We start from the raw sequence: 56,244 nt of genomic DNA, 5'->3' as shown, positions 1-56,244 counted from the left end.
CGTCTGCTATGCGCGATATACGCGCAAACCGGCCGTTATTGCCTGTGCTGACGAGTCACTGATCGAGCAGTTGGTGAAGCCGGAAGGCGACATTGCGAAGCTGGCACGCCATTTGGATCTGATGATCGATGCGCGCCTCGGGAAATCGCCGGACCAATACGTATGTCTGCGAAAACTGGACCATGCCCGCATGAAGGGCGATGAAGAGATGCTGTGGGAAGACATCGCCGCCGGCCTGCCGGATTTCGTGTATTCCCATGCACCGATGCAGTCTTTCCATGCCTACGGTGACCGGCGGGATTACCCGCAGCTGAGCGACGAGCAGTGGCAGCAGATCAACTGGGATTCCTTCCAGGACTGCTTCACCTGCGACCGCCGCCACCGCTGCGGACAGACGCTGTCCCGGGACCATTACCGGCGCTCTACGGATTTGATCATCTGCTCGCATGACTATTATCTGGAGCATGTCTGGACGTATGACGGACGCAAGCGGGAAGGCCAGCTGCCTCTCCTGCCCGAGCATTCCTCCGTCGTATTCGACGAAGGGCATCTGCTGGAGTCCGCCGCCATGAAAGCGCTGGGCTACAAGATGAAGCATGTCGTCTTCGAAGAACTGATCACGCGGCTGCTGCAGAACGAGATCCGCGAGTCGCTTGCCGTGCTGGTGGATGACGCGATCGTGCAGAGCGAGGCCATGTTTGATGCTTTTGGCCGCTTCAGCCGCCTGATTCCAGGCTCGGACCGGAAAGAAATTCTGCTGAACGATGAGCTGCTGCGGGAGGTGCATCAGTTCCGGGGACTTCTGACGGCGATCGAGGAGGAGCTGGTGTTCGAAAGCGAGCTGTACACGCTCGACGATTATCAGCTGCGGATCGTGGAGGAGCATTTGGAAATGATGCAGAAGGCGCTCATGCTGTTCGAGCGTTCGGAAGCCCTGATCTGCTGGGTTACGGAAAGCCCTGAAGGGCTAACGCTCTCCATTATGCCGAAAAGCGTGAAGGAAGTGCTGGAGGAGCATGTATTCGGGGTCAAGATGCCGATCGTCTTCTCGTCGGCAACCCTATCTGTGGACGGATCTTTCCGCTATGTAGCGGACAGCCTTGGAATTAGCGACTTCCTGTCCTTCTCGGTGGCCTCGCCATACGAGTATGAAGAGCAGATGGAGGCGCTCGCTCCGGCGTGGAATCTGGAAGAAGGTTTCGACGGCAAGATGAAGCAGGCTGTGCGGATGCTGCAGCAAACGGGTGGACGAGCCCTCATTCTGTTCAAATCCCGGGAGGAGCTTCGCCTGTTCAAGCGCAAGGCAGCTGCCGAGCCGGAGCTGGCAAGCATGTCATTTTATTTCGAAGGCGATGGAGAAATCAGCCATCTGATCTCAGCGTTTCAGCGCGAGGAAGAAAGCGTGCTTTGCGCGGTCAGCCTGTGGGAGGGCCTGGATGTACCGGGTCCGTCGCTGTCGAATGTCATCATCTGGTCGCTGCCGTTTCCTCCGCATGACCCGGTATTCATCGCCAAGCGGAATGCGGCTGCGGATCCGTTCGAGGAAGTCGACCTGCCTTACATGCTGCTGCGTTTCAGGCAGGGCATCGGCCGGCTGATCCGCTCGCGCGATGATCGCGGTGTCGCGGTCATTCTGGGCGAGGAAATGCGCACGAACCCCGTCGTCCGGCAGCGGGTGCTGGCGGTGCTTCCGGAGGGTGTCCGGCTGCAGGAGGATGAAGGTTAAACCGATGAACCGTTTACGGGATCAATCGTTCAGTTCATAAAATAGAAAACGAAAAACTCCAATACGAGGCGAGCGAAGGAACGCCGGATATTGGAGTTTTTTGCATGGGATTACAGGCCTTCAATTGTTCCCAGGAACAGCCACAGTCCGGTTTGGCTGTCCTCAATGCTGAAGAAGAAGGGATGATCCACAGACATTTCAAACCGTTCCTGCGGCGAAGGCTCGGACGAGCCAGCCATGCCGACGCCCGTGACGGCTGCCGCTTCCGTCCCTTTCTCGCTGACATCCAGCATGGTTTTATGAAAAACGGCGGAGATGAACAGCGGCTTCGAATCGGACATGCCTGAAAAATCCGCTTTGGCCGGCTGAAAAGCCTGCTTCATGCCCAAGTTTTGCAGGGAGGGCCCCAATTGTTCGGAGTACTGCGTCTTGAATCGGGGGAGCCTCAGATCCCCGGGTGTAGATTCGTATCTCTCCTGCCAAGGCGAAGGGTCCCGGCGGATCTGCTCCATCAGCTCTTCCAGCGATCGTCCATGGCGCGGGAGCACGATCAGCATGCTCAGCCGTCCATCGCCATAAGGCAGGCGAATAGCCTGCGCGGCTTCCGTTTGCTTATATTCGAATCGGCCGCTCTGCGACATCATTGGGGCACTTTGCTCCGTGCCGTCGGCCTTTGTAAAGGTCCCTTCCCGCGTATCCTTCGGATCGAAAGGCCGCTGCCATGCGCCGTTATAATACACGGCATTGAGCAGCAAGGCCCTGGTCGCAGCATCGGGCGACTGATCAAGAATGGATGGGATTTTACCGTTCGTATGCTTGTCGACCCACCTATTTATGTCCTTTAGCGTTTTGCGCTGCCGGAAGTCGGCGGCCTTCACTTCAGCGCCGAAGCTGTCTTGCGCCGTCTGAATAAAATCTTGCCTCATCTTGAACCCGTTCGAGAACCAAATGGAATTGGCGGTACTCAGCTGCACGCCTGAATCCGCATCCTCCAGAAGCGTCTGCAGCGTACGACCGGCGGCGTTCACCTGTTCCTCGCTCAGCGTCTCAATCCCGAGCGTGCGGGCCATTTCCTGTTTTGTCGTTCCGCTGCCGCCGCTGTAGGCCATCGTCAAAGCCGTGAAAATGCTGTAAGGAGAAAGGACGATATTATGTCCCTTTGAAGCAGATTGCGCCAGTTCCCCGTGAAGCTGAAGGCCCAGCTTGTTTTGTGCCTGAATAAAAGCCGGATCGAGCTTGCTTGCGACCTGCTGCCGTTCGTTCAAGGTGAGTACCTTGCTGTCTGCGCCGGAAGATTCAAAACCGCGAACGGAGCAGCCGGAAACGAGCAGCAGCGAGGCATACAGCAAGACGGAGAAGCCGTGTCCTTTTTTGATCATCATTCATTTCCTCCTGTTATTTTGAACCGCACATGGAACGGATTGGAAGTAAAAAACCGTTGCTTTTCGATTATTTCACATGATATTCATAGACGCTTCCAGATCCTAGGATGTTGCGCTTTCTAAACCCAAAAGAATTTGATTCTGCGGGACCCCGAACGGTATAATAAATTTAGAAGTCAATTAAACTGACCAATTTTTAACTTTTAATCAGAGCAAGGAGTTGTCCTATTATGCCTAAAACACCCCGTCGACATCAAGACGATTTGGCATCATTGTTTTCGCTCGCCTTCAGCGCTTTCAATCAGGAGCTTCATCAGCGGCTGAATGAGCTGGGATTCGGGGATGTCCGGCCGATGCACAGCTTTTTGTTCCAGGGGCTGATTCCTGACGGAGCCACGGCCAAGACGCTGGTTGATCTCTTGGGTATTTCCAAGCAGGCGGTAAGCCAGATGCTCGATTATCTGGAGGACAAGGGATACGTCGTTCGAAAGCCCCATCCTTCGGACGGAAGAGGCAAGCTGGTTGTGCTGACCGAGCGCGGCTGGGGGCTGATCAAGGCCAAGGAAAAGATCGTAGCGACCATCGAAAACCGTTGGGGAGGGATCGTGGGTCCCGACCATTTGAATATGATGCGTTCGGATTTGAAACAGATTATTCAAAGCGTCAGCGAAGGAGAGCTGCAGCAGAAGCTGCGGCCAGAATGGATATAGAATCCCCTCGCGCGGCCATTCATAAATTTGACGAGAAAAGGATCGAATAGCATATGGAACCGTCCTTAATCTTAAAAGCATTATCCAATGAGACACGCCGGCAAATCCTGTTCTGGCTGAAACATCCCGAGGACTACTTCGATGAGACGCCTTATCTTGAACAGGGTCTTACGCTGAAGATCGGTGCCTGCGTGAGCGATATCCAGAATCAGGCCGGCCTGGCGCAGTCCGTTATCTCCAGCTATCTACTCATGATGCAGAAGGCCGGGCTGCTGGAAGCCGAACGGGTGGGCAAATGGACCTTCTACAGGCGGAATGAACCAATGATTCAAGCATTTGCGGAATATATTCGGACTGAATTGTAATGGACGAAAAAAGGAGGATACTCCTTTTTTTGTGCTTATATATTTACATATCTAGATAGTTAGATATATAATGACGAACGAAGGGGACAAGGTGGGAACGGTTTATGGAACAGAAAGAAGAGAGGGATCCTGCCGTTCAAACAAATCTAAATATACAGATATGTGATAATGATCTGGTTCAGATTGGAGAGAGTAAAGATGAGAAAGGGCAGTCCGCTGCTAATCATGGTTTTGGCTTTAGGCGTATTCGGCATCATTACGACCGAGATGGGGATTGTAGGCGTACTGCCGCAAGTGACGCAGAAGTTCCACATCTCAACCGCGCAGGCGGGGCTATTGGTAAGTATATTCGCGCTAGTGGTAGCCCTATCGGGACCGTTCGTCACGCTGTTGGCTTCAGGAATGAACCGGAAGGCTATTCTGAGCATATCGGTGCTGATGTTCGCCGTTTCCAATGTTTTCTACGCACTGACCGGCCGCTTTGAGGTGTTATTCCTCTTCCGGATCCTGCCTGCCGTCTTTCATCCGGTATTTTTCTCGATTGCACTGGTTACGGCTGCACAGCTCGTTCCGGCAGAGAAAAGCGGGCAGGCGGTAACGAAGGTTTTTGCAGGCATTACGGTCGGCTTCGCCTTTGGCGTTCCGCTGACTTCCTACCTGGCCGAGACGATTTCGCTTGAGGCGGCGTTTCTGTTCGCGGCGGCAGTCAATGCGGTTGCTTTTGCGGGAATCCTGCTCCTGCTGCCCTCGATGCCGGTTCGGGAGAAAATGTCCTACGGGAAGCAGCTTGGCATTCTGCGCAAGCCGGCGGTATGGCTGAACATCGCGGCCGTATGCTGCATATTCGCGGCGATGTTCTCGGTATACAGCTACTTCGCGGAGTATTTGGGCCAGGTCACCCGCATGAACGGTTCCTGGATCAGCGTGATGCTGCTGGCGTTCGGCGTCGTCATGATCATCGGCAATTTCCTCTTCGGAGGCTCGCTGCAAAAGAACATGCGGCAGACGGTCATTGCGTTTCCGCTGCTGTATCTCGTGATTTACGTGCTGGTGTACGCGCTGGGAACCTCTTTTGTGCCAATGATCCTTGTCGTGGTTTTGTGGGGCATGGTTCATTCGGGCGGTCTGATTGTCAGCCAAACCTGGCTGATGACGGAGGTGAAGGAAGCCCCGGAATTCGGCAACAGCCTCTTCGTTTCCTTTTCAAATCTCGGCATTACGCTGGGATCCTCGCTAGGGGGCTGGTTCATCTCGAATCTCGGTATGCACCAGCTGATCTGGAGCGGTATGCTGTTCGCGCTGCTCGCATTCGTTCTGATTGTGGTCAGGCTGAAACGGTTCAGCCGAAGCGGGGAGCAGGCTGCCGCCGCCTAGGGATATGACCATGACGAAAAGCTGTACGTCGGTTCGAGCAACCGTGTACAGCTTTTAGCTTTATCTTGTATGGAATATCTACAATGCAAAGGTTCCGTACAGCAGGTAAATATTCAGCACGGCAATGACGATGGCGATGAACCAGGCGAGAATCCGCAGCCATCTCGGCGCGACATGGTGACCCATCTTTTTCTTGTCCCCCGTAAACATGACGAGCGGGATTACGGCGAAGGACAGCTGCAGGGACAGGATGACCTGGCTTAGAATGAGCAGGCTTCCGGTGGCCTGTTCGCCGGCGATGCCAATGACCAGCACGGCTGGAATGATGGCGATGGCACGGGTGATCAATCTCCGTATCCATGGTTTGAGGCGGATGTTCAGGAAGCCCTCCATGACGATCTGACCGGCCAGCGTGCCGGTTAACGTGGAGTTCTGACCGGAAGCGAGCAGGGCGACGGCGAACAGCACGCTCGCGATGCCCGTACCCAGCAGCGGCGTGAGCAGCTGGTATGCATCCTGGATTTCCGCGACATCCGTATGTCCTGATGTATGGAAGGTGGCTGCGGAGAGAATGAGAATGGCTGCGTTAACGAACAAAGCCAGCATCAAGGCAACGGTCGAGTCGATGGTCGCGAAGCGGATGGCCGATTTTTTACCTTGAACTGTATCCTCATAGTTGCGTGTCTGCACGATGGAAGAGTGCAGATACAGATTATGCGGCATGACGGTAGCGCCGAGAATGCCGAGGGCGATATAGAGCATTTCCGGATTCTTGATAATCTCGGCCTTTGGAACAAAGCCGGACATGACGCCGCTCAGCTGAGGGCTGGAAAGGACCATTTCGGCAACGAAACATAGCATGATAACCGCCATCAGCGAGATGACAATGGCCTCGATATAGCGGAAGCCCTTATTTTGCAGGAAGAGCACCAGCATGACATCAAGCGCCGTCAGCAGTACGCCGTAAATGAGCGGCATTCCGAACAGCAGCTGCAGTGCGATCGCCGAGCCGATGATCTCTGCCAGATCGCAGGCCGCGATGGCCAGCTCGCAGAGAATCCATAAGCCGAAATTGACAGGCTTACTGTAGTTGTCGCGGCAGGCCTGGGCCAAATCCCGCCCTGTCGCGATGCCGAGGCGTGCGGACAGGGATTGAAGCACGATGGCCATCAGGTTGGATATCAGGATAACGGACAGCAGCGTGTAGCCGAACATGGCTCCGCCCGCCAAATCCGTGGCCCAGTTCCCCGGATCCATGTAGCCCACGGCTACGAGATAGCCCGGACCGGTAAAGGCCAGCAGCTTACGGAAGAAGCTGCCTTTCGTCGGAACCTTCATCGATTTGTGCACTTCCGGCAGGCTTGGGCTGTGGCGTTCGGAACGCCAGCCGGATTCCGGCTGCGGATCTTGTGCGCTTTGCGCGGACATGTTCATGTTCAACAACCTTCTTTCTTCAAGGAAATTATTTTGCCTTAGGACAACTTTTAGGGTAAAAAAATAGGATCATCGCGACTCTGAATTTATGATATTAACCTAACACAAAAGAATTTCCTTAGCAACAAAAAGTTTTCCTAGGGCAATAAATTTGGAATAATCTACAACATTTCTCTTTCGCTTCGTCTTGCCGTAAAGACATTCAGGCCGCAGCTCAGGCCGAGATTCATCTGAGCAGATGCGTCAGCGCGATCATGGTCAGCAGGCCGAAGATGAATGAAAAGGTGGACACCCGCTCGTTGCCGTCCCCATGGCTCTCGGGAATCAGCTCCTTATAGACGACGAACAGCATGGCGCCGGCGGCAAAGGAAAGACCGTAAGGCACGATATACGTGAAGCTTTCGGTAAACTGCAGTCCAATCCAGCAGGCAGCCAGCTCAAGCACGCCGGTAAGCGTGGCCAGGAGCAGGGCTGTCCGCCTTCGCAAACCATGCGTAATGAGGAACAAGGCGGTCAGGAAGCCTTCGGGAATGTTTTGCAGACCGATGCTGAGCGCGACGATCGTTCCCAGATCCTGATGGCTGCTGCCATAACTGACGCCGACGGATAAGCCTTCGGGCAAATTATGCAGGGCCATGGCAGACAGGAACAAGAGCGAGCTTGTCTGTCCGCTGCCCGCCGCATCCTGCGGTGAATGCTCCAGATCCTGATGGGGAACGAGCAGCTCCAGCAGGGTCAGAACGACGGTTCCCAGCAGTGTGCCGATCGTCAGAATCCACAGGTTGGACAGCTTGAGCGCCGACGGGATCAGCCCATAAGTCGAGGCCGCAACCATAATGCCGGCGGTAAAGGCGAGCAGAATATCCCTTCCGCGGTGCGTGACCTTGTTGAACATCAGCGCGGGCAGCGCGCCCAGGGCAGTGCAAATCGAGGTAGCCAAGCATCCCATCAAAATGGTGTTCATCATTTCCTCCCGGTCTTAGAATGATGCAGCAAGACATAAGTGCTTGTATCAAAATATGTCCAGGCCCCGCGCTCTATGCGCACAACCATTCCCAAGAAATATAGTCGGAATTTCCTCCGAATCTATTGCTAAATGAGATGCTTATAAGGTATGATACGACTTAATATCATCACACCAACAATTTTATAAAGTGGAAACAGGTGCTTGAGAGCGTGTATCGCCTTGAGCTTAAAAGGGAAGTCCGGTGCAATGCCGGCGCGGTCCCGCCACTGTAACAGAGGAGCGCTTCTGCTAATCGTCCACTGGTCGCATACGACCGGGAAGGCGCAGGAGCAGCGTGGATTCTGGAGCCAGGAGACCTGCCTGTTTTGACAGCACTGCTTTACCTACGGGAGATAGGGAGGTGTTAAAGAGTTCGGCGGCGATCATTTGTCATGCGCTGGTAACGGGCATCTTTACCCTTTGTGGAGCATAGGGGAAGATGTCCTTTTTTGTTGTTCCGAAAATCATACGAAATGTTAAAGAGGAGGCTCATCATGAGCAAAATAACAAGCAGCAGCCTGGGATATCCGCGCATCGGCGCGAACCGGGAATGGAAAAAAGCGCTGGAGGCATTCTGGGCAGGCAAGCTGGAGGAAGACGCATTTCTGGAGAATTTGAAGGACATCCGTCTGCATCACTTGAAAAAGCAGCAGGCAAAAGGAATCGACCTCATTCCGGTGGGCGATTTCAGCTATTACGACCATATCCTGGACACGGCCTCCATGTTCGGCCTGGTTCCTGCAAGATTCGAATATGGCGGCGGTATCGTACCGGTGTCCACTTATTACGCCATGGCCCGCGGGAACAAGGAAGCATCCGCATGCGAAATGACCAAGTGGTTCAACACCAACTATCATTACATTGTGCCGGAGCTGAACGGACTCACACCGGTGCTGACGCAGAACCGTCCGCTGGAGGCTTATCGCGAAGCCAAGCGCGAGCTCGGCATCGAAGGAAAGCCGGTGCTGGTTGGCCTGTATACCTTCCTGAAGCTGTCCAAAGGCTATCAGGCAGAGCAGCTGGATGAGCTGGTTGCCGCGTATTTGCCGCTGTATGAACAAATCGTGCGGGAGCTCGCGCAGGAGGGCGTGCAGTGGCTGCAAATCGATGAACCGATCCTGGTCACCTCTTTGGAGACGGAGGATCTGCAGCGGGTGAGCCGCATCTATGAAGCGCTCCACGCCGCGGCACCGGGCCTGAACACCATGCTGCAAACCTATTTCGAATCCGTAGAGCGGTACGAAGAGATTGCAAGCCTGCCGGTGCAGGGCCTTGGGCTCGACTTCGTTCATGGCGGGAAACAGAACCTCGAAGCGATCGAAAAGCATGGATTTCCGCAGGATAAGGTGCTAGGCGCAGGCGTGATCGACGGCCGCAACATTTGGCGCGCGGATCTGTCATCCGGCCTTGCGCTGCTGAACCGGCTGTCTGCAGCCGTGCCGCTCGAGCGCATTATCGTGCAGCCTTCGAGCAGCCTATTGCATGTGCCGGTCTCGACGGCGCCTGAGAACGGACTTGCGCCGGAGCTGGCCGCCGCCTTGGCTTATGCCGACGAGAAGCTGGACGAAGTTGCGCTTCTTGCCCGTGCCGTGAATGAAGGCGCAGGTGCGCTGCAAACACAAATCGATGCATCCGTACAAGCCATTCATGCGCTTAACGATTCTGCTTCACGCCGCAATGCCAAGGTTCGCGAGGCTGCCGCCGACATCGCCAGTCAGCCTTCAGCGCGGCAGAGCGAGTTCGCGCAGCGCCGGGCAGCGCAGCAGAACCGCTTCCGGCTTCCGCTTCTTCCGACCACAACCATCGGCAGCTTCCCGCAGACGGCGGAAGTGAGATCGGCACGGCAGAAGTGGAGGAAGGGGGAATGGGACAGTTCGCAATACGAAGCGTTCGTACAGGATGAAATCCGGACCTGGATCGAGCTGCAGGAAGAGATCGGGCTCGACGTACTCGTGCACGGCGAATTCGAACGGACGGATATGGTTGAGTTCTTCGGGGAAAAGCTTGCCGGGTTTGCGTTTACGAAAAACGGCTGGGTGCAGTCCTACGGCTCACGCTGCGTGAAGCCTCCGGTCATTTACGGGGATGTGGCGTTCATCGATCCGATGACCGTGAAGGAGAGCGTATACGCGCAGTCCCTCACCGCTAAGCCGGTGAAGGGTATGCTGACAGGGCCCGTAACCATCCTCAACTGGTCCTTCGTTCGGAATGATATCACCCGCGAGCAGGTGGCCTACCAGATTGCCCTGGCCTTGAGAGAAGAAGTAGAAGCCCTGGAGTCGGCTGGAATCGAGATGATCCAGGTGGATGAGCCCGCCATCCGCGAAGGTCTTCCGCTGAAGCAGAGCGAGACTGCGTATTATTTGGACTGGGCGGTGCTGGCATTCCGGCTTGCCACCTCCACCGTGAGGGACACGACCCAGATTCATACGCATATGTGCTACTGCGAATTCCATGACATGATCGAATCCATCCGCGCGCTGGACGCCGACGTCATTTCCATCGAGACCTCGCGCAGCCATGGCGAGCTGATTCACAGCTTCGAGGAGTTCACGTATGACAAAGGCATCGGTCTCGGCGTCTACGACATTCACAGCCCGCGCGTGCCTGAAGCCCTGGAGATGGTAAGCATGATCGAACGTGCCCTGAAGGTGCTCGATCCTTCCCTCTTCTGGATCAATCCGGACTGCGGATTGAAGACGCGCGGAACGGCGGAGACGGTTGCGTCACTCCGCAATATGACGGAGGCGACGCGCCAGGTCAGGGAGAAGCACAAGCAGGGAGCCCTCATTTAATATCCTGAGACAAAGAAGGACCGCCAATCCAGCCAGTCCGGCTGAAGGGCGGTCCTTTATCTTTTATTTTTCCTTGATCGTTATTTTTCCTTGATCTCGATGCTTTCGATCTTCACGGTTTCCGTGGGCTTGCTTACTTCGCCCCGAGCATCGGCTTCAACCGGCGTTGCGGCGATTTTCTTCACGTTCTCCATGCCTTCGGTCACTTTGCCGAAGATCGTGTAGTTCGGCTGTTGATTCAGGAAATCGCTGTCCTGGCCGGTGCAGATGAAGAACTGGCTGCCGTTCGTGTCCGGACCTGCATTCGCCATAGCTACGATGCCCGGCTCGTATTTGTAGCTGGTCTTCTCGTCCTCGAAGGAATACCCCGGGCTGCCTGCGCCGGTTCCCGTCGGGTCGCCGGTTTGAACCATGAACGATTCGATAATGCGGTGGAATGTAACGTCGTCGTAGTAGCCTTCCTTGGACAGGAACACGAAGTTGTTTACCGTTTTTGGCGCGTCCTTGGCGAACAGCTCAATCGTAAACGAACCTTTGGAGGTGTTGATCACCGCCTGGTAGGATTTCTTGGTGTCGATCTTCATCGCCGGCGGACTTGTCCAGCTTTTCTGCTCCGCCTTGTTCGGCTCCGTCTCTTTGGTCGGTTCAGCCTCTTTGGATGGCTCAGCCGCGTTGGAGGGTTCCTCCACCTTGTTCGGCTCGGAAGCTTTGTCCTCGTTCTTAGCGCCGCAGCCGCCAAGCACCAGCGCCAGCACGATCAGCAGCATGAGCGGGAAGGTTGCTTTGTTGAATTTCATGAGTATCATGTTCACTCCTTTTTGCAATCTTTCCTAATCATATCGATTTTCCGGCGTAAAATCTAGCATGCCTCTGAAGCAGTCCTGACATATGGCAGAGAACGGGAAAACGGGAATTTATTTGAAACCTCTCCCCGGCCTTCACGTTAAAGAAGGTAAGGACTGTAAAATTTGACATGGAGGGCTGCGAATGTTCGAAGCGGAGAATGCCAGGCTTCAGGAACTGAAGGAAAGCATGCGGAACAAGGAAAAGTGGGAGAACCGGCTTCAGGATCTGGAGAGAGAGCTGCAGTCGCGCGAGCAGGAAGCGGAGCGCTGGAAGCAGCGCCTGGCAGATGAAGAGAAGGATGTAGAGAAGCTGACAGGAACCTCGCTAACCAGTGTGTTTTTCGGTCTGATCGGCCAAAAGGAAGAGAAGCTTGAACGCGAGCAGCTGGAGGTGCTGGAGGCGAAGGCCAAGTATGACGCTGTGGTGCGGACTGCGGACGACATGCGGCAGCAGTGCGCGGAAATGAAGGCGCAGCTGTCAGACGTGCGCTATTCCAATTTCGAATACGAACGTATTCTGCAAGAGAAGGAAGCCATCCTGCTGCGGCAGAACGTGGATCTGGCGGAGCTTGCGGAGCAGGCGGCGGATCTCAAGGTACAGCTGAAAGAGATGAAGGAAGCTGTGCAGGCGGGCCATTCGGTGCTTCATGATCTGGAACAGGCGAGGGATTACCTGGATTCGGCACGCAGCTGGGGCACTTACGACATGCTTGGCGGGGGCATGCTGTCCACGCATATCAAGCATAACAAGATCGATGAGGCCATGGAATACATCCATGACGCTGAGCGCAGCCTGAGCCGGTTCGGCAAAGAACTGCAGGATGTGCAGATGCATCTGTCCATCGAGATCGACATCGGCGGTTTTCTACGCTTCTCGGATTACTTTTTCGACGGATTCATTTCCGATTGGATGGTGCAGGGACGGATCAAGGACACGCTGGCTCAAGTAGAGGAGAAGTTGTATGCCGTGCAGGACGTGGTGCATCACCTCGAGATGGAGCATCGGAACCTCGATTCACGTTTGACGGGTATCCAGCGAAGATATGAAACATTCATCGAGCAGGCGGAATAAGCATATCCCAAATGATGGAAATTGGACCTTTAGCCGCATGACCCCATGATATTCGGGCTTTATAATTAATTCTTAATGCCTAACACCATTTTAATCCACAAGGAGGAGCGAGATTTTATGAGTTTTTTTGACAAACTGAAGTCAGGCGTTGCCGAAGCGGGCAACAAGGCCAAAATCGCGGTGGAAGTGAACCGTCTCAAAATGCAGAATTCCACCAAGCAAAAGGAGATTGACCAGGAGTACCAGCACATCGGAAAGATGGTTTTCGATTCGCTACAGCGGGGGGAAGCAGTGTGCAGTCCCGAACACCTGCAGCCCATGGTGGAGCGGATCGTGCAGCTTCAGGACGAGATTCAGCTGAATCAGCATCAAATCAACGTCATTGCGGATGAGAAGAAATGCGTCTGCGGACATACCGTTCCGATCGCGGCCCGGTTTTGTCCGGAATGCGGGCATCAATTCGTGGAAATCGAGAAACAGGAGGGAGATGCGTAGTGCAGCAGTTTTCCGCGGTATTGCAGGAGACAAGGAAATGGTTTCAATCCTTCAGGCTGTACGGGGTGCTCGCACCATTTGAGCTGCACCTGCTGTTCGGAGCGCTGGGAATCCAGTTTCTGTATGAGCTGCTGATGGCTATTCTTCCCTATTCTTCTTACCATACTTTGCATGTGATCTTTTCGACGATTCCGCTGCTGGTGATCGCCCATTATGCGTTCTGGGTCGGAGCCTGGCTGACGCTGGTGTCCGGTAACGTGAAATATCTGCCGTATGCGCTGTGGATCCATGCTTTCCTGACGTTGTTCCCATTCAACAATATCGGCCTCGGAAGTCTGGTCAATGCTCTCGTGTATGTCGGCCTCGGATACGCTTTGTTCCGTTACTCGGCTTCCGCCTATGCGAGTGTCAGCCATGCCGGACGTGATGCCCATAAAATGTAGCAGTCCATCTTGAACCCTGTACATAACCAAAAGTCCGCAAAAAAACCCGGGAAGCCTCCTTCCCGGGTTTTTACGTCTTTATTGATCCTTCCATTCCACGCTTCGCAGCAGGCCATGCTTCATCAGCGCAAGAACAAAGTCGGTGTAGTACGTTTTACGCACGATTGCGCCGTATTCATGGTTTTTGTAAATGTAGAAAAGCGCATCCGTGTAGATGTCATTGTCTTCGAAAAAGCGCCTGATTTCTTTTAACCGTTTCAGATACGGCTCTTCCTGAAGCAGGCGGATGCGAAATTCCACATCCTCCTCATTGACGGTCTCGGTAATGACGGCAACATCCTCGTTGCAGCGATAAATCAGCATGCGTGCGCCTCCGTTTCATTCGAATGTAGCATTCCCATTAACTCATTTATTACATTAAATATCTGAAATATACATAAGCGCTGGCTAATGCGACGGACAAAATCATAATCGGAAATCCATATTTCATGAAAGTGGTGAACTTGAGCGCGTAACCCTCTTTGGCGGCCATGCCCGCAACGATCAGGTTGGCGCTGGCGCCGATGAGCGTACCGTTCCCGCCGAGGCAGGCGCCGAGCGCAAGACTCCACCAGAGCGGCTCCAGGTTGCTGACGCCCATGCTGCCCATGTCCTGAATCATCGGGATCATCGTCGCGACGAACGGGATGTTGTCGATAAAAGCGGAAGCGATCGCGCTCAGCCACAGGATCAGCATGGAGGTGGAGGCTACGTTTCCGCCGGTCAGTGCCACCGCCTTTTCAGCCAGCGTGGCGATCACGCCGGTTTCGATCAGGCCCCCAACGAGAATGAACAATCCGACAAAGAAGAATATCGTAGGCCATTCGACTTTGGCAAAAGCCTCTTCCAGCATATGCTCGCCCGTGAGCAGCAGGAGAAGGAAGGCTCCGGCCAGCGCCACCGTGGCGGATTCAATATGAACGAGCTGATGGATGAAGAAGCCGACAATCGTAAGTCCAAGCACCGTCAGGCATTTGGTCAGCAGCTTTTTGTCCGTCAACAGCTCCTTCTCGTCCAGATCCATAATGCTTTGCATCAGCTCCGGCGTTGTCTTGATCTGCTTGCGGAAGAGCAGAATGAAGATCGGAATGAGCAGGGCGAGAATAACTACCGCGACCGGCATCAGATTTTGAATGAAAGCCATAAAGGTCAGTTCCTTGACGGCGCTGCCGATCATGATGTTGGGCGGATCGCCGATCAAGGTGGCGGTGCCGCCGACATTGGATGCGATGATCTGCGTTATCAGGAATGGAAGCGGATTGACCCTCAGCTGCCGTGTAATACTAAAGGTCACAGGTACCATAAGCAGCACGGTCGTTACATTGTCCAAAAAGGCGGAGCCGAGAGCTGTCAGCAGCATAAGCACGATCAGGATGGCCAGCGGCCGTCCCTTGGCTTTTTTGGCAGCCCAGATGGCAACGAATTTGAACAGTCCCGTCTCCGCGGTAATATTGACGATAATCATCATCCCGATCAGAAGACCGAGCGTATTGAAATCGATATGATGAATGGCCGTCTCCTGGCCGACGATTCCGAATATCACCATCAGCGCGGCGCCGAGCATGGCGACGATGGTCCGGTGGATTTTCTCCGAAATAATCAGTGCATATGCGATTAAAAAGATAGCAATAGCCAAAATAGTTTGTTGTTCCATAGGTTCCTCCCCAAGTGAAGTCATAATGCGGCGTGCAGCAATAGATTTAGCATTAATTCATGCTCCAATCCTCCCTTTGCATCAGGAGAATATTGCCACATGCGGACCCCAAGAAGGACGAGTAGGCAGAAAAAGACAAAAGGAGCCCGCACGTGGCAGGCTCCTCCGAATGTTATCTATGCGCTTTTTGAAATAACTTGCCCCTATGTGAAAGGGGATGTGAAAAATGGTTTACAATAATTATAAAGTGTTTACCCCGACTTGTAAAGAAAGGTCGACCTTCGAGTGGAAAGGAGACGGTTATGAACAAAAAGTGGTGGAAGGAAAGCGTCGTATACCAAATTTACCCGATCAGCTTCATGGACTCGAACGGGGACGGCATCGGAGATCTGCGGGGGATCATCTCGAAACTGGACTATCTGAAGGACCTGGGAGTCGATGTTATCTGGATCTGCCCGGTCTATAAATCGCCCAATCATGATAACGGTTATGATATCAGCGATTATCAGGACATCATGAAAGAGTTTGGCACGATGGACGATTTTGACCGGCTGCTGTGGGAGGCGCATCAGCGCGGCCTGAAAATCATGATGGATCTGGTGCTGAACCATACGTCGGATGAGCATCCATGGTTTGTCGAGTCGAGATCGTCCAAGGACAATCCGAAGCGGGATTATTATATTTGGCGGAAAGGCAAGAACGGAGGGCCGCCGAACAACTGGGAGTCCTACTTCAGCGGATCCGTTTGGCAGTACGACGAAACGACGGACGAATATTACCTGCACCTGTACTCCAAGCATCAGCCGGACCTGAACTGGGAGAATCAGAATGTCATTGACAGCATGCACCAGATGGTGGAATGGTGGCTGAAAAAAGGGGTCGACGGTTTCCGCTTCGACGCGATTGCGCATGTTGCCAAGGCGGCGGGGCTCCCCGACGGAGCGAATCCGGATAACCTGCCGACGGTGCGCGCTTATGACCTCTTTTCGAACCTGGATAACGTGCATACGCTGCTGAATAATCTGCATCAACAAGTGCTCTTCCATTTCGATATCATGACGGTGGGCGAGACCTCGGGGCTCGGACCGGAGCAGGCGCTTAGCTATGTGGGCGAAGCCCGCAACGAGCTGGATATGGTATTTCAATTCGAGCACATGCAGCTGGACGCGGCCTCGGGTGGCTCCGGGAAATGGAACATCCGCCCATGGAGCCTTCTGGAGCTGAAGAAGGTAATGAGCGCTTGGCAGATCGACCTGCATGGCAAGGGCTGGAACGCGAACTATTGGTGCAACCATGATCAGCCCCGGGTCGTCTCGCGGTTTGGCGATGACCAAAAGTGCCGCGTGGAATCGGCCAAAATGCTCGCCACCTTCATGCATATGCTTGAGGGGACGCCGTATATTTACCAGGGCGAAGAAATCGGCATGACGAATATTGCCTTTCAGTCGATCGACGATTACCGGGACGTGGAGACGCTCAATTATTACGAGGAGCAGATGAACAAAGGCATTCCGGAAGATAAAATCATGCAGGTCATCTGGCGGAAAAGCCGGGACAACGCCAGAACGCCGATGCAGTGGAACAAGAGCGAGGAAGCGGGCTTTACCACAGGAACCCCATGGATCCGGGTCAATTCCAATTATCCGTTGATCAACGTGGAGGATGCGGTGAAGGATCCCGATTCGATATACCACTATTATAAAAAGCTGATTTCTCTCCGTAAGGAGCATGAAGTCATCGTATACGGCGAATATGAGCTTTTGCTTCCCGAGGATCCGGAGGTTTACGTGTTTACCCGCACGCTGGACGAGGTTTCGCTGCTCGTTATTCTCAACTTTTTCGGCGGGGAACCGGAGGTGAAGCTGCCGCAGGGGTTGGACCTCGATTCGAAGCAGCTGCTGATTTCAAACTATCCCGTTAAAGGAAACGATGACCTGAGCCAAACGTTCGCGCTCAGACCTTATGAAGCCAGGGTGTACAAGCTGAAGTCATAAGGGCTTGACATCATGAGAAAACATTGGTAAATTTACCTCATCCTAAACCAAGGGAGAGATTTTGATGACGGTGGTTGTTCTTAACTAACCAAATTCCATATTGGACCAGAAGGAAAGACGCAGCGAAGCTGAGCGTGCCGAAGGCGGCACCTTTGTTTTCTTATGCCCTTTCCGGCAGACTCTTGGCAAGCCTTGAGCTTTTCGAAGCGTGCTTGACGCGGTTTCTGCATGGATCCAGGAAATAGTTAAGAACACGCGAAGCATCAAACGGCACCTTGGCTGCTGTTTCATTCTTTGTTATCCATAGGCTGCTGGCTCCGGAACCGTTCCGGCGCTGCCTTTTGAAACCCGTGCTCTTGCAGCACGGGTTTTTTGCATATATAAGTGTGGATCTGAAGCTTGTATATGCAGGGGAAAAGCCTCGCTTTGCTTAAAGAGCGAACTGCTTTTCTTGTGGATAATCAGGAAATGAAGCTGTCAGGAATACCGGGGACAAGGAATCGCGTACGCGTTCTTTGTCCTTTTTTTGTTATCTAACACACAATAAGAAATAAGGAGGTTCATGTAACCCATGGACAACATGACACTGAGCATGCTGGAGTACGACAAATTAAAGGAAAGCTTACGGGAATACGCGGTCTCTTATGCAGGACGGAATCATATTGACGCCCTTGCGCCCGGGAGCCATCTGAGGGCTATTGAAACATCGCTTCTGGAAACCGCGGAGGCGAAGGATTTGCTCGACAAAGGGGCAAGCGTACCGCTGCCTTCCCTCGAAGGCATCGAGCATATCGCTTCGCTGCTGCATACCGGATACCTGTTCACGGAGCAGGACTTCAGCGCGGTCCAGATGTTCCTGCACAGCTGTGGACAGCTGCGGAAGTATATGGAAGGCAAAAGGGAAATCGCACCCACGATCAGCTCCTACGCATCGTCGATGCAGGAGCTGCCGCGCCTAAAGAGTGAAATCGAGCGCTGTATAAGGTTCGGCCAAGTGGATGACCAAGCCAGCAAGCCGCTGGAAAAGGTCCGCAAGAAAATCGCCGTCATCAAGGAGCGCATTCAGAAGAAGATGAGCGCCATCCTTTCGCGGCACGGCTCGATTCTGCAGGAGCAGCTGGTGAGCGTGCGCGGCGGGCGGTACGTCGTTCCGGTCAAACGGGAATATCACAAACAGATTAAAGGGGTGGTGCTGGATCAATCGACCAGCGGCCAGACGGTATTCGTGGAGCCGGAGGAAATATCGATGCTTCAAACCGAGCTTGGCATGCTGGAGGCTGACGAGGCACGCGAGGAAGGCGTCGTGCTCAGCATGCTGACGGGGATGCTGGAGGCGGCGGGCAGCGATCTGCATTTGAACATCGACATTACGGGGAATTACGATTTCATATTCGCCAAAGCCAAATATGGCCGCTCCATCGGGGGCAGGACGGTGGAATTAAATGATAAGGGCCTCATCCGCCTCCGCGGCGCGAAGCATCCGCTCATGCTCCGAACGATGGTGCCGTTAAACCTTGAGATGGGAAGGGGTTACCGCTCCCTGATCATTACCGGACCCAATACCGGCGGTAAAACGGTGGCCTTGAAGACGCTGGGCCTGCTGACGCTCATGGTGCAATCCGGGCTGCTGGTGCCGGTGGAGGAAGGGAGCGTATTCTCCGTATTCGGCCAGGTCATGACGGCGATCGGCGACGGGCAGAGCATCGAACAGTCGCTGAGCACCTTTTCCGCCCAAATCCGCAGATTGATTGCCATGGTGAATATGGCAAACCCTTCGACGCTGCTGCTCATTGACGAGCTTGCAGCCGGAACTGACCCGGGCGAAGGGATGTCCCTGTCCATTGCGATTCTGGAGGAGCTGAACCGGCGCGGCGCGATGATGATGGTGACGACGCATTTCAATGAGCTCAAGGGATTCGCTTCCCGGACCCCGGGCTTTCAAAACGCGCGCATGGAATTTGACGTGAACACACTGGAGCCGCTGTACCGGTTGACGATCGGCGAGTCGGGGCAGAGCTACGCCATCGAAATTGCCACGAAGCTGGGCATGCCCAGCGGAATTATTGACAGGTCGAGGCATGTGCTTCTTAAGCAGAAGCCGCAGCAGCACGAGACGGGAGCAACGGATGAGGAGATGACCCGAAACGATCCGCAGGTTGAAACGGCAGAAGCGGAGATGGAGCATCCGGGGTCCTTTGGTCGTGAACATGCCAAGGGAAAAGCAGACGACAGGAACCAAGCGGCTGCGGACGGCGGGCAAGCGCACGGGGAGGAGACGGATCCGGAAGCCCTCAAGAAGAGCCGCCGGCTGGAAGTCGGAGACGCGGTATATGTCAGCTCATTTGGCCGCACGGGCATCGTCTATCAGGAGGAGGATGCCCGTGGCATGGTGGGGGTCATGATCCAGAAGCAGAAGCTGAAGGTCAACCGGAAAAGACTGAAGCTCTATATCGAGAAGGGCAACCTTTATCCGGAGGACTACGATTTCGATATCGTATTTGAGAGCAAGGAGAACCGGAAGAAAAGCAAGATCATGCAGAAGAGGCATGTGGAGGGACTCAGCATTATCCGCAAACCGGAACAGGATTAAAGGCAAAGGCAGGAAAACGGCTGGATACAGGCTGTTTCCCTGCCTTTTTTATAAGATTCGCATAAACCCGTATTGAAGCGGTTGATTTTTGATGAAGAGGGTAAATGAAAAGTAAGGGAAGACGTTATATTTGCGCCATATTGTATCGTATCACCTATCATTTTGATCATCCTTTTACAACATATATAGATTAGAGAGCAGCAAGCCAAAAAGAAACCATAATGGAGGGAAATCGATGTATGAAACCAGAAGAAATGGACCGCAACGTTGCCCCCGATGCTGAGCGGTTGTCGGAACAGGATGTGCTGAGCCCGTTCAGCGATGCTTCCGGCGACCGGATTCTGGAGAGCAAGGCGAAAATGCAGCAGTGGACGAAAGAGGATTATTTGAACTCGCAGCAGCAGGTAGACCGGATTAACCGGGAAATGGCGGAAGCCATCAGGGAAGGGGAATCGGCGGAAAGCCCCCGCGTACAGCGCATTATCCGGCAGCATTATGAGTCCATGATGCAGTTTTACACGCCTACGGCTGACGTGTACAGAGGCTTGGGAGAGCTCTATGTCGAGCAGCCCGAGTATAAAAAGCTGTTCGATACGTATCACCCGCGCCTTGCGCAATTCCTTTGCGATGCAATGAGGCTTTTTGCCGATCGTGAATTGAAGTAAGGGTGGAACGTCAATTCGTAAAAAAATGGTCTTCTGCCTGCGGCAGAAGACCATTCTATGATTATAATTTCCACATGCTTACATTTTGGAACTGATGATTTGGGCAAACTGCTCCAAAAACTGGCGTTCTTCGTGATCGAAACGTCCCTTCAGCGGACTGTCGATGTCGAGTACGCCGAGCAGCTGCTCATTTTTTATGAGCGGAATGACGATTTCGCTGTTGGATGCCGCGTCGCAGGCAATATGGCCTGGAAACTCGTGGACGTCATCAACCATGATCGTTCGGCGCTCGGAGGCTGCCGTACCGCACACCCCGCGGTTCAAAGGGATACGGATGCAGGCCGGCAGGCCCTGAAACGGTCCGAGCACCAGCTCTTGTCCGTCGTAGAGATAGAACCCGACCCAGTTAATGTCCGGCAGAAAGCTGTTAAGCAGTGCGGAGGCGTTGGCCAGATTGGCAATGGAGCTGGGTTCGTCGTGAATAAGAGATTTCAGTTGCTCCAGAACGGCTGTGAACTGCTCGCTCCGGTTTCCTTCATAGGGAAGTGCTTGGAACATCATACTCCACCCTTTCTTTTAACCGATGGTTAATTATAAAAGATAGTATACAGGATTAACGCCTGCGTCAAGGAAAAGATGGTGCCTCATATGCATCCCGGGACGTGCAGGAAGATTGTTTCCCAAGCCGGGAAGCCGGGTAAACAATGGTAACGAGCAAAGACGTAGGCCATCAAGCCATACGGGCCGTAAAGCAATTAAGCAAGCCATCACGGAGGGAGAGAGAAGCAGCATGCGTGCAGATATGCAGAACTTATTTATGGGAATTCATATGCTTTACCACGCCCACAAAAAGGATTTGACCGTGCGTGATATGGAGCCGGAACTCGAGCGCCATGGTTATAAGGTGGGCGAGCGTGAAGTGAAAAAGGAGCTGGAGCACCTGACTGAACTGAATTTCCTGACCGCGCACGGTGACGAATTCAGCCTGACAGGGACGGGAATCGAGGAGTTTAAGGAGATCCAGGTCATGCTGAGAGAGCTCTGCGGCGAAGTGCTCGATCCGGTCGAATCCGACGAGAAGACGAGTGCTAAAGCCTAATGAACAATTGTATATTGGTGAATCATCGAATACTGTCTGACATCTTAGAAGGAGCGTAAAAATGATGATTAAAAAAATAGTAATGACCGGTTTAGTCGCGAATGCCTGTTTGAGTGCCCAAGCTTTTGCCGCTGCCGGCACCGAGTTGTCCGGAGACAAGCAGGCTCAGCATGGAACCTGGTATTGGCTGACCTACAGTGCTGCGATACTTTTGGTTGGCTTTGCGATTTACGTTATGTCGGGAGCGCGCATGAAGCGGCGCGTGAAAATGCTGAGGGCTGCCCTCCAGGAAGAGCTGGATACCGTTAACCGTCTTCTCTCCAGCAAGTATGCATCCGAGCTATCCGAGCCAAGGGCAGGACGCGTGCAAGAAAGCCGCATTCAGGAGCTTGAAGAGCTGAAATCCAGACTGACAGCGGACTTGAAGGAGCTGGGCGCAAGCAAGGTATCCGTGTTTAACCTTACGGGTCTGAGTGGGATCGCCAAGCGTTTCACGGCTGAAAAGAGAGCGATCCGGAAGCAGCTTCAAAACGTGTGAGACAGCAAACTCTGTAATGGATCGCAAAGATTTCATAACCCCGGGACACAGCCGGCATGGCTGATGTCACGGGGTTATTGTGCATGCAGGTTGCGGTGGCCTATCAGGCGTTGGGGATTTCCGTCAAGCCGATGCCCGCAAAATCCGCCTCCTCCACCAACCGGGAACTTTCGGGCGCGGGGTCGGGGGAAGGGACGGCGAGGCTTCGGTCGGAGAGGGCTTCACGCACGAACTCCCTTACGGCCGTTTTGTATAAGCCGGGATCGGCGTCGATCGCAAATCCGTGCGTGGCGCCTTCAATTAATAAAAGGCGTTTTGGTCCGGATTTGGCGGCGAACAGGTCCTCACTCATCTCCGGCGGGATGTATTGATCCTTCGTGCCGTGAATAAACATGACGGGAATGGCGCTTCCCGCTATGGAGCGTACGGGACTGACCTGCTCCAGCATGAACCCGGCCTTCTTGCGCAGCCTGGAATCGACCAGCGGAAGGAACAGGGCGGCGGGAATGCGGTTCAGTTTCTGCATCTGATGATGCATCAATCGGGTCAGATCCGAATAAGGACAGTCGGCTATGACGAATTGGACCTGCGGATTCGGAAGGGACAAATATTCCAGGCACGTACCGCCTCCGAAGGAGACCCCGTGCAGGCCGATCGTGCAGCTGCTGCCGTACGTGCTGGTAATGAACCGGATCCAGGCAGCGATATCATGCTTTTCGTGATAACCGTAGGTCGTGTATTTCCCTTCGCTTTTGCCGTGGCGGCGCTGGTCGACCAGCAGCACGTTGAAGCCGTCCACAAGAAACATTTCCATAAAGGGAATGGAAGCGGGCAGGGATGTCGTGTATCCGTGCACCAGAATCACCCATTGGTCCGACGTCCGGTCGGCTTTGACGACCACTCCGTTCAAGCGGAGCCCGTCATGGCTGCGAATCTGTACCTCTTCCTTTGGAAGCGGTTCGTAATATTCCCTCAGACGGGCGCCCGCCTGCTCCAGCGCATCAAAGATTTGCTGGTAATCCATGGCCTTCATCTGCGTCATTTGTACGAAAGCGTACTGTGTGATCCCTGCCACCAAAGCTGCGGCCGCAGCCGCAATAAGCGCTGCAATCCACCATTCCATTACGATTCAACCCCCATGCAAGATGCAATTTCAGTAGGGCTTAGTATGTACGGGAATATCCAGATTTAACCGACCTGCCGGGCCGCCCTTCGGAATGTTTGAATAAATTGCGACGAAATTCCGGAAGTCCGCCAAAAGCAGCTTGGAACGCGTTTCTGCCATATAGCCTTTCAAAGAGTGAGATGCTAGAATAAAGTGGTAGCGAGTTAGTTGCTAAACCATTAAAGAGTGAACTAAAAGGGATCCAGCAAAGGCGCCTCTAACTTTAGTTCGATGAAAGGAGACGGCCCGCGAATCTATGAAACCGAAGAAAAAGCAGCCGGTGAACAAGGCGGCACAGCGGAAAGCCGAGCAGGAACAGCGGGAAAAGCGCATGAAGCGTGTCATTTGGATTACGGCGGCATGCATTGTCGTACTGGTTGTGCTGCTGCTCGTGATCAAGCCGAGCTCGTCCAAGGGAGACTTTGATTACAGCACGATGCCTGTAATGGGGAGTCAGGACGCACCGGTCAAAATTGTGGAGATGGGCGATTACAAATGCCCAAGCTGCCAATACTTCACGCAGGAGATTTCTCCGCAGCTGAAAAAGGATTTTATCGACACAGGCAAAGTGGCATTATATTTCAGCAATTACCTCATCATCAGTCCGGACGGGGATTCGAACACTGCCGCGCTGGCAGCGCAGTCCGTATTCCATCAGAACAAGGATGAATTCTGGAAATACTATGAAGCAATTTATAAGAACCAGGGAGATGAAGGCACCGAGTGGGCGACCCCGGATTTCCTGGTTGATCTTGCCAGGACGGAGAAGATCAACGTTGACTACGACAAGCTTCGCAAGGATATTGACGAGAAGACGTATCAAGACGATATCGACAGCCAGCAGAAGAAGGCAAGAGAACTGAACGTTATGAGTACGCCGACGTTGTTCTTGAACGGTGAAAAGGCATCGGAACAAGCCTCCATGGACTATGCCGAACTCAAACCGTTCATCGAGAAGAAACTGGCTGAAGCAAGTACAAAATAAGAAGCAAATGATGGTTATGGAAGGATCTGAACCTGAATAAAGGAGTTAAAGCGATGGAAGGCAATCGTTTTATGGCGTCAATTCGCCCGTATGCCCTGTACCTGGCATGGATTGTATCCATCGTCGCCGTGGGCGGAAGCTTGTACTTAAGCGAAATCATGCATTATGAACCCTGCAAGCTGTGCTGGTTACAGCGGATTTTCATGTATCCGCAGGTCATCCTGCTGGGAATCGCAAGCTACAAAAACGACCGCAAAATCATTCCCTATGCCATGACGCTCAGCATTATCGGGGGCTGCATCTCCATCTATCATTACGCGGAGCAGAAGATTCCGGCTTTGGCCAAGGCTCTTCCTTGCACCGTGGGCATCCCCTGCAATTTCGATTACTTGAACTGGTTCGGATTCATTACGATTCCGCTGCTGGCACTGATCGCCTTCATTCTGATCGTTCTGCTGCTGGTGGCCGGCCGTGAACCTGCAGAAGAGGTTGAAGCGGCATAAGCCAGGCCGAAGCGCTTGTCCTTTATGGGACAAGCGCTTTTTTGGCGGGGAGCAGGCTTTTGGGCTAGCGATCCTTCTCTTTCGATGCCAGGAGTTGAGCGCTTTCTGCAGAAGCTGGCTTGATTAACAGGCAGCTTGGGGTGTACAGTGGATGTGATTTTATTGTGAGAGGTGGTTACGCGTTATGCCGTATCGAAGCGGGGGGGAAGTTCCGGTATTGTCTGGAGAGCGGGTCTTTCTTCGTCCTCTGACGCCGGCCGATGCGGAGCCGATGTTTGAATGCTGGTCCGACGCGGAGGTTCGCCTTTTCTCGGACCTGCCGGACATGCCGGATCCCGGAGCTGCTGCTGAGATGATCCGAATTCTGAACGGCTTATCTTTGACCGAGGATGGGCTGCGGTGGGGGATCGAAACGCACACGGGGGAGCTTGTCGGGAGCTGCGGCCTAAACTGGTGGCAGCTGGAAGGAGCTTACCGCGGAGAAATCGGGTGTGAGCTGGGCCGTTCATATTGGGGCAAAGGCTACATGCGGGAAGCCGTAGCTCTGATGATCGGGTATGCATTCCGTATCATGGGACTAAACCGTCTTGAAGCGCTGACGGATCCGTATAATCAACGGGCTGGCAGACTCTTTCAGTCGCTCGGATTTACGCTCGAGGGGCGGCTTAAACAATATCGCCATACGGACCGCGGCTTTGTGGATGCGAATATGCATGCCCTGCTGCGTGAGGAATGGGAGAACTTGCGTGGAGGGAAACGATGAATATCGCTTATCAATCGGGGACATCGCCGCTGCATCGCACCGAACCGCTGAGCAAGCTGGTGCTGCTGTTCTGCGTCGCGCTGCTGACGATGAGGCTGCAGTCGTCGCTGGGTCAGGGACTGCTGCTGCTATCGGTGCTGTTCATGGCCAGGGGGGCCGCCGGAATGCCGTGGAGCAGGCAGGCGAAAGTGCTTGCGCTGCTTGCCGGCTTCGCGATTCCCTATTTTGTAGTCACGCTGCTTACCGTACCGGGTGAACAATTGCTGCTGCGCATTGGACCGCTGCGTTTGACAAGCGAGGCGTTCGATGCGGCAGGATCGGTGACGATCCGCATGTTTACCGTCTTTTTGTCCTCTTACGTTTTTATGTTTACGACGGATCCGCGCGACATGGTGCAAGCGTTAACTGTGCGCCTGCGGATTCCTTACCGGTTTGCTTTCGGCTTATCGATGGCGCTGACCTTTCTGCCGCTGCTCGAAGAAGAGGGGAAGAGCATCTCGGCTGCCCATCAGGTCAGGGGCCGGGGCAAGCCTGCCGGAATCCGGGGCAGACTGGAGTGGTGGCGCATGTTCACTTCCGCCTTGATCCATAACGCGGTCAGGCGGATTCAGCAGACTGCGGGAGCGATGGAGGCAAAGGGCTTCGGAGCTTATCCGGACCGGACCTTTCTGCGAAGCGGCCTGCCTGCTTTACAAGGGCGGATTCTGACGGTGGCCTGCGCGTTATTCACTGCGGGATTGTGGTGGTTTATCCGTATTGTTAACCTGTGATTATAAATTTAGGTTGACGTTTAGGGGCGGACGATGCAAAATAACATGGAGAGCTTGAGCGGTCTGTGGGGAAGGGTAGAACCATTTTCCCTCGCGCACGGGTTCATCCTTTTATCGTTTGGGAGTTGACATATGATGGAAACCTCATCACAATCGAAGAGACGTTACCGTTCCTTTACCACACTGGATATCGTGCTAATGGCTATGCTGGCTACAGCCAATGCTGTCATGACTTTTTATTTGTCCTACATCAATAAAATGCTGAACAGCCTGGGCGGCCCTGTAGCCACATCGACCATCGTCGGGGTATATATGGTTTACGGCCTGCTGGCTTACTACATTATTCGCAAGCCGGGTACGGCAGCCATTACATACGGAATCGGCGGAGCCATCCAGTGCTTCGTGGGAACGACTTACGGGATCGCGTCTGCTATTGTGGCGGCGCTGTGCTACATGGTGGTAGCGGAAGCGGTTTTTGCGCTTGCACGCTATAAACGCTGGGGCACGGGCATGATGATGCTTGCCGGAGGAGCGATGGTTCCTTTATGGTTTGTGTGCGCAGCCAATATGTTTGGCTATACGGCATGGAGCGGGCAGGTGCTCGCTCTGACGCTGGTCATGCGTCTCATAAGCGGTATCGTACTTTGCGGTTTACTGACCAAGGTGCTTGGAGACATGCTTCAGCGAAGCGGACTTCTGCGGCGGTTTGCCATTGGAGGGAAGAGAGCGGAGCATGTCCCAGGCAGCCATTAAATGTTCGAATCTTAACTTTTATTACGATGACGAGCGGGAGCCGGCGCTGCACGGGCTGACCCTGTCGATTCCGGAAGGGGAATGGACGGCGGTGATCGGCCCGGGCGGCAGCGGCAAATCCACGCTGTGCCAGCTGCTGAACGGTTATTTGCCGCGCAGCGGCGGCGGCATGAGGCAGGGCATGCTGGAAGTAGGCGGACTCGATCCGGCTGCTGCCGACATTGCCCGAATATCGCAGCTGTGCGGGCTCGTATTCCAGGACCCCGACGCCCAGCTGGTGCAGGGGACCCCGGAGGATGAAGCGGCATTCGGCCCGGAGAATCTGCGTGTTCCCCCGCCGGAGATCTGGCGGCGGGTCGAGGAGGCGCTGGCGGCGGTGAATCTTGAGGAACGCCGCCATACCCCGGTGCGCGAGCTGTCCGGCGGACAGCGCCAGCGCACGGCCATCGCCGCGGTTCTGGCGCTTCGCCCGGGCATCGTCGTCTTCGACGATGCTTCGGCGAGCCTCGACCCCGCGGCGCAGGAGCAGTTCGTGCAGCTGTGCCGCAAGCTGCACGGGGAGGGCCGGACGCTTCTGACCGCGTCCGGCCGGTTCGACGATGCCGCGCGCTCCGCGGAGCGCGTCATCGTCCTGGACGGCGGCCGCGTCGTGCTCGACGGGCCGCCGCAGGAGCTGCTGCGCACAAGCCGGGAGCGGCTTGCGCAGCTCGGGCTGCTGCCCCCGTGGGAGGGGGCAGCCGTGCACCCGGGTCCGGGCCGTATGGCGGACCCGGGCGGGAAGGCGGCGCCAGCGCACATGGCGCCGCCCGGCAGCCTGCTTGAGGTCGACCGGCTGAGCTACGCATACCCCGGCGGCATGCAGGCGCTTCGCGAGACCAGCTTCGCGATGCAGCCGGGAGAATGGGGCATCATTACCGGCGAGAACGGTTCGGGCAAGACGACGCTGACCCGTCTCCTGATGGGACTGCTCCCGGTGCCGCCGGGAGCAGTCCTGTGGGAAGGGAGGGATACGGCAGCCTGGCGCATCCGGCAGCGGGCCGAAAGGATCGGCTACGTCTTTCAGCAGCCGGAGCATCAGTTTGTGGCCCATACGGTGTGGGACGAGCTGGTGTACGGCCTGGGGCGGAAGAAAGGGCGCAAAGTGGAGCTGGATTCCGCCGAGCGTAAGGCGGCCGAAGGGCTGCTGCTCGCCGCCGGGCTGGAAGGACGGCGAAGCGCCTCCCCGTATCTGCTCAGCCAGGGGGAGAAGAAGCTGCTCAGCATTATCGGCCAGTTCGTACATCCGAAATCGCTTTACATTTTGGATGAGCCGACCTCCGGCATCGATTACGGCGCTGCGGACAAGGTCCTCAGGCTCTGCCGCGAGAAAACGGCCGCCGGTTCGGCCGTCTTGATGATCACCCATGATCCTGCGCTCGTGCAGGCAGAAGCGGCATTCATGCTGAAGCTGCACCCGCAGTCTGCTGCAGAATACGTTCGGCTCGCTTCGGTGTAGCTCGTTTTAACGACTTTTTCCCCTCGTCATCCGGGAAAGGAATCCGATGTCTGTGAAGCCTGGCGTTAACCATGCGCAACGCAAGTTTATATTGATAGGAATTTTGGTTTCGACCTTTTTGTCGGCCATCGAGGGAACGGTAACGGGTCCTGCGGGTCCCGCCATTATCAGCAGCTTCGGAGGCATGAAGCTGCTCAGCTGGATATTTACAGCCTTTTTGCTGACGATGGCCGTGTCCACGCCGGTGTTCGGCAAAATCAGCGATCTGTACGGCCGCAAGCCGGTTTTTCAGATCGGCTCGCTGCTGTTCGTGATCGGGTCCCTGCTCTGCAGCTTTTCGCAGAATATGGAGCAGCTGATTATATTCAGGGCGATTCAGGGGATTGGCGCAGGGGCTATCGTGCCGGTGACGTTTACGATTATCGGAGACGTGTACCGGATCGAGGAGCGCGCCAAAATTCAGGGATTGATCAGCTCCGTCTGGGGCATATCCTCCCTGATCGGACCGCTCGTCGGCGGTTATTTTGTGGATTACCTGAACTGGCGCTGGATATTCGGCTTTAACGTCCCATTCGGCTTCGCATCCATGTGGCTCATTGCACGGTATTTCCATGAAAGCCGAGAGCCGCGCGAGAAAACGCAGGTCGATGTGGCCGGCGCCGCGACCTTTACGATCGGCATGACGGCGCTGCTGTTTGCTCTGGCAACGGGCGGACAGTATTTCAGCTGGACCTCGCCGCTTTTGATCGCTTGCTTCATTTTGGCGGTCCTGTTCCTTGCCGCTTTTATTTACATTGAGAGCCGTGCGGCCGAACCGATGCTCCCGCTTCGGCTATTCCGCATTCGGGATATCTCCGTATCGACCGTGGCCAGCATGCTGACCAGCGCGCTGCTGATCGGCCTGACCACGTATACGCCGCTCTGGATTCAAGGGGTGATGGGCAAGAACGCGACGATGTCCGGTCTGACGATGGCGCCGATGTCGATCGGATGGCTGTTCGGCTCGGTATTCGGCAGCCGCCTGATCCTGACTGCGGGCTCGCGCAGGACGACGGTCATCGGCCTTGCCGGCATCGTGATCGGCGCCGCCGGACTTGCGTTCATCGGCGGCTCGACGCCGCATTACATTTTGCTGGTCTATACCTTTATTTATGGGCTGGGCTTCGGCTACTCGAATACAGTGTTCACGATCATCGCCCAGTCGTCCGTCGGTTATTCGCTCAGGGGAGCATCCACCGCGCTGAATACGTTCGTGCGCTCCTTGGGCCAGACCGTCGGCGTAGCGGTTTTCGGAACCTTTATTAACCTGAGCATAGCCGGCCGGATTGCCGGCCAGCCGGGGCTTGAGAATGTCAAGCAGGAGGAAGTCAACCAACTGCTGACCCCGGAGGGAAGCGCCAGTATGCCGCAGGAGCTGTGGAGCCAGCTGAAGCATATCCTGGAAGGCAGCCTCCATTCCTTGTATGTCGTGATGGCGGTCATTGCCGTCATCAGTCTGATAACCGTGCTGGCGCTGCGCAATACGGTGCCTTCTTCGGAAGAGGAAGCTGAGGCTGAGGTCAGATAAGCGCAGCCCTATCTGAGGCTTCAGGGTTCAAAAAGGAAAAGGACATCCCTCCCGTTTGCGGTGTACGCAAACGTAGGGATGTCCTTTTTTGGGTGCTGCCTGAACCACGGCCGACCGGAATGCCGCATCAGAGTGCGATTATTTACGCAGGGAGGGCGTCAGTCTTTCGGCCTGCATGCCAAGCTTTTTCAGCAGATCGATCAGCTGCGCTTTCTCCTCGTCGCTGAGTCCGCTGAATGCATGATGAATCCGCTCGGTATATTTGGGATACAGCTCGTTCATGAGGGCCTCGCCCACGGGCGTCAGTTCCGCATAAATCACGCGGCGGTCATTGGGGCAGGGTCTGCGGTGGATATACCCGCGCTCCTCCAGCTTGTCGATGACATACGTGACGTTACCGCTCTGCAGCAGCAGCTTGGAGCCGATCTGCTGGATCGGCTGCGAACCTTTATAATAGAGTACCTCCATGACCGCAAAAGCCGTGGGATTAAAGCCTTCGATTTTGCTGTTGATGACGGCATGCTCGTTGATGCTTTTGAAGCTTTTGGCGAACACGCGGTACAGATGCAGAGACAACTGGGCATCACGTTCCTGTGCATGAATCATGATTATTCCCGCCTTTATATTCATTTATTGCTGCATTTTAAACATCCGGACTCGTGCCGCATATTAGAAAGTGGACTAGGCAAGGTGGTCTCTCGTTATCCGATAAGAGCCGTTAAGGGCACAATTTTGCATAATCTTCGTATCGTATTCTTATCATAGCGCCTCGTTCCGGTGAAAAACATGTGATTTGTCACATTCCATCGGGTTTGAAACATTAAAATTTGTACTAAATTTGATCCGCGGTTGGAAGTGGAACTGAAACTGTATGTTGTCCCTGCCGTATGAATAGTAAAGTTGATGTAGACACCGAAGGAGCCTGCAAGGGGCGCGGCATATGATTTCGGAATTCAAGGCAAGGAGGATGGACATGCAAACGACGAACGATGAATCCGCGCTGCTGGATGTATACATAGAGGAAGCGGGATATGAAGAAGGCCACCCGCGGATCCGCGACGTGATGTTTCAGGTACATGCCGGGGAGCTGCTCGGGCTGATCGGTCCGAACGGAGCCGGAAAAAGCACCACGATCAAAACGCTGCTCGGCTTGCTTAAATATGCCAAGACGAGGGTATCCATCGGCGGCAGCTCCGGAAGGTATGCCTATGTTCCGGAACAGCCGGTCTTTCACGATGATTTGACGCTGTGGGAGCATATGGATTTGGCAGCGGCCGTTTACGGACTGGAGTATGAATCCTTTTGCCGGTCGGCGGACCTTCTGCTGCGCCAGTTCGGGATGGAAGAGGTGAAGCATGATCTGCCGGGCGGATTCTCCAAAGGGATGAAGCAGAAGATGATGCTGATGCTCGGATTTCTAAGCAAACCGGACGTATATATCGTGGACGAGCCCTTCATCGGACTGGATCCCCGTGCGACCAAGGACTTTTTGCAGCTGCTGGATGAAGAGCGACGTCGCGGCGCCGCTGTGTTGATGTCCACGCATGTGCTGGATACGGCAGAGAGAATATGCGACAGGTTCGTTATGATCGCCTCCGGAAGGACGGTTGCCGCAGGAACGCTTGAGGATATCCGGGAAGCGGCGGGGCTTCCCGGAGCTTCGCTATTCGACTGCTTTGATAAGCTAACATAAGAAACCGACTTAGAGTGTTTGCCATCATCCGATCTTCCGGGCCGTAAACGTCATCGGCTTAGGGGATATCGGCTGGATCCGAAGAAAGGGGGGAACGACATCGGAAGGAATAACAAAGGCTATCAGTTTCCAGACCCGGCGAGCCTGTTCAGGCGCCGGCTGAAGAGCCATATTCGGGACAGGGTGAACGTGGTGCGTTCGATCGTGGATGACTGGACCGTGCTGCTGTATATCCTCATTCCGGGCCTGCTGCTGGGCGGAAGATTGTATTATGGCCTATGGAGGCATCCTCTTCCGGAATGGGCTGCCTCGCTTCCATTTGCGCTCATGCCTGCCCTGCTCCTGATTGTGGCATCTATGGGAAGCATCCTGCTGCTCGTGCATGAGGCGGATGTGCTGTTCATGATTCAGCGGCGGTCGTGGATGCAGGGAGTGATGATCCGCAGCAGCCTGTACAGCATGGCAGCCGCAGCGCTCAAAACCTCAATTGGTTACCTGATACTGCTTCCTTTTCTGGTCAGGCAGTTCCATCAGGATGTACCGTCGGTGTTCGGCCTGCTGATGTTTACGATCACTTTTGAATGGGTGCTGATGTGGTCCAAGCATTTAATTGCGGTACAAACGAGAGGCTGGAAGAGGTGGCTGCTGTTCGTTCCGTTCGCGTTCGTCGCGTCCGCGCTGTATGGAGCCTTTGCCGTTTGGTTCAGGCAGGAGCCGGTTATACTTGCCCTCGGAGCTATAGTGCTCGCTGCCGTAACCCTTATTTTGCTGATAGCAAGGCTTCGCCTCCGGGGAACCTTTATGATCGACGTTCAGGAGGATTTGAAGAATCGGACGGAACTGACGAGTCTGGCGCTGAGCCAGGCCGTGGACAAGCCCCGGCGCATCCGCAAAAAAACGTGGGTATTCCGCCGCTCCGGATCTGTATTTCGTTCGACGGAGCCTTCGAAACGAATCGCGGGCGCGATGATTAAAACGCTGCTGCGGTACCCTAAACAGCTCATGCTCTATGCGCAGTATGCGGGCATCAGCGCCGTCGTGCTGCTGACCGTGCCTAGCGGAGTGAATATGGTTGCCTTCGCTGCACTGCATATGCTGCTGGTGTTCTGGCTGTTCCTCCAGTGGTTCAGCTTCAGGCAGGACGCGTTCGTGTCCCTGCTGCCATGGTCGTATGAGCAAAATGCGAAGTCCAGCCTCATTGCGGTCCGTGCTCTGCTGCTGCCGTTCGCGGTGCTCGCATCCGCTGCCCTGTTATTTGGAGCGGGGGTGAGCGTATGGATTGCCGTCATTGGCATTATACCGCTTTCGGCCGTGACCGCCTGGGTGATTCCGTATGCCATGCGCAGGTTTATGCTCAGTAAGGGGTAGCGGCCGCCTTCATTTCTTGCTTATGAAAAAAGCCCGGATTTCCTTGATGGAAATCCGGGCTTCATTTGTTAAGTGCCTTAAATTGAACATTTGCTTGGCAGCCTTAATCTGAACGTTAGCTGGAAACGCTGTGGCCCGCCGTTTGCGCCGCATGCATACCGGCCGTATAACCCGTGGAGAAGGCTGCGGTAATGTTGTAGCCGCCGGTATACCCGTGAATGTCCAGAATCTCTCCGCAGAAATACAGACCCGGCATCAGCTTCGATTCCATCGTTTTCGGATGAATTTCCTTCAGGTTGACCCCGCCCCCGGTAACGAAGGCTTCCTCGATCGATTTGGTGCCGGTAACCTGAATGGCAAACTTTTTCAGGATATCGACAAAAGCCGACCACTGCTGCTTCGGCAGGTGGGCGAACGTGGCGTCGCCGTCTAGCTCGGCCCGCTCCAGAAGCAGCGGCAGCATGCGTTCAGGAACTGTTCCTTTCAGCACGTTTTTGATGGCCTTTTTCGGCTCTGCTGCCAGCTTGTCCCGCAGCATGCGATCGAGCTCATGAGGAGGCAGGTCGGGAAACAAGTCCACAGCCATCTCGACTTGGTTCACCTTGAATTTGATTTTTACCTGGCGGATAAACTGGCTGCACCGCAGAGCGATCGGGCCGGAGAGGCCGAAATGGGTAAATATCATGTCCCCGCGATGTCCGATCGTCTTCTTGCCTTTCGGATTCCATACGGACAGCTCCACGTCCCGCAGCGACAAGCCCTGGAGCTCCTTGGAAGCGATCCAGCTTTCGCGGGACACGATGGGAACCTCGGTGGCATACAGCTCGGTAATCGTATGTCCGGCTGCCTCCGCCCAAGGATAACCGTCACCCGTCGATCCGGTATGGGGCACGGACTTTCCGCCTGTGGCAAGGATGACGGCCTGCGCGCGGCAGGTTGCTCCCGAGACGAGCTTTACACCGGCAGCTTGTCCGTGTTCATAGAGCACTTCGGCCACGGGCGTGTCCGTTTTGATCTCAACGCCCAGCCTGCGGACTTCGCTGACAAGGGTGTTCACCACGCTGGCTGCCTTATCGGAGACCGGGAACATTCTCCCGTTATCCTCTTCCTTCAGGGCGATGCCTAAGCTTTCAAAAAAGTTCATGATATCCCGGTTGTTGAAATGCTGGAACGCGCTGTACAAGAAGCGGCCGTTGCCTGGAATATGAGCGATCAAATCCTCGGTCTCCTTGGCATTGGTCACGTTGCAGCGGCCGCCTCCCGAGATGCCCAGCTTGCAGCCAAGCTTGCTTCCCTTATCGAGAAGCAGGACCGAGGCGCCGTTTCTTGCAGCCGCGATGCAGGCCATGAGGCCAGCGGAACCGCCTCCAACGACAATGACGTTATAGGTTTTCACGTTTTTCTCTCCTTCTGACGGATAACTCGAAGGTCCATGTTTTAAATGTACCTTTTTAGGATATATCAGGGTATATTGTAATATAGTGTAGGCTGTGATTTAATCAACATGTGGATCGCTTTTTTTTAATAAGTTGATTACTATATTTCAATGAATATCAGTTCATTTATTTTCGTCGCTATTTCCTGCAGAAACAGATATGCTCTATAGGTGTCACACAAGTGAAATGGATCTGTATTTAGGCCCGCACGGAAGAGGGAGGGACTTGCGATCATTTATGCACTGAAAAATATTATAACACAGGTGCTCATGGCGGGTTCGTTTGCGTTTTTGTTCCCGCTGACGCTCGACAAATATGTCCGTACCCTCAGGCGAAAGAAGAGGCTCGGCTCCACGGGTTTTGAATTCGTCATCATTATATCGAGCGCTTTGAGCATTTTGCTGTGTTCGCTGTTTTCCACCTCGCTGTTTCAACTGATCCCTCTGAATCTGGGCATACTGCCGCTCTTCATCGGCATGCTTTATGGAGGATTTAAAAGCGGGCTTCCGCTCGCAGGACTTTATCTGCTTTGCGATTATTCTTTTAGTGAAGTTTGGTCTGTCTCAGGACTTATTTTACATACCGGGTTGCTGCTTTATCCATTGTTAGTCTGGCTGTCCCCAAGGTTTCGGAAGGGAACCCTTACCGATAAAATCAATAAGCTGTGGATGTGCCTTCTGCCTGCCATGCTCCTCCTCACTGCATCCCCGATTATTGAGGATCCTTCCCTAAAATTATCCGACGCAGGGTCCATGCTGATCGTCCTGTTCTACATCATGGTTTGCATGTTCGCCGGCGGCGCGGTGATTTACGTCATTGAATTCGCTTTGGAGAAGCTGCTGCTGAAGGAGCAGATCAAGGGCATCTCCGAAAAATACCTGCGCGAGGAGGAGAAGCTCCAGCAGGTCATGGACGTGGCCCCCCTGTGCATGGTATCCGTGGATAACGATGGGAACGTCACAAGCGTTAACGAAATGATGATGAATTTATTCAAGAGCAGAATGCCGGAACTTACGAAAAACGAAATTCTCGGGCAGCCGCTCAGCTCCTTCGTCGATATGATGGAAAAGGACTATATCAGTTACCGGATTGGCCAAGCCTTGAAAGGCGTCAAAATGGACAACGAGCTGATCCGAATCGGTTCCCAGATACACTATACGAGCACGTCGCCGCTCACTAACAGCTACACCGGCGAGATTCTTGGAGCCGTACTTGTCATACAGGATATTACAGAGCTTGAGAGACTGCGAAGTGAGCTCGGGAATGTGGAGAGGCTCAGCCTGGTCGGGCAGATGGCGGCCAGCATTACGCATGAAATCCGCAATCCGATGGCCGTGGTGCGCGGTTTTCTGCAGCTGATGAAGGAGAAAAGTCCGGAATCGCTTGATCATTATTACCGGATCGTCATGGAGGAGCTGGACCGCGCGAACGGAATCATCAATGACTTCCTTTCCCTTGCGCAGAACCGTATCTCCGAAAAGGAGCAGTGGCATCTGCATCAAATCATTAACGACCTGAGTCCACTTCTATGGGCGGACGCGAATTTGCGCGGCCAGACGATCGAGCTCGTGATGGACGAATTTGTGCCGAAGCTCAGCCTGAATGCCAAGGAAATCAAACAACTGCTGCTCAATCTTGCGCGCAACGGGATGGAGGCGATGGAGGAAAAGGGTAAGCTCACCATTCAAACACGCCTGAAACCGCAGGAGCAAATCGTGGAGCTGATCGTAAGTGATACGGGGGTAGGCATGTCCAAAAGCCGCCAGGAGCGGCTGTTCGAGCCGTTCTTTACCACCAAAGCCAAGGGGACCGGACTGGGTCTTGCGTTATGTCTCAGCATCGTGGAGCGCCATGGAGGCAAAATCCTCGTTGAGTCGGAGGAAGGCAAGGGCACAACCTTTATTATCCAGCTTCCGTTCACGGATTCCGGAGTTTTATAGAGCCATAGTCGCCTTTGTTCCGGCGTTGTCTCTTGATTTCAGGGATGCTGGAGGTATAATATGTTCTATATGCAAATATAAAATGAACTGAAGGATCGCTTTGGTTCGGATTATATATCTGATATTTCGCAGATTAGGAGTGATTAGAACATGTCTATGTCTTTTGACAGATATATGAAGGATATGATTCAACCGATGCGCGACGAGCTTACCAGCCTCGGCATCAAGGAGCTTAGAACACCGGAAGAGGTAGAAACCTATTTGCCGGATGCTCAGGGAACGACTTTGGTGGTTGTAAACTCCGTATGCGGCTGCGCAGCGGGACAATGCCGCCCAGGCGTTGCGTTGGCGCTGCAAAATGATTTGGTGCCAGACAACCTGTTCACGGTATTCGCAGGACAGGATAAGGAAGCAACGGCCAAAGCGAGAGAATATTTTGCTCCATACCCGCCTTCTTCCCCTTCCATTGCCGTTCTGAAAGATGGACAGCTCGTTCATTTCATCGAGCGTCATCAAATTGAAGACCGCTCGGCGCAGGAAATTGCCGAGGATTTAACTGAAGCGTTTGACCGTGTGTGCCGTTAATCGGCACGGCACGCAGCAATACTGCCCCGGATATTCGGATTACCGATATGCGGGGCTTTCGTGTTTTTGGTGATGCGTCATGCTTACAGGGACAAGCTAAGCACTAAATGCTGCTATACGGTGTCAAGCTAGAAAGAGGAGAAGAGGTGTGATTGGATGAGCATGCAGGAAGATATTATTGCGGCTTTGGGGGTCAAACCGAGTATTAATGAAGAAGCCGAAGTCCGGCGAAGAGTGGATTTCCTGAAATCGTACGTGAAGAATGCCGGAGCCAAGGGGCTGCTGATCGCCATCAGTGGCGGGATCGACAGCGCGGTCGCTGCCGGTCTGTGCAAGCGGGCCACAGATGAGCTGACTAAGGAAACAGGCAAGGAATACATAACGCTGGGCGTGTTCCAGCCCTACGGCGAGCAGGAGGATATCGAACACAGCTATGCCGTGGCTAAAGCATTTGAACTGAAGCATGCAGCCGAAACCAACATTGAAGACGCGGTGACCGAAATATCGCTGGAAGCTGAGCAGGGGCTGAAGCAGCTCGGCGTTCACCGCCACCTGACGCCGCAGGGCAAGGGCAACGTCAAAGCGAGAACCCGGATGGTGCTGCAGTACGCGCTTGCCTTTGAGCTGAACCTGCTCGTAGTGGGCACGGATCACGCTTCCGAAGCGATAACCGGCTTCTACACGAAGTGGGGAGACGGAGCTGTCGATATAACGCCGATGAGCAGCTTGAACAAACGTCAAGTCCGCCAGCTCGCCGCTTATCTGGGCGTACCGCAGGAAATTGTGGACAAGGTGCCTACCGCCGGCTTGTGGGAAGGACAGACCGACGAGAAGGAGCTCGGCATCTCCTACGATGAGAACAGCGACTACCTGGAGGGCAAAGAGATTGGCCCGGCCGCGAAGGAGCGTCTGGAGAGCTATTACAAGCGAACCTCGCACAAGCGAAATGCAATCCCGGGGATTTAGAAGCGAGAACCCTCGCGGGACTTGCAGCGTCTGACCGGGGAGCGTCCTTCAAAATCACAAAAGCTACTATGGACTCGTCACCAAAATAATCAAGCCGCCGGAAATATCCGGCGGCTTTTCTTTGCGCTCATCAGGTTATTAAAGTCGGACTCACCATCGAAGCAGCGGAGCGGGCAATGATTGCGAACAAGCGTTAACGCTCACAGCAATGACTGCAGCGGAACGTCCTCTAGAAAGACAAAGTTTATTGGCTTCGTGAATTTGCACAGCTTCACGCCATCTCTTGTGACGCACCCGGAACCTTAGGCAGGGCCGGATTCTTTCTCAGACTGAACATTAGCCATACGCAGTGCAGAAGCAGGATCACCAGAACGACATAGTCCCAAACGGAGACCCCGCGGCCGTCTTGGCCGAGAAACTGGAGCAGATTATGTATGAAATGATAGAGGATCAGCGGAATGATGTTTCTATTCTTGACGATGAGCAAGGCTAGAGCCGCGCCGGTGAGAAGAGCATAGACGAGCTGAACGACCGTATCCTCGGCGCTTTGTCCGGACAGCATGTTCAGGACATGCGTGACGGAGAACAAGAGGCTGGACGTGACGACGGCGGTCGTGATGCCTTTGTGGCGGAGAAGAATATGCAGGATCAGCCCCCGGTAGACGGTTTCTTCCACGAACCCGACCAGCAGGGTGAAGAAGACGAAGAACATGGCCTCCTGGAACGTGAAGCTTCGGAAGCCGTTCGCTGCAACGCAAATCAGGACAATCACGAGCGGAAGGTAGTAGATCAAAGTTTGCGGCGGAATGTCCGCGAGCGGCCGGAAGCCGTACCGCTTCCAGCTCTTTTTCCAGGTCAGGCGCACGATGAGGACAAGGGAAATCGGAATGAAGGCGATCAGCACCGGTGCGGTGTAGCTCAGCTGCTGGATCGTGGCATAAGCTCCGGCGGTGAACATCGCCACGAGTAGCGCAAGCTCGATGATCACGACGCTGAGCACGGGGCGCTTTTCGGTGAATCGGGTAGGGCTAAGGCTTGCGGGGTTGGCTGCTTTCATGGTTCGGTTCAGCTCCTTTGATTAATTGCTCAACATATTCTTTTTCCATTTTAAAAAAATGCATGCCGTAAGATAGCACGGATACTCTGTAATAATGCTTTTGCGGATCCGGGAGCTCGGCGAGCTCTCCGGCCACAATCTGCTCGACGGCCTGCAGTCGCCCGATTTCCTGGTTCAGCTTCTGCTGGTATTCCGCAAGCCGCTCGCTCCGGGTTTCCTCGTCCAGGTAATCATAGAAAAATACCTTCAGCAAAAACTCGTTGCGGCTGAGCGCGAGCGGCTCTCCGAGCCAAGCAATGAAATGCTGCCGGCCTTGGGGAAGGAGGGAATAGAGCTTCTTATTCTTGCTGCTGCCTTCCTCCTCTGCCACGGAAATCCATTCTTTGTCTGACAGGCGCTTCAGCGCGGGATAGAGACTGCCGAAGCTTGCTTTGTAGAACATGCCGATGGACAAGTCGATCGTTTTTTTCATGTCATAGCCGCTCATGCTGCCTTCCATCAGCAGTCCCAAAATGATGTATTCAAGCATGTTATCCACCTCTTATGTATCGATTCGATATATCGTTTCGATACATAATATAACGAATACTTTTCCAGAGGTCAATCCTTTTTTTACAAATGTTTCTTTCGATTCAGGCATGAAAACTTGTAGACATAACTCGCATCGCGGAAGGTCTCCTGATACAATAAGGTTTGAATGTCTTCGGAAGGATGGTGTGGTCATTGATTCACGGGATCGGGCATGATGTGCTGGAAATCAAACGGCTTTCGCTGCTGCTGAGCGGACAGCTCGGGTACCGGTTCATGGAGCGGGTATTGACGGAGAAAGAGCGGGAAGAAGCCAGAAGAAGGGGCGGAAAGCTGACGGAATTCGTTGCGGGCCGTTTTGCCGCGAAGGAAGCGATCTCCAAAGCTTTCGGCTGCGGGATTGGCAGTATCATCGGCTTTGCGGACATGGAAATTTTGCCGGATTCCTGGGGAAGGCCGGTAGCATCCTTAAGCCCGGGAGCATGGGAACGCCTACAACTTCCGGGGGAACCGGATTATATTATTCATTTGACCATTTCCCATCAGACAGAGCTGGCTTCCGCATTCGCGGTTGTCGAAAGAACCGTGTAGGTATATAAAATGATCTAAAGTTTGACCGTGCTTCTCCTGGATTCCATCTGGAAGACAGGCGATGTGCTTTCCCTTTCTTTAATTCAATTTATATAGCAAACAGCATTCAGGGAAAAGAAAGCCGGAAGGAATGGAATGAGTTATATGAACCAGACAGATCATAAAAAGTTTTTTAGCCATCATTTACTGGAATGGTATATGCAAAATAAAAGGGATCTGCCGTGGCGCCGCCACCGCAATCCTTACTATATTTGGGTATCCGAGATTATGCTGCAGCAAACGCGCGTAGATACCGTTATTCCTTATTTTCACCGTTTTATCGAACGGTTCCCGACCGTCGAGGACCTGGCGGATGCGCCCGAGCAGGATGTGCTGAAATGCTGGGAAGGCCTTGGTTATTACTCGCGCGCAAGAAACCTGCAGGCAGCAGCTAAACAGGTGAAGGAGCTGCACGGTGGACAAGTGCCGGACGACAAAGCTTCGGTATTCGCCTTGAAGGGTGTTGGCCCATATACGGCGGGCGCTGTGCTGAGCATTGCCTTTAACAAGCCGGAGCCTGCGGTGGACGGAAACGTCATGCGCGTGCTTTCCCGTTACTTTCTGATCGAGGAAGATATCATGAAGGGCAGTACGCGCTCGTTCATGGAAGGCCTGGTCGTGGAATTGATTCCCGAAGGACGGGCCTCCGACTTCAATCAGGCGCTGATGGAGCTTGGCGCGCTCGTCTGTACGCCAAAGTCGCCGCACTGCCTGACCTGTCCTGTCATGGAGCATTGTGCCGCCAGGCTCGAAGGCGTGGAGGAATCGCTGCCGGTGAAGACCAAAGCGAAGCCGCCGCGTCCGGAATACCGGGTCGTTGCTCTCGTCGAAGGAACCGGGGGACATGCAGGCAAGGTGCTGATCCGCCAGCGGCCGCAGGAAGGGCTTCTGGCCCGCATGTGGGAGCTGCCGCATGTACAGGTGCCGCAAAGCCGCAGCGGCCGTCTGCCGGACGAGCCGGCGATGGATATCGTGGTGGGCGCGCTGCTGGAAGAGGGGATCGCTGTAAGGCCTGAAGGTTACATGATGGATGCCGAGCATACGTTCAGCCATATTCATTGGAACCTGCAGGTATACCGCTGCCGCGAAGAGGATTTGCCTATGGCCGCGGAGTCGCAAGCTGCGTACGAGCTTGTGCTGGAGCATGCTGCCGCCGAAGAGAAGGCAGGGCCGCATCATCGCTGGATCAGCGAGGAGGATATGGCGCTGTATGCTTTTCCAAATGTGTTCCTGAAAATTCTCAGGGAGCATTTTAAGCTGGAGAAGGACTCAAAGTAGCATCAACTTAGCATGCTGCGGTTAAAGAACATAAAAAGAACCGTCCCTTGGAGGGACGGTTCTTTTGTATTGCCGGGCTGGTGCGCCCGAAACCGTGAACCATACAGATTAAACGGCTTCTTCGTAACGCTTGCTCACGGCATCCCAGTTTACAACGTTCCAGAAAGCAGCGATGTAATCAGGGCGTTTGTTTTGATATTTCAGGTAGTAAGCATGCTCCCAAACGTCCAATCCAAGAATCGGAGTTTGACCTTCCATGATTGGATTGTCTTGGTTTGGCGTGCTTGTTACAGCCAGCTTGCCGTCTTTGTTCACAACGAGCCAAGCCCAGCCGCTTCCGAAACGGGTTGTAGCCGCTTTGGCGAAATCTTCTTTGAACTTATCGAAACCGCCAAGTTCTTGGTCGATCGCTTCAGCCAGCTTGCCGCTCGGTGCGCCGCCGCCGTTTGGTCCGATCGTTTCCCAGAACAGGGAGTGGTTCGCATGGCCGCCGCCGTTGTTGCGAACGGCAGTACGGATGCCTTCAGGTACGCTGTCAAGGTTTGCGATCAGCTCGTCTAAGCTTTTATTTTGCAGTTCAGGAGCGCTTTCCAGAGCCGCATTCAAGTTGGTTACATACGTGTTATGGTGACGATCGTGGTGGATCTCCATCGTTTGTGCGTCGATATGAGGCTCGAGCGCATTGTTAGGGTAAGGAAGTGCAGGTAATTGAAATGCCATGATAAATACCTCCTGTAAATGTTTTTTATAAGAGCTCCATGCAAATGGACCTCTATTCATAAAGAAACCTTTGCTGAGCAGCAAAAGAGTCCTTTAATGACCGGATTATGTAACCTGGACTACAGCCATATAAATGAATTAAAGTTTAACGTTTGTTTCCCCGATCTTTCGTTCGATGGATACAAATACAATTAAACCGTATTTTTTCAATTAAATCAACATTTATGTTTATAAAGTCGGCTTGCGTTTGGGCCCCGTACATAACTCGTCTTATCCATTACCCTTTCTATCAATATTTATGCGGACAAAATGACCATTATATGGTTATTTTACTAATATTACAATGAAAACGCTTGCTATAAAGCGCTTTCAAAAGAAAATGCGTGTTTTTTAAAGAAAACTATGATTTAATGGATGATAAAGAAGGAATTTAACGGTTTTTGTCGTAATATTAATTCTGGATTAAAGAAGAGCTTGTCTTCCAAGGATCCAAACAAGCTGACGAAAAGGGAGATTTAAGACATGCAGGTTCGTTCCTTTCAGTTAAGTGATTGTAGCAGCGTCACCGAGTTGATGCAGGTTGCCTTGTCCGAAGAGTGTTACCGTAATACGATGGGACCGTTCTCCAGGCAATTGTCCTGGGATTCGGAGTTAATCATGGTTGCAGAGGAAGACGATGAAATCGTGGGGGCGCTGATCGGCACGATCGAGCATAACCACGGCTGCTATTACCGCATCGCCATTCATCCCGACTATCGCCGCCAAGGCATTGGCAAGGCGCTCGTAGCGGCCATGGAACAGCGCTTTCAGGTCCGCAAGGTAAGCCGGATCATGATTGCCGGAGATGAGCACAACAAAGCCGCAATGCCGCTGTATGAAGCGATGGGCTACGGTGCCAACAAAATTTTGGAAGCCTTTCAAAAGCTCAGCATCATCAGTCCACAGCACTAATCTTTCTTACACCTGCGGATGACCTCCAAGTTGATACAAATTATAAACTTCTTGCCGGTCGCTATCAAATGCTTTACGTACCAAATCATAGAAATTCCAGAAGTGGACAGCCTATTGTGAATTGTCAAAAAACAATATTTTCTATATTGAGCATATCTTTACTGCCGTTGCAAAACCGCGTAAGATATGCTTTTCTGTATATAAGGGGAATTTGTCTATAAAATGAGGTGTAGCATGAATCAAGCAAAGCAGCGTGAACCCGGGTATTCGGAAGCCGATCCGGCAGACAAGCCGGAACCGAAGCCACGCAGTCTATCCTCCGAGGTGTGGGACTGGGCTAAAACCATCGTTATCGCTTTTGTCATCATGATGCTTCTGAATTTATTCGTCTTCAATCTGTCGATGGTCAAAGGACAGTCCATGCAGCCGACATTGTATGAAAAGGAAAGGCTGTTTATCGATAAAATCGTGTATGACTTCAAGGCGCCCAGCCGGGGAGAAATCGTCGTGCTGCATGATCCGAGCGACGGACCGGACAAGAAGGAATTTCTGGTCAAACGTATCATCGGCATTCCCGGCGACATCATTGAAGTGAAGGACCATAAGCTCTACGTGAACGGGCAGCAGAAGGCCGAGCCTTATACCGAAGTGGAGATTCAGGATGCCGATTTCAGTCCGCTCACGCTGGACAAGGAGCATTATTTCGTCATGGGGGACAACCGTCATGCAGGCGCCAGCAAGGACAGCCGTTCCTTCGGCAGCGTGACCGCGAAGGATATTGTGGGCAGGGCCGAGTTCATCTTCTGGCCGGTATCCCAAATCAGAGGCTTATAATGACGCGTTATCCAGGCAGAAAAGGAGGCGAGAGAGATGACAGCTGTTAAGACCTCTGGGTATGCTCCTTCGCCTTCCCCATGGGAGCTGCTGAAGCAAGAAATCAAGGAGGTTGCGGCAGCATTCGGCATAGACGACATCGGATTTGCCTCCGCAGACCCTTTTACATCACTGAAATCGATTCTGCAAAACCACCGCGATCTTGGTTATGAGTCTGGCTTCGAGGAGCCCGATCTGGATAAACGCGTAACCCCCGCACTTCCTTCCGCTGAGCCTGCTTCGCTCATTTCCATCGCCGTTGCCTATTCTTCCAAAATGAATGACGCTCCCAAAAACGAGCCGGGCATGTACCGGGGCGTTTTGTCGCGTTCTTCGTGGGGGAGGGACTACCATCATGTACTGCGCGAGGCGATGGGGAAGCTCGAGGCATTTATCCGGGAACGGGTGCCGGACGCGGTGCTGGAGAGCATGGTAGATACCGGGGAGCTTGTCGACCGGGCCGTAGCAGAACGGGCGGGCATTGGTTTCAGCGGCAAAAACTGCTGTGTGATTTCACCGAAATGGGGATCCTGGATCTTTCTCGGGGAGCTGGTAACGAACATTCCTTTTCCGCCGGATAAGCCGGTGACAGAGGATTGCGGAGATTGCACTCTATGCATCGATGCTTGCCCTACCGGTGCTCTTGTGGGTCCGGGGCAGCTGAATGCACAGCGCTGCATATCCTTTTTAACGCAGTCCAAAGGATTCCTGACGGACGAGGTCATGCGCAAGATCGGCAACCGTCTGTACGGCTGCGATACCTGTCAGGTGATCTGTCCGAAGAACAAAGGGAAGCACTGGACGCATCATGAAGAGCTGCTGCCGGTGCCGGACAAGGACAGGCCGCTGCTGCTGCCGATCCTGGATCTAACCAACCGGGAATTCAAAGAGAAATTCGGAGAGAGCGCAGCCGCTTGGCGGGGACGAAAGCCCATACAGCGCAATGCGGTGATCGCGCTTGGCAATTACAAAGATAAATCTGCGGTGCCCAAACTGGGAGAGGTACTGCTGAACGACCCACGGCCGGAGCTGCGGGGAACCGCCGCCTGGTCGCTGGGACGCATAGGAGGCGAAGAGGCATTGAACATCATGAATAAAGCCATGGCTTCCGAGCAGGACGAGAAGGTCCGGGAAATGCTCGGGGAAGCGCAGGAACAACTTCAATCGCAAACGACGGCGGACACAGCAGCAACAGAAAGTGAAGGACCGAAATTTACGGCTGCTCTGGGTGGAGAGCCGGAAACGATATATTACGATGAAATGCAGTCCATCATCGGGCCGTTAACGCTATGTGCAACCGACAAAGGACTATGCCTGATCGAATTCGGGAGCTTCCACGTGAAGGAAGCCGTACTCCAGCAATGGTCGCGCACCTGGTGCGGAGGCGGGGATTTCGAGCATGACGACGAGCGGCTGGCAGAAGCGAAGCGTCAGCTGGGAGAGTATTTCGCTGGGCAGCGCCAAACGTTCGATCTGATGCTGGATTTGCGGGGAACACCTTTTCAGCTACAGGTTTGGTCGACTCTGACCGATATTCCATATGGAGAGATTCGTTCTTACGGGGTGATCGCGGAGAAGATTAAACGACCGAAGGCCATCAGAGCCGTCGGCGGAGCCATTAATAAAAACCCGGTTCCGGTTATCGTTCCGTGCCACCGTGTGCTTGAAAGCGACGGCAGCCTGACGGGCTACCGCGGCGGGCTTGAAACCAAGCGCCAGCTTTTAAGCCTGGAAGATTCGCTTCCCGAAAGAAATACGAGGATCGAAGAGTAAAGCGGCGACAGGCTTGACGTGAACGGATAGCGGCTGCTGGAAATCGGGGGGAGAATCATGAGGTATATCAGCATTGATCAGGTAGAGCCCGGACAATTTTTAGGCAAAACGATATATTCCGGAAACGGCACGGTGCTTCTGTCCGCAGGGGTACAGCTGACGGTGTACATGATCAGCACCTTAAACCGGATCGGCGTAACCATGTTATACATTCAGGATCCGATGTTCGATGACGTCGATACCGACGACATGCTCAGCGAAGCGACCAAGCAGAGCATCATTCATGAGATGTGCAACGTGTTTGAAGCCGTGCGGTCCGGCAAGGACTGGAATACGCATCTGATTGGCAGCAGCGTGGAATGTCTCCTGGAGGACGTGATGAGCAACAAGGAGATGCTGGTGCAGCTGACCGACATCCGGACGGCGGACAACAGCCAGTACATTCATGCGATGAATGTCTGCCTGCTGTCTTCCGTGATAGGCATCAACATGGGGCTTAATTATCAGCAGTTGAAAGAGCTTGCCACCGGGGCTTTGATGCATGACATCGGAAAAAGCGGCTTGAGCCTTGAGGATGAGATTATGCCCGGCCTCAAATCCCACCACACCTGGAGAGGATTCGAGAAGCTGAAGAACAAGAGGGATTTCAGCCTTCTGGTTGCCCATGTGGCTTTGCAGCACCATGAACAGGTTGATGGATTCGGCCTTCCGCGCGGACTGACGGGAGATGAGATACATCTGTATGCCAAAATCGTAGCCGCGGCGAATACCTATGACCGGCTGATCCATCCGATTCTTCCGAAAGCGAAGAGCCTGCTGCCGCATGAGGCCTGCGAGGAAATGATGGCCATGTCGGAGAAGCAGCTGGACTATGAAGTGCTGATTCATTTCAACAAGATGGTCTCCATTTACCCCAATGGATCTGGCGTCCGTCTGTCCACAAAGGAGACCGGCGTGGTCGTGAGCCAGCACCGTGGCCTTCCGGGACGCCCGGTGATCCGAATCGTGCGCGGCGAAGCGAACCATCTGGACGTCAAGGAGCTTGATCTGGCGCAGGAAACGACGGTTTTTATTGAGGCTGTTTTATCGTAGAAATCCATTTGCTAGGCGCTTGGGGACATGCTATGATAGGTTCGTGTTGCTAAGCACGCAAAGTATTGATCTATAAATATGAGGTGGCTGAATATGCAATATGTCATTCCTGTGATTACGCTGATTGTCGGCTTAATCGGCGGCTTTTTTATCGGCGTGTTTTATTTGCGCAAGCAAATGGAAAAGATGCAAAGTGATCCGCAAATGCTTCAAAAGATGGCTAAACAGATGGGGTATAATCTGAACAACCGCCAAATGCAGAAAGCTCAGCAAATGATGAAGAACAATCCGCAGCAGTTTACGAACAAAAAGGGCGGAAAACGCAAGTAAGCCAAGGGTCTTGGGATTCGCAAGAAGAAAATCAGGAGGTCACGAGAGGAGGTCAGTGCCGTGGCTGGCGTTAAAGATTACGCAAATACGAATGTTCAGGAAAATCGTGATAAAGTCGAGTACCATATACAGCAAATCTTGCAATTGATCGGTGAGGACCCGCAAAGGGAAGGGCTTCTGGAAACCCCTGCGCGCGTGGCCCGGATGTACGAGGAAATTTTTGCGGGCTATGAAGTGGACCCGAGAGACGTGCTGGGCGTTACCTTTGACGAGAATCATGAGGAGCTCGTGATCGTGAAGGATATCGTGTACTACAGCCAGTGTGAGCATCATATGGCGCCGTTTTTCGGCAAGGTGCACATCGGCTACATTCCAAGCGGCAAAATTGCCGGTCTCAGCAAGCTGGCCCGTCTGGTCGAGGCAGTGACCCGCCGTTTGCAGGTTCAGGAGCGCATCACTTCGCAAATCGCCGACATCATGGTCGACGTGCTGCAGCCTCATGGCGTGATGGTTGTCGTGGAGGGCGAGCATCTATGCATGTGCGCACGCGGCGTGAAGAAGCCCGGCAGCAAAACGGTCACTTCCGGCGTGCGCGGCATTTTCCGGGAAGATCCTGCGGCCAGAGCCGAGTTTCTGTCTTTGATCAAAGGCTGATTGCAAGCAATAAAAAAGAAGGCATCTCCGAAGGGCTGTGGAAGAACCCTCGGGGATGCCTTTTTTTGTGTGTGATTGAGCTGTCGTCCGGCTTAAGGCTTGTTCTTCATAAGCGGCTCATTGTCGATATCCTTCTGTTCCGCCAGCTTCACGTTGCTGAGGAAGGCGGAGACGCGGCGCAGATACTCGCGCGGATGCTCCCGGAATATGAGCTCATGATGGCTGTCTTTGACGATCCATACGTCCGAGTAGGGGTTCGTCTGATTGGCTGCCAATTTCTCGGCGATCGGATAGGGGGCTTTCTCATCCTCCGTGCCGTGAATGAAAAAGATCGGGAACGGATAATCTTCCTTTTTCACCTGCTGATACGGAATCTGGTGCAGGCTGGTTCCGTTCAGCACGGGGAACAGCAGCTCCAGTATTTCCAGCGACGGATGCCGCGGCAGATCAATCTGGTTCTTGATGTTGTGGTACAGCGTATCCGGCTCCAGCAGAAAGCTGCTGTCCAGAATCATCGCATCGACGTCCTTGGTCTGAAGCCCCGCCTGCAGGGCAGTCCCTGCACCCATGGAAAAGCCCCATACAACGATCTGCTTCGCGCCGCGCTGTTTGGCCAGCTCGATCGCACCGAGCAGCTGTTTGGACTCCACCTTGCCGCCTGTGGCCACGGCTTTGCTGTTCTGGGCCGCGAAACCGTAATCAAACATGATGACATTAAAATTCATGCGATGGGCGTAGTGGGCCAAATCATACATCGGGATCCACGTTTCCTCGCGGTTAGCCCCGTATCCGTGACTGAAGACGATCGTTTTCTTCGATCCTTCGGCGGGAATGTACCAGCCATGCATCATCCGGCTTCCGTCCAGCGCAGGGAAGGTGACGTTCTCGTATGCCATGTGCTTTGCCTGCATCGGGTTGGAATAGAGCGGGGCAACGGTCGGATTCGAGAGTACCCATGCGATATAAGCATGCAGCGCGATAAAGCAAAAGATCAGGAAAAATAAAACGGACAGCAGCAGAGCTACCAATATATGCTTCACGCGTATGAGCCGCGGTGTGAGCGGTATGGGTGTTTCGGTCAGGGGGCGAGATGCTTGGACGTCGTTTCGTGTTGCCATGTTCATGCTGGCCCCTCCTTCTATTAAAATGGCTAATTCTAGTTTAGCTTGTAGGCAGCGAATACGAAACAGATAAAATTTTACTCTATATCCTATGCTGCGGGACGCCTAATGTCAATCAGCCCGGCCCATTTGTAAATGAAATGTAATGATCGGGGGGCGGCGCGCCTTCTTGGGAAGGATAAGTACAATTTTGCGAAAAAGTGGACTTTAGGCGCTGAATTTCTTATAATTATTGTAACCATGTTTCATGTGGTGAAACATTAAGAGGGGCGGGATCTGGAATGGAAGACCGCAAATTGACCGTACGCGCGGTTGAACGCGCACTTGATATATTGATGTGCTTTACGAGAAGCAGCGAGCTTGGACTGACCGAAATTGCCGGACAAATCCACCTTCATAAAAGCACGGTGCATCGTTTGCTGACAACCCTTGAAGAGAAGGGGTTTGTTGTCCGGGACGCGGCAACGGAGAAGTACCGCCTGGGGCTCCGGGTATGGGAGCTGTCCACGCATCTTTCCAAGAGCGATGATCCGGCCGTCCTGTTCCTGCCCGGGATGGAACGGCTCCGCGACCGGCTGGGCGAGACGGTAAGCCTGTATCTCAGGGACGGGAAGGACCGGCTGCGGATCCAGGCCGTACAGAGCAATCAGGCGATTCGCCGGGTAGCGCAGGTCGGTGCGCGGCTTCCCCTGTACGTCGGAGCTTCGAGCAAGGTGCTCGTCGCCTTTGCTTCGCCGGAAGATCAGCGGGAGCTGTTTCAGGATCCCGAATGGCCGGACATGCCGGACAAGGACGGATACATACGCATGCTGGAGGAAATCAGGGAGCAGGGATACGCCACGAGCTTCGAGGAGCGGGAACCGGGCGCCGCTGCGGTCGCCGTACCGATCGTGGGCCGAAGCGGGGAAGTGGCGGCAGCCTTGTCTGTATCCGGCCCCGTCAGCCGGATCTCGACCGATACGCTGCACGAGTTCGCTCCCGTGCTGAAGGAGGCTGCCCGTCAGATGGGCCTGATGATTTAAGCTGGCGTGCTAGATGTAGAATGAAGTAACGCAAAAGACCACTGGAGTTAAGGTTTCCAGTGGTCTTTTTGCATGACTAATTATGGACGGAGCTTGCTTGTTGGGTGTAGTGCGGTCGTAAGAAAGCTCCACGGCATTATCTCTCGATATGTTCCTCAAACCAGCGCACGATATGGCTGAGGCGGCGTGTCCGCAGGTGCGGATGGCCGCTCCGGGACAGGTTATGGTCGGCGCCCGGGAACCGGATCAGCTGCGTTTTCTTCCCAAGCCGCTTCAAGGCGGTGAACATCTGCTCGCCCTGTTCGATCGGGCAGCGCAGGTCCTGTTCGCCGTGAAGGACAAGCAGCGGAGTGGTTACGTTCTTCACGTAAGCCAGCGGTGAATGCTTCCACAGCTTCTCCACGTCATCCCAGGCATTGCCCCAGATTTGATCCTCGGTAAAATGATACCCGATATCGCTTACGCCATAGAAGGAAAGCCAGTTGGAAATCGAGCGCTGGGTGACGGCCGCCTGGAAGCGGTCGGTATGGCCGACGATCCAGTTGGTCATGAAGCCGCCGTAGCTGCCTCCGGTCACGCCAAGGCGGGAAGCGTCGACGTAATCGTAATGATTCAGTACATAATCGGTGAAATCCATGAGGTCCTGGTAGTCCCGTCCGCCGTAGTCTCCCCGGACGGTGTTCACATGTGCTTGGCCGTAGCCGTGTCCCCCGCGCGGATTCGTGTAGAATACGGCAAAGCCGGCAGCTGCGAGGAGCTGGAATTCGTGCATGAACGTATGGCCGTACATCGCCTGAGGCCCGCCATGGATTTCAAGAACGGCAGGAACCTTGGAGCCTTCCTTGTAGCCGATCGGCTTCATGATCCAGCCCTGCATCGGCCAGCCGTCCCCGGCAGTGAATTGGAACTCCTCCGGTTCGCTGAGCATCAGCTCGTTCCAGAGCCCGGCATTGCAGTCCGTAAGGCGCGTTTCCTCGCCGCTTATGAGATCGAGCCGGAACAGGTCCCCCGGCTGGAGAGGATCAGCAGCAGCGAAGATCAGCTCTCCGCTTGGCGCCAGCGCGAACTGGTAAATTTCACGGTCGCCTCCCGCCATGATCTCGAAGTCGGAGCCGTCCAGCGCGAAGCGGGCAATTTCCACACGCCCATTCTGGCTGATCTGGACATACACGGACTGTCCGTCATGGCTGTATACCGGAGGCGTTCCGGCTCCGGCGCGCATGTCGCTGACGCAGCTGTGGCCAAGCTGGATGTCCAAGTCGGTGTAAAGCGCGCGATACGCTCCGCCTTCGGCAGGCAGGAGATAAATACGGGTTAATGTCGCATACCCGCAGGACAGATCATCGGCAAGCATGAGAATGTGCTTGCCGTCCGGGGTGTAGCTGACATGTCCGATGCTGATTTGGCCGTCGGTCAGCTGACGCGTTACACCGCCAGCCCGATCGGTTACGTACAGATCGTTCGTGGGTCTGAGATCGGCATCGGCAATGTCCGCGGTAGGAAGCTCCGTGGTATAGGCGATTTCGGCTCCGCTTGGTGACCATGCGAAAGCACCGACATCGAACGAGCCGGAAGTGATCTGCGTGCTGGTTCTGGTTCCGATATCAAAGAAGAACAGATGCGTTCTGCGGCTGCTTATCAGGCCGGCCCCATCGGCTTTATAGCGGATGCGGTCCACGATAGTTTCCTCCGGCAGCTTATCCTTCGAGTCATCCGATTCCTCCTTTCCGTCAGGGGCTTCGGCCTTCAGCAGCAGTGCTGTCCCGTCCGGAGACCACTTATAAGCGCTTACACCATGCTTAAGCTCGGTAACTGCCTGTGCTTCACCTCCGTGCGCTGGCAAAAGCCAGACTTGGCGGGCATCCCCCTTTTTGCGGAGAAAAGCGAGCTGCGAACCGTCGGGCGACCACTGCGGAGCGCCGTCCTGTTCACCCGCGGTGAACGGCATATCTTCGCTTCCATCCGGCTTCATCAGGCGGATCTGGGTCACATAGCCGGTATGCTTGCTGTTGACCGACTTTAGTATGTACGCAGCCGCTCCATTTTCAGGAGAGACTGCAGGATCGCTAACCCAGTGCATGCGGTGCAGGTCCTCGGCTGTCATCACGTGTTTTTCACTCATCGAAAAAGACCTCCCATTAGAGAAAATGAACAGAATGAACAATAGCTTGAGTTTCATTATCCCAGAGAATGGGCAGGAAATCCATCCCATACGGATGGGGTGAAGGCGATAAGGGCCGGTTATTCATGTTGCAGAAAAGATCCGCGTTTTTCCCGGCCCCGGCTGGCATCATGGAACAGCATCTCTTACCCCGCAAAAATGCCGGCGACAGCAATCATAACCATAATGCCGACCAATACCATCCAGGCCGCGGGTCTCGCAAAGTTGATCGTCCAGCCGATTCCCATCCGCTTCTCAACGAACAGCGCCGGATCATTCGGGTTGAAATAGACGAAGCCAAGCTTCCAGAAACGGTCATCATTGACCGCGGTCCTGCCTGTACCCACGGCATGGCTGCCGATACGGCGGCCCCCCTGGCCGGTCGTGAGTGAAATGACCAAAGCCATGATCACGATGACGCTAGGAAGCAGCAGGGACACGAGCATCATGATGCTGCTGTTCAGTTCGTACCGCATATTGAGCTGGATGAACGAAAACAGAAGCACCATGATCATGGCGGATACGGCGTTAAACATCGACCAACGCAAACGGAACACGGCGTTCCGCTGAGCGGAGAGCTCCGGATGATCGGGATCGATCTGCTGTTTGCTTTCGAGGATCATGCGGTTGATGAACACGAACAGCGCGATCATCACGAACTGCATCAGATTGAGCCCCAGCACGGACCGGTAGGACTTAGCCACGGAGCGCGTTACCTCGCCCTGCCAATCGAATTTCATCGCAATCGTGTCCGGAAACTGATCGTAATAAAGGATGGCGAACAGGGCGCTGATGATCGTCACGCCAAGATGAAGCAAAAACCAGCGGTTGGATATGATCATTTTTTTGCTGCGGAACCGGGTATCAATCGCGATTTTTCCGCTTCTCATCGTTTCTTTCGGAAAGGAGGACTTCATCTTTTTCATTTTGAAATAATACGTCATATTCATGACGCCGGAGCAAATCACAGTGACGATAATATACGAAGAGAGCACATAGAGCTGGGTTTCCTCATCCGACATCATCAGAACGGACAGGCAGCCAACCAGCAGCAGGGCATACAAGACGCCGCTGATCCAGGCATACTGTCTGCGCATATGACGGAGCTGCGGGCTGTGATACATTTCTTCGCTGACCGATATGCCGAAGCTGACGGTTTCCCGGGTGAGAAACGGCATCGCAATCAGCGTAATCGAAATCGGAATGAACATGACGACCGTCATTAAAGCAGATATCCATAACATTAGGCATTCTCCTTTGTGCCGCGTGAAATGTCTTCATAAAGCGATTCTACAAGCTGGAGCAGGCTTTCTTTGCTCATGCTTCGGCAGATGGCCTCGGCGATCAGGGGACGGAGCTGCTCTGTTTGCTTCTGTTCATACTCCATCGTAACGCCAGGCATGCCGTCGGGATTGATGACGACCCCTTTTTGCCGGTGGATCTGAATGAAACCTTCCTGTTTCAGCAGCGTGTAAGCCTTGTTGATCGTGTGCAGATTGACGCCGATGTCCGACGCCAGGCTTCTCACCGAGGGCAAATCCTCGCCGGGTTTCAACTCGCCGCTGGCGATGCCCTCAATGATCTGATTCATCAGCTGCGCATAAATGGGAAGATCCGACTGCATATCCAGACGGATGATCATGGGAAGACCTTCTTTCGGCAGTGGATTTTTTAAAATAGTTAACTGTTATACTACAAATATAACATATGGAACATTGTCGAGTAAATAGACATGAGCAAAAAATAAAAAAAGAGCGTCTGCAAATGCAGGCGCTCTTTTACCAATATAAATCTTATGAATGGAAGGGGAAGCCACTCATAAGGAGGGATATGCGATATTTAATCCTTCGGTTACCGTTTCGGGCTTAGTTTCTCAAGCAAAACCTCTTTAAATGTCACTGGCTTATCCATGGTGGTGTCCTTTTTGGGCGGTGTAGTGACCTGAGGTCTGGGATAAGCATGGTGAAAGGGCATCATTTGCGGAACGTTCATCAATTTCTTTCCTCCTCGCGCAGGTTCTTAACCGTATTTCTTAATGCATATGTATGCGGAAAAACGGATGCTTTTCTCCGGGTTTCTTGTTCTTTACCCGTTCATTTTCGCTTTTAAACCCAATATCCGTATTTTGGGAAAATGGTCATGCGATTTTAGGACTGATGGGTGAGTTATGGGACCGGAGGTCCTTTATTTCTGCTACGACAATTTATGTCGTACCTCCTGTCATATAATGGGGCTGTGAACGGATGCATAAAGGAAGGAGGTGAACAACAATGGCAAAAACCAAAAGAGGACGCATTCTGTGGAGCCTACCGTCTAGAGGCCGGGGAACCTGCCCTGTTTGCGACAGCAAGCGGATCAAGCTGCTTTATACGCGTACGGGTGCAGACGGTACGGCACTAAAGGTGTGCAAAAAATGCTTTAAAGCAGAGCAAGAGAGAATTGATTCTGCAGCGTCGAAGCGTTGACAAGCGGGGGGGCATGCTGCCTGGGAAGCCTCAGTTTTTTCCTTGTTACAGGAAAAATGGCTTGAATCTCCGAACCTGCAGATGCTTCAATAGAAATGCAGGGTTCCATCTGCGAGAGAAGGGGGAGCCGGAATTTGAGCAACATGCACAGGATTCATTGGTTTGATCAACGAGTCAGGGAAGGTCATTACCCGAGCAGCAAAGATATGGCCCTTCAATTTGAAATATCCAGGAGGCAGGCGCAGCGTGATATCGAATACATGGCCGTTTCCCTGCGTGCACCGCTTCAATACATCGCAAAGCACCGGGGATATGGTTATGAGGATAAGACCTACGTGCTGCCTCATTTATACATAACGGAAGAAGAAAGGGATGTTCTAAGCTTTCTGGCGCGGAAATACGGTCAGTACAGCAGCGATCAACCTTCCAGCATACAGCGGGTTGCGCACCTGCTCAGCCGCTTTACCGGAGAAGAGGAGACGGAAGCCTTTGGACGGTTGCCGTTCTTTGAAGCTCAGCCGCGCTTGATTGAGATCAGTGGACAGCTTGCATTCGCAATTTCTCATCGGAAAATTGTGCATATCCGCTATCGCGATGAGGCCGGGGAGATAAGGCATGACATCTGTCCGGTTCAACTGTTATCCAGATACAATGCGGATTACGTAGCGGCTTATGGAGCGGACGGAAGCCGGAAGCGGCTGTACAGGATTGACGGTATCGCAGACTTGCATGTAACCGCCCGGATATTTGAGGATAGGGATGAGCAGAATGCCGCGGTGATCGAGCGAGACATTCCGGCTATCAAGCCGTTCACGGCCAGAATCAAGCTGAATCATGAGCTAGGCGAAGACACTTGGTTTGGATATGCTGCGAGACCTGTAGGTGAGCTTCTGTATGAGATTGATTTTTACGATGCAGAGTCTTTCATGCAGCAGTTGATGCAGTCAGCATGGAAACGGCTGGAAGCGCCCAAATGGCTGAAGCAGAAGCTTCAGACCCGGTGCGAGCAGGTGCTGCACTGTTTAAACGGAGAGGGGTAGCAATGGTGTCCAGCGTCATATTACAGGATCTAATCGTCAAAAGAGAATCAAAATCCTATACCGATGCTTTATATGCAATTCTTACGGCTGCAGGCTTGTTCGAAGGGCCCAAATACATGCTGTCCGCTTTAAGCGGGATGGCCTTTATTTTCGCGGTCCATGAACGGCTGCTCCATCTTTCGGTCACAGCTTACGGACAATGGGGAACCGTTCATAAGCGGGCGGCCGACAGCCTCGGTATTTACACGGTCTGGGACGGGGGACGCACGCGGCATCCGACATTCCCGCGCTACCAGCAGGATGCGGTCCAGTGGATTAAGGAGAGCCTCGACAA

At 53.8% G+C, this 56,244-nt stretch carries 54 protein-coding genes and 1 riboswitch (2 of these 55 running past the window's edge); of the genes, 37 read left to right on the top strand and 17 right to left on the bottom strand.

All coding sequences use genetic code 11. The features are described from left to right. Positions 1-1,726: the 3' portion of an ATP-dependent DNA helicase gene (locus tag ACTHPM_RS25825; protein WP_440397978.1), read on the top strand. Its footprint begins 227 nt before the window's first position; only the last 1,726 of its 1,953 coding nucleotides appear in the window; its start codon lies off the left edge, out of view; it ends in the stop codon at positions 1,724-1,726. 110 nt (positions 1,727-1,836) lie between these two features. Here ACTHPM_RS25825 and ACTHPM_RS25820 read toward each other — a convergent pair whose 3' ends face one another. Then, positions 1,837-3,105, bottom strand: a complete 1,269-nt coding sequence (locus ACTHPM_RS25820; RefSeq protein ID WP_440397979.1) for a serpin family protein — start codon at positions 3,103-3,105, stop codon at positions 1,837-1,839. A 233-nt stretch (positions 3,106-3,338) separates the two neighbouring features. On the opposite strand from ACTHPM_RS25820, the gene ACTHPM_RS25815 reads away from it, so the two are divergent. The 3 genes from ACTHPM_RS25815 to ACTHPM_RS25805 all read left to right on the top strand — a co-directional run bounded on the left by ACTHPM_RS25815 (position 3,339) and on the right by ACTHPM_RS25805 (position 5,557). Then, positions 3,339-3,818 carry a MarR family winged helix-turn-helix transcriptional regulator gene (locus tag ACTHPM_RS25815; protein WP_440397980.1) on the top strand — a complete coding sequence of 160 codons (480 nt, stop codon included), beginning with the start codon at positions 3,339-3,341 and terminating at the stop codon, positions 3,816-3,818. Between the two features lie 53 nt (positions 3,819-3,871). Continuing rightward, a complete protein-coding gene (locus tag ACTHPM_RS25810) occupies positions 3,872-4,183 on the top strand; it encodes an ArsR/SmtB family transcription factor (protein ID WP_440397981.1) in 312 nt (103 codons plus the stop codon). A gap of 198 nt (positions 4,184-4,381) precedes the next feature. Next, on the top strand, positions 4,382-5,557 hold the full coding sequence (locus ACTHPM_RS25805; protein WP_440397982.1) for an MFS transporter: 1,176 nt from the start codon (positions 4,382-4,384) through the stop codon (positions 5,555-5,557). A 78-nt stretch (positions 5,558-5,635) separates the two neighbouring features. Here ACTHPM_RS25805 and ACTHPM_RS25800 read toward each other — a convergent pair whose 3' ends face one another. Together ACTHPM_RS25800 and ACTHPM_RS25795 are read right to left on the bottom strand one after the other, a co-directional pair. Beyond that, the gene (locus ACTHPM_RS25800) at positions 5,636-6,985 is read right to left on the bottom strand and encodes an Nramp family divalent metal transporter (protein WP_440398075.1); all 1,350 of its coding nucleotides are present in this window, start codon (positions 6,983-6,985) and stop codon (positions 5,636-5,638) included. 232 nt (positions 6,986-7,217) lie between these two features. Then, on the bottom strand, positions 7,218-7,955 hold the full coding sequence (locus ACTHPM_RS25795) for a ZIP family metal transporter (protein ID WP_440397983.1): 738 nt from the start codon (positions 7,953-7,955) through the stop codon (positions 7,218-7,220). A 181-nt stretch (positions 7,956-8,136) separates the two neighbouring features. Continuing rightward, positions 8,137-8,336: riboswitch (cobalamin riboswitch) on the top strand. A 155-nt stretch (positions 8,337-8,491) separates the two neighbouring features. Here ACTHPM_RS25795 and metE point away from each other — a divergent pair. Further along, on the top strand, positions 8,492-10,792 hold the full coding sequence (gene metE, locus ACTHPM_RS25790; protein ID WP_440397984.1) for a 5-methyltetrahydropteroyltriglutamate--homocysteine S-methyltransferase: 2,301 nt from the start codon (positions 8,492-8,494) through the stop codon (positions 10,790-10,792). An 80-nt stretch (positions 10,793-10,872) separates the two neighbouring features. Here metE and ACTHPM_RS25785 read toward each other — a convergent pair whose 3' ends face one another. Then, positions 10,873-11,589 (bottom strand): peptidylprolyl isomerase, encoded by a 717-nt coding sequence (locus ACTHPM_RS25785; protein ID WP_440397985.1) that lies wholly within the window; start codon positions 11,587-11,589, stop codon positions 10,873-10,875. A 190-nt stretch (positions 11,590-11,779) separates the two neighbouring features. Here ACTHPM_RS25785 and ACTHPM_RS25780 point away from each other — a divergent pair, with 190 nt between their 5' ends. From ACTHPM_RS25780 to ACTHPM_RS25770, 3 genes are all read left to right on the top strand, one after another. Beyond that, positions 11,780-12,709 (top strand): hypothetical protein, encoded by a 930-nt coding sequence (locus tag ACTHPM_RS25780; RefSeq protein WP_440397986.1) that lies wholly within the window; start codon positions 11,780-11,782, stop codon positions 12,707-12,709. 117 nt (positions 12,710-12,826) lie between these two features. Beyond that, positions 12,827-13,204, top strand: a complete 378-nt coding sequence (locus ACTHPM_RS25775; RefSeq protein ID WP_440397987.1) for a zinc ribbon domain-containing protein — start codon at positions 12,827-12,829, stop codon at positions 13,202-13,204. Beyond that, entirely contained in the window at positions 13,204-13,647 is a 444-nt protein-coding gene (locus ACTHPM_RS25770; protein ID WP_440397988.1) for a hypothetical protein, read from the top strand. Before ACTHPM_RS25775 ends, ACTHPM_RS25770 begins: the two co-directional genes overlap by 1 nt. 78 nt (positions 13,648-13,725) lie before the next feature. On the opposite strand, the gene ACTHPM_RS25765 is transcribed toward ACTHPM_RS25770, so the two are convergent. Both ACTHPM_RS25765 and ACTHPM_RS25760 read right to left on the bottom strand, forming a co-directional pair. After that, complete coding sequence (locus tag ACTHPM_RS25765) at positions 13,726-14,010, bottom strand: hypothetical protein (protein WP_440397989.1); 285 nt, start codon at positions 14,008-14,010, stop codon at positions 13,726-13,728. Between the two features lie 49 nt (positions 14,011-14,059). After that, positions 14,060-15,364, bottom strand: coding sequence for an ArsB/NhaD family transporter (locus ACTHPM_RS25760; protein ID WP_440397990.1), 1,305 nt, complete (start codon positions 15,362-15,364; stop codon positions 14,060-14,062). 278 nt (positions 15,365-15,642) lie between these two features. Between ACTHPM_RS25760 and ACTHPM_RS25755 the strand changes: the two genes are divergently transcribed. From ACTHPM_RS25755 to ACTHPM_RS25745, 3 genes are all read left to right on the top strand, one after another. After that, positions 15,643-17,334, top strand: coding sequence for a glycoside hydrolase family 13 protein (locus ACTHPM_RS25755; RefSeq protein WP_440397991.1), 1,692 nt, complete (start codon positions 15,643-15,645; stop codon positions 17,332-17,334). Positions 17,335-17,905: 571 nt separating this feature from the next. After that, a complete protein-coding gene (locus tag ACTHPM_RS25750; RefSeq protein ID WP_440397992.1) occupies positions 17,906-19,924 on the top strand; it encodes an endonuclease MutS2 in 2,019 nt (672 codons plus the stop codon). A gap of 239 nt (positions 19,925-20,163) precedes the next feature. Next, complete coding sequence (locus tag ACTHPM_RS25745; protein WP_440397993.1) at positions 20,164-20,589, top strand: TipAS antibiotic-recognition domain-containing protein; 426 nt, start codon at positions 20,164-20,166, stop codon at positions 20,587-20,589. Between the two features lie 78 nt (positions 20,590-20,667). Here the strand turns inward: ACTHPM_RS25745 and ACTHPM_RS25740 are convergent, their stop codons facing one another. After that, complete coding sequence (locus tag ACTHPM_RS25740) at positions 20,668-21,147, bottom strand: GAF domain-containing protein (RefSeq protein ID WP_440397994.1); 480 nt, start codon at positions 21,145-21,147, stop codon at positions 20,668-20,670. Between the two features lie 232 nt (positions 21,148-21,379). On the opposite strand from ACTHPM_RS25740, the gene ACTHPM_RS25735 reads away from it, so the two are divergent. Beyond that, the gene (locus ACTHPM_RS25735; RefSeq protein WP_440397995.1) at positions 21,380-21,688 is read left to right on the top strand and encodes a hypothetical protein; all 309 of its coding nucleotides are present in this window, start codon (positions 21,380-21,382) and stop codon (positions 21,686-21,688) included. Between the two features lie 64 nt (positions 21,689-21,752). Then, positions 21,753-22,226 carry a hypothetical protein gene (locus tag ACTHPM_RS25730; protein WP_440397996.1) on the top strand — a complete coding sequence of 158 codons (474 nt, stop codon included), beginning with the start codon at positions 21,753-21,755 and terminating at the stop codon, positions 22,224-22,226. 103 nt (positions 22,227-22,329) lie between these two features. On the opposite strand, the gene ACTHPM_RS25725 is transcribed toward ACTHPM_RS25730, so the two are convergent. Next, complete coding sequence (locus ACTHPM_RS25725; RefSeq protein WP_440397997.1) at positions 22,330-23,349, bottom strand: alpha/beta hydrolase; 1,020 nt, start codon at positions 23,347-23,349, stop codon at positions 22,330-22,332. 298 nt (positions 23,350-23,647) lie between these two features. On the opposite strand from ACTHPM_RS25725, the gene ACTHPM_RS25720 reads away from it, so the two are divergent. The 7 genes from ACTHPM_RS25720 to ACTHPM_RS25690 all read left to right on the top strand — a co-directional run bounded on the left by ACTHPM_RS25720 (position 23,648) and on the right by ACTHPM_RS25690 (position 30,227). Continuing rightward, positions 23,648-24,376: a DsbA family protein gene (locus tag ACTHPM_RS25720; protein ID WP_440397998.1), complete on the top strand. Its 729-nt coding sequence runs from the start codon at positions 23,648-23,650 to the stop codon at positions 24,374-24,376. Positions 24,377-24,429: 53 nt separating this feature from the next. Further along, positions 24,430-24,879: a disulfide oxidoreductase gene (locus tag ACTHPM_RS25715; RefSeq protein WP_440397999.1), complete on the top strand. Its 450-nt coding sequence runs from the start codon at positions 24,430-24,432 to the stop codon at positions 24,877-24,879. 184 nt (positions 24,880-25,063) lie between these two features. Next, positions 25,064-25,642: a GNAT family N-acetyltransferase gene (locus ACTHPM_RS25710; RefSeq protein ID WP_440398000.1), complete on the top strand. Its 579-nt coding sequence runs from the start codon at positions 25,064-25,066 to the stop codon at positions 25,640-25,642. Further along, positions 25,639-26,412 (top strand): energy-coupling factor transporter transmembrane component T family protein, encoded by a 774-nt coding sequence (locus tag ACTHPM_RS25705; protein WP_440398001.1) that lies wholly within the window; start codon positions 25,639-25,641, stop codon positions 26,410-26,412. The genes ACTHPM_RS25710 and ACTHPM_RS25705 overlap by 4 nt, the downstream gene beginning before the upstream one ends. A 135-nt stretch (positions 26,413-26,547) precedes the next feature. Then, positions 26,548-27,165, top strand: coding sequence for an ECF transporter S component (locus ACTHPM_RS25700; protein WP_440398002.1), 618 nt, complete (start codon positions 26,548-26,550; stop codon positions 27,163-27,165). Continuing rightward, entirely contained in the window at positions 27,146-28,660 is a 1,515-nt protein-coding gene (locus tag ACTHPM_RS25695) for an ABC transporter ATP-binding protein (RefSeq protein WP_440398003.1), read from the top strand. Before ACTHPM_RS25700 ends, ACTHPM_RS25695 begins: the two co-directional genes overlap by 20 nt. 46 nt (positions 28,661-28,706) lie before the next feature. Beyond that, the gene (locus ACTHPM_RS25690) at positions 28,707-30,227 is read left to right on the top strand and encodes an MDR family MFS transporter (protein ID WP_440398004.1); all 1,521 of its coding nucleotides are present in this window, start codon (positions 28,707-28,709) and stop codon (positions 30,225-30,227) included. A gap of 138 nt (positions 30,228-30,365) precedes the next feature. Here the strand turns inward: ACTHPM_RS25690 and ACTHPM_RS25685 are convergent, their stop codons facing one another. Next, positions 30,366-30,833, bottom strand: coding sequence for a MarR family winged helix-turn-helix transcriptional regulator (locus ACTHPM_RS25685; protein ID WP_440398005.1), 468 nt, complete (start codon positions 30,831-30,833; stop codon positions 30,366-30,368). A gap of 361 nt (positions 30,834-31,194) precedes the next feature. On the opposite strand from ACTHPM_RS25685, the gene ACTHPM_RS25680 reads away from it, so the two are divergent. Both ACTHPM_RS25680 and ACTHPM_RS25675 read left to right on the top strand, forming a co-directional pair. Beyond that, positions 31,195-31,920, top strand: coding sequence for an ABC transporter ATP-binding protein (locus ACTHPM_RS25680; protein WP_440398006.1), 726 nt, complete (start codon positions 31,195-31,197; stop codon positions 31,918-31,920). Positions 31,921-31,938: 18 nt separating this feature from the next. Further along, a complete protein-coding gene (locus ACTHPM_RS25675; RefSeq protein ID WP_440398007.1) occupies positions 31,939-33,288 on the top strand; it encodes an ABC transporter permease in 1,350 nt (449 codons plus the stop codon). 115 nt (positions 33,289-33,403) lie between these two features. On the opposite strand, the gene ACTHPM_RS25670 is transcribed toward ACTHPM_RS25675, so the two are convergent. Beyond that, positions 33,404-34,684, bottom strand: coding sequence for an NAD(P)/FAD-dependent oxidoreductase (locus tag ACTHPM_RS25670; protein ID WP_440398008.1), 1,281 nt, complete (start codon positions 34,682-34,684; stop codon positions 33,404-33,406). Between the two features lie 309 nt (positions 34,685-34,993). Between ACTHPM_RS25670 and ACTHPM_RS25665 the strand changes: the two genes are divergently transcribed. From ACTHPM_RS25665 to nadE, 3 genes are all read left to right on the top strand, one after another. Further along, positions 34,994-36,664 (top strand): ATP-binding protein, encoded by a 1,671-nt coding sequence (locus ACTHPM_RS25665; protein WP_440398009.1) that lies wholly within the window; start codon positions 34,994-34,996, stop codon positions 36,662-36,664. 150 nt (positions 36,665-36,814) lie between these two features. Further along, positions 36,815-37,249 (top strand): BrxA/BrxB family bacilliredoxin, encoded by a 435-nt coding sequence (locus ACTHPM_RS25660; RefSeq protein ID WP_440398010.1) that lies wholly within the window; start codon positions 36,815-36,817, stop codon positions 37,247-37,249. Positions 37,250-37,405: 156 nt separating this feature from the next. Then, a complete protein-coding gene (gene nadE, locus ACTHPM_RS25655; RefSeq protein ID WP_440398011.1) occupies positions 37,406-38,215 on the top strand; it encodes an ammonia-dependent NAD(+) synthetase in 810 nt (269 codons plus the stop codon). 271 nt (positions 38,216-38,486) lie between these two features. On the opposite strand, the gene ACTHPM_RS25650 is transcribed toward nadE, so the two are convergent. Both ACTHPM_RS25650 and ACTHPM_RS25645 read right to left on the bottom strand, forming a co-directional pair. Continuing rightward, positions 38,487-39,272, bottom strand: a complete 786-nt coding sequence (locus ACTHPM_RS25650) for a lysostaphin resistance A-like protein (RefSeq protein WP_440398012.1) — start codon at positions 39,270-39,272, stop codon at positions 38,487-38,489. Beyond that, positions 39,244-39,801: a PadR family transcriptional regulator gene (locus ACTHPM_RS25645; protein WP_440398013.1), complete on the bottom strand. Its 558-nt coding sequence runs from the start codon at positions 39,799-39,801 to the stop codon at positions 39,244-39,246. The genes ACTHPM_RS25650 and ACTHPM_RS25645 overlap by 29 nt, the downstream gene beginning before the upstream one ends. Positions 39,802-39,995: 194 nt before the next feature. Between ACTHPM_RS25645 and acpS the strand changes: the two genes are divergently transcribed. After that, positions 39,996-40,391 (top strand): holo-ACP synthase, encoded by a 396-nt coding sequence (gene acpS / locus ACTHPM_RS25640; protein ID WP_440398014.1) that lies wholly within the window; start codon positions 39,996-39,998, stop codon positions 40,389-40,391. A 144-nt stretch (positions 40,392-40,535) separates the two neighbouring features. Next, positions 40,536-41,708: an A/G-specific adenine glycosylase gene (mutY, locus tag ACTHPM_RS25635; protein WP_440398076.1), complete on the top strand. Its 1,173-nt coding sequence runs from the start codon at positions 40,536-40,538 to the stop codon at positions 41,706-41,708. Between the two features lie 108 nt (positions 41,709-41,816). On the opposite strand, the gene ACTHPM_RS25630 is transcribed toward mutY, so the two are convergent. Then, positions 41,817-42,428 (bottom strand): superoxide dismutase, encoded by a 612-nt coding sequence (locus ACTHPM_RS25630; protein WP_440398015.1) that lies wholly within the window; start codon positions 42,426-42,428, stop codon positions 41,817-41,819. Between the two features lie 522 nt (positions 42,429-42,950). Here ACTHPM_RS25630 and ACTHPM_RS25625 point away from each other — a divergent pair. The 6 genes from ACTHPM_RS25625 to folE all read left to right on the top strand — a co-directional run bounded on the left by ACTHPM_RS25625 (position 42,951) and on the right by folE (position 48,101). After that, positions 42,951-43,379, top strand: a complete 429-nt coding sequence (locus ACTHPM_RS25625) for a GNAT family N-acetyltransferase (RefSeq protein WP_440398016.1) — start codon at positions 42,951-42,953, stop codon at positions 43,377-43,379. Between the two features lie 234 nt (positions 43,380-43,613). Then, positions 43,614-44,213 carry a signal peptidase I gene (gene lepB, locus ACTHPM_RS25620; RefSeq protein ID WP_440398017.1) on the top strand — a complete coding sequence of 200 codons (600 nt, stop codon included), beginning with the start codon at positions 43,614-43,616 and terminating at the stop codon, positions 44,211-44,213. A 36-nt stretch (positions 44,214-44,249) separates the two neighbouring features. Continuing rightward, the gene (queG, locus tag ACTHPM_RS25615) at positions 44,250-46,025 is read left to right on the top strand and encodes a tRNA epoxyqueuosine(34) reductase QueG (RefSeq protein ID WP_440398018.1); all 1,776 of its coding nucleotides are present in this window, start codon (positions 44,250-44,252) and stop codon (positions 46,023-46,025) included. 57 nt (positions 46,026-46,082) lie between these two features. Then, positions 46,083-47,117 (top strand): HD-GYP domain-containing protein, encoded by a 1,035-nt coding sequence (locus ACTHPM_RS25610; RefSeq protein WP_440398019.1) that lies wholly within the window; start codon positions 46,083-46,085, stop codon positions 47,115-47,117. Positions 47,118-47,210: 93 nt separating this feature from the next. Continuing rightward, positions 47,211-47,447, top strand: coding sequence for a YneF family protein (locus ACTHPM_RS25605; protein WP_440398020.1), 237 nt, complete (start codon positions 47,211-47,213; stop codon positions 47,445-47,447). 60 nt (positions 47,448-47,507) lie between these two features. Continuing rightward, the gene (folE, locus tag ACTHPM_RS25600; RefSeq protein ID WP_440398021.1) at positions 47,508-48,101 is read left to right on the top strand and encodes a GTP cyclohydrolase I FolE; all 594 of its coding nucleotides are present in this window, start codon (positions 47,508-47,510) and stop codon (positions 48,099-48,101) included. A gap of 92 nt (positions 48,102-48,193) precedes the next feature. Here the strand turns inward: folE and ACTHPM_RS25595 are convergent, their stop codons facing one another. Then, complete coding sequence (locus ACTHPM_RS25595; protein WP_440398022.1) at positions 48,194-49,225, bottom strand: alpha/beta hydrolase; 1,032 nt, start codon at positions 49,223-49,225, stop codon at positions 48,194-48,196. Between the two features lie 278 nt (positions 49,226-49,503). On the opposite strand from ACTHPM_RS25595, the gene ACTHPM_RS25590 reads away from it, so the two are divergent. Then, entirely contained in the window at positions 49,504-50,244 is a 741-nt protein-coding gene (locus tag ACTHPM_RS25590; RefSeq protein ID WP_440398023.1) for an IclR family transcriptional regulator, read from the top strand. A 136-nt stretch (positions 50,245-50,380) separates the two neighbouring features. On the opposite strand, the gene ACTHPM_RS25585 is transcribed toward ACTHPM_RS25590, so the two are convergent. From ACTHPM_RS25585 to ACTHPM_RS25575, 3 genes are all read right to left on the bottom strand, one after another. Next, complete coding sequence (locus ACTHPM_RS25585; protein ID WP_440398024.1) at positions 50,381-52,366, bottom strand: prolyl oligopeptidase family serine peptidase; 1,986 nt, start codon at positions 52,364-52,366, stop codon at positions 50,381-50,383. Between the two features lie 185 nt (positions 52,367-52,551). Further along, the gene (locus ACTHPM_RS25580) at positions 52,552-53,649 is read right to left on the bottom strand and encodes a DUF1648 domain-containing protein (RefSeq protein ID WP_440398025.1); all 1,098 of its coding nucleotides are present in this window, start codon (positions 53,647-53,649) and stop codon (positions 52,552-52,554) included. Next, the gene (locus tag ACTHPM_RS25575) at positions 53,649-54,047 is read right to left on the bottom strand and encodes a GntR family transcriptional regulator (RefSeq protein WP_440398026.1); all 399 of its coding nucleotides are present in this window, start codon (positions 54,045-54,047) and stop codon (positions 53,649-53,651) included. The genes ACTHPM_RS25580 and ACTHPM_RS25575 overlap by 1 nt, the downstream gene beginning before the upstream one ends. Before the next feature lie 628 nt (positions 54,048-54,675). Here ACTHPM_RS25575 and ACTHPM_RS25570 point away from each other — a divergent pair. The 3 genes from ACTHPM_RS25570 to ACTHPM_RS25560 form a co-directional block, all read left to right on the top strand. After that, the gene (locus tag ACTHPM_RS25570; protein WP_440398027.1) at positions 54,676-54,870 is read left to right on the top strand and encodes a hypothetical protein; all 195 of its coding nucleotides are present in this window, start codon (positions 54,676-54,678) and stop codon (positions 54,868-54,870) included. Positions 54,871-55,013: 143 nt separating this feature from the next. Continuing rightward, positions 55,014-55,910 carry a helix-turn-helix transcriptional regulator gene (locus ACTHPM_RS25565; protein ID WP_440398028.1) on the top strand — a complete coding sequence of 299 codons (897 nt, stop codon included), beginning with the start codon at positions 55,014-55,016 and terminating at the stop codon, positions 55,908-55,910. Next, a protein-coding gene (locus ACTHPM_RS25560) for a hypothetical protein (RefSeq protein WP_440398029.1) crosses the window boundary here: on the top strand, positions 55,844-56,244 show its 5' end (the start). Its footprint extends 670 nt past the window's final position; the window shows 401 of its 1,071 coding nt (coding positions 1-401); the start codon lies at positions 55,844-55,846; its stop codon lies off the right edge, out of view. The genes ACTHPM_RS25565 and ACTHPM_RS25560 overlap by 67 nt, the downstream gene beginning before the upstream one ends.

It is taken from the genome of Paenibacillus sp. SAFN-054, assembly GCF_051966755.1.
Classification (GTDB): Bacteria; Bacillota; Bacilli; order Paenibacillales; family Paenibacillaceae; genus Paenibacillus_AQ.
Note: the sequence above shows the minus strand (reverse complement) of the source record. Positions and strands in the feature narration are given on the sequence as shown.

What these genes read in the sequence shown, in the direction of transcription:
- ACTHPM_RS25665 (WP_440398009.1), top strand. Translation starts at nt 34,994, where the DNA reads ATGGCGGGTTCGTTTGCGTTTTTGTTCCCGCTGACGCTCGACAAATAT.
- ACTHPM_RS25695 (WP_440398003.1), top strand. Translation starts at nt 27,146, where the DNA reads ATGTCCCAGGCAGCCATTAAATGTTCGAATCTTAACTTTTATTACGAT.
- ACTHPM_RS25570 (WP_440398027.1), top strand. Translation starts at nt 54,676, where the DNA reads ATGGCAAAAACCAAAAGAGGACGCATTCTGTGGAGCCTACCGTCTAGA.
- ACTHPM_RS25645 (WP_440398013.1), bottom strand. Translation starts at nt 39,801, where the DNA reads ATGCTTGAATACATCATTTTGGGACTGCTGATGGAAGGCAGCATGAGC.
- ACTHPM_RS25735 (WP_440397995.1), top strand. Translation starts at nt 21,380, where the DNA reads ATGCGTGCAGATATGCAGAACTTATTTATGGGAATTCATATGCTTTAC.
- ACTHPM_RS25710 (WP_440398000.1), top strand. Translation starts at nt 25,064, where the DNA reads ATGCCGTATCGAAGCGGGGGGGAAGTTCCGGTATTGTCTGGAGAGCGG.
- ACTHPM_RS25760 (WP_440397990.1), bottom strand. Translation starts at nt 15,364, where the DNA reads ATGACTTCACTTGGGGAGGAACCTATGGAACAACAAACTATTTTGGCT.
- ACTHPM_RS25680 (WP_440398006.1), top strand. Translation starts at nt 31,195, where the DNA reads ATGGACATGCAAACGACGAACGATGAATCCGCGCTGCTGGATGTATAC.
- ACTHPM_RS25720 (WP_440397998.1), top strand. Translation starts at nt 23,648, where the DNA reads ATGAAACCGAAGAAAAAGCAGCCGGTGAACAAGGCGGCACAGCGGAAA.
- ACTHPM_RS25705 (WP_440398001.1), top strand. Translation starts at nt 25,639, where the DNA reads ATGAATATCGCTTATCAATCGGGGACATCGCCGCTGCATCGCACCGAA.
- nadE (WP_440398011.1), top strand. Translation starts at nt 37,406, where the DNA reads ATGAGCATGCAGGAAGATATTATTGCGGCTTTGGGGGTCAAACCGAGT.
- ACTHPM_RS25775 (WP_440397987.1), top strand. Translation starts at nt 12,827, where the DNA reads ATGAGTTTTTTTGACAAACTGAAGTCAGGCGTTGCCGAAGCGGGCAAC.
- ACTHPM_RS25585 (WP_440398024.1), bottom strand. Translation starts at nt 52,366, where the DNA reads ATGAGTGAAAAACACGTGATGACAGCCGAGGACCTGCACCGCATGCAC.
- ACTHPM_RS25745 (WP_440397993.1), top strand. Translation starts at nt 20,164, where the DNA reads ATGAAACCAGAAGAAATGGACCGCAACGTTGCCCCCGATGCTGAGCGG.
- ACTHPM_RS25650 (WP_440398012.1), bottom strand. Translation starts at nt 39,272, where the DNA reads ATGAAAGCAGCCAACCCCGCAAGCCTTAGCCCTACCCGATTCACCGAA.
- queG (WP_440398018.1), top strand. Translation starts at nt 44,250, where the DNA reads ATGACAGCTGTTAAGACCTCTGGGTATGCTCCTTCGCCTTCCCCATGG.
- ACTHPM_RS25795 (WP_440397983.1), bottom strand. Translation starts at nt 7,955, where the DNA reads ATGAACACCATTTTGATGGGATGCTTGGCTACCTCGATTTGCACTGCC.
- ACTHPM_RS25575 (WP_440398026.1), bottom strand. Translation starts at nt 54,047, where the DNA reads ATGATCATCCGTCTGGATATGCAGTCGGATCTTCCCATTTATGCGCAG.
- ACTHPM_RS25700 (WP_440398002.1), top strand. Translation starts at nt 26,548, where the DNA reads ATGGAAACCTCATCACAATCGAAGAGACGTTACCGTTCCTTTACCACA.
- ACTHPM_RS25765 (WP_440397989.1), bottom strand. Translation starts at nt 14,010, where the DNA reads ATGCTGATTTATCGCTGCAACGAGGATGTTGCCGTCATTACCGAGACC.
- lepB (WP_440398017.1), top strand. Translation starts at nt 43,614, where the DNA reads ATGAATCAAGCAAAGCAGCGTGAACCCGGGTATTCGGAAGCCGATCCG.
- ACTHPM_RS25755 (WP_440397991.1), top strand. Translation starts at nt 15,643, where the DNA reads ATGAACAAAAAGTGGTGGAAGGAAAGCGTCGTATACCAAATTTACCCG.
- metE (WP_440397984.1), top strand. Translation starts at nt 8,492, where the DNA reads ATGAGCAAAATAACAAGCAGCAGCCTGGGATATCCGCGCATCGGCGCG.
- ACTHPM_RS25750 (WP_440397992.1), top strand. Translation starts at nt 17,906, where the DNA reads ATGGACAACATGACACTGAGCATGCTGGAGTACGACAAATTAAAGGAA.
- ACTHPM_RS25690 (WP_440398004.1), top strand. Translation starts at nt 28,707, where the DNA reads ATGTCTGTGAAGCCTGGCGTTAACCATGCGCAACGCAAGTTTATATTG.
- ACTHPM_RS25820 (WP_440397979.1), bottom strand. Translation starts at nt 3,105, where the DNA reads ATGATCAAAAAAGGACACGGCTTCTCCGTCTTGCTGTATGCCTCGCTG.
- ACTHPM_RS25815 (WP_440397980.1), top strand. Translation starts at nt 3,339, where the DNA reads ATGCCTAAAACACCCCGTCGACATCAAGACGATTTGGCATCATTGTTT.
- ACTHPM_RS25630 (WP_440398015.1), bottom strand. Translation starts at nt 42,428, where the DNA reads ATGGCATTTCAATTACCTGCACTTCCTTACCCTAACAATGCGCTCGAG.
- ACTHPM_RS25565 (WP_440398028.1), top strand. Translation starts at nt 55,014, where the DNA reads ATGCACAGGATTCATTGGTTTGATCAACGAGTCAGGGAAGGTCATTAC.
- ACTHPM_RS25685 (WP_440398005.1), bottom strand. Translation starts at nt 30,833, where the DNA reads ATGATTCATGCACAGGAACGTGATGCCCAGTTGTCTCTGCATCTGTAC.
- ACTHPM_RS25725 (WP_440397997.1), bottom strand. Translation starts at nt 23,349, where the DNA reads ATGGAATGGTGGATTGCAGCGCTTATTGCGGCTGCGGCCGCAGCTTTG.
- ACTHPM_RS25580 (WP_440398025.1), bottom strand. Translation starts at nt 53,649, where the DNA reads ATGTTATGGATATCTGCTTTAATGACGGTCGTCATGTTCATTCCGATT.
- ACTHPM_RS25730 (WP_440397996.1), top strand. Translation starts at nt 21,753, where the DNA reads ATGATTAAAAAAATAGTAATGACCGGTTTAGTCGCGAATGCCTGTTTG.
- ACTHPM_RS25610 (WP_440398019.1), top strand. Translation starts at nt 46,083, where the DNA reads ATGAGGTATATCAGCATTGATCAGGTAGAGCCCGGACAATTTTTAGGC.
- ACTHPM_RS25800 (WP_440398075.1), bottom strand. Translation starts at nt 6,985, where the DNA reads ATGTCCGCGCAAAGCGCACAAGATCCGCAGCCGGAATCCGGCTGGCGT.
- ACTHPM_RS25805 (WP_440397982.1), top strand. Translation starts at nt 4,382, where the DNA reads ATGAGAAAGGGCAGTCCGCTGCTAATCATGGTTTTGGCTTTAGGCGTA.
- ACTHPM_RS25785 (WP_440397985.1), bottom strand. Translation starts at nt 11,589, where the DNA reads ATGAAATTCAACAAAGCAACCTTCCCGCTCATGCTGCTGATCGTGCTG.
- mutY (WP_440398076.1), top strand. Translation starts at nt 40,536, where the DNA reads ATGAACCAGACAGATCATAAAAAGTTTTTTAGCCATCATTTACTGGAA.
- ACTHPM_RS25715 (WP_440397999.1), top strand. Translation starts at nt 24,430, where the DNA reads ATGGAAGGCAATCGTTTTATGGCGTCAATTCGCCCGTATGCCCTGTAC.
- ACTHPM_RS25740 (WP_440397994.1), bottom strand. Translation starts at nt 21,147, where the DNA reads ATGTTCCAAGCACTTCCCTATGAAGGAAACCGGAGCGAGCAGTTCACA.
- ACTHPM_RS25660 (WP_440398010.1), top strand. Translation starts at nt 36,815, where the DNA reads ATGTCTATGTCTTTTGACAGATATATGAAGGATATGATTCAACCGATG.
- ACTHPM_RS25605 (WP_440398020.1), top strand. Translation starts at nt 47,211, where the DNA reads ATGCAATATGTCATTCCTGTGATTACGCTGATTGTCGGCTTAATCGGC.
- ACTHPM_RS25810 (WP_440397981.1), top strand. Translation starts at nt 3,872, where the DNA reads ATGGAACCGTCCTTAATCTTAAAAGCATTATCCAATGAGACACGCCGG.
- ACTHPM_RS25590 (WP_440398023.1), top strand. Translation starts at nt 49,504, where the DNA reads ATGGAAGACCGCAAATTGACCGTACGCGCGGTTGAACGCGCACTTGAT.
- ACTHPM_RS25595 (WP_440398022.1), bottom strand. Translation starts at nt 49,225, where the DNA reads ATGAACATGGCAACACGAAACGACGTCCAAGCATCTCGCCCCCTGACC.
- ACTHPM_RS25780 (WP_440397986.1), top strand. Translation starts at nt 11,780, where the DNA reads ATGTTCGAAGCGGAGAATGCCAGGCTTCAGGAACTGAAGGAAAGCATG.
- ACTHPM_RS25625 (WP_440398016.1), top strand. Translation starts at nt 42,951, where the DNA reads ATGCAGGTTCGTTCCTTTCAGTTAAGTGATTGTAGCAGCGTCACCGAG.